This is a genomic window from Aquimarina sp. Aq107 (genome assembly GCF_943733665.1).
Lineage (GTDB): Bacteria > Bacteroidota > Bacteroidia > Flavobacteriales > Flavobacteriaceae > Aquimarina.
Genome location: NZ_OX030782.1, coordinates 2,825,514 through 2,883,184 on the forward strand (window position 1 = coordinate 2,825,514; position 57,671 = coordinate 2,883,184).

Consider the following 57,671-nt stretch of genomic DNA (forward strand, 5'->3'; position numbering starts at 1 on the left):
CTATTGAATGCTTTATTGAATGAAGAGCGGGCTATTGTTTCGGATATTGCTGGGACAACACGTGATACCATTGAGGATGAAATTAACATAGGAGGTATTGGATTTAGATTTATAGATACTGCTGGTATTAGGGATACCAAAGATGTAGTAGAAAGTATAGGAATCAAAAAGACTTTCGAAAAGATTGAGCAAGCTCAGGTAGTTATTTATTTGATTGACAGTTCGGCATTAACCGTTGATAGTTTAAAGTTATTAAAAACTGAAATCGGTAAGATAAAAAACAAATATCCGCAGAAACCATTAATTGTTGTAGCTAACAAAGTGGATAAACTTAATGAATCCGAGATTTCATCATTAACTTCAGAGATTGAAAATATACACCTGTTGTCCGCCAAACAAAATATTGGGGTTGAAGAATTACAAAGTAAACTCTTAGATTTTGTAAATACAGGAGCCTTACGTAATGACGAAACTATTGTGACCAATTCCCGACATTATGATGCTTTATTAAAAGCTTTAGAAGAAATACAAAAAGTGCAATATGGTATAGACAATGGATTATCTGGTGACTTAATGGCGATTGATATTCGTCAGGCATTATATCATTTTGGTGAAATTACCGGTGAGATTACTTCGGATGATTTATTGGGGAACATCTTTGCTAACTTCTGTATCGGGAAGTAGTTTAGATAATACTTCGCAACTCTCTTTTATTAAGTTAGTCATTATAAATTAACACCCTAAAAAAACAAAATATTTAAGGCAAATAACCTCTTCGCTCTATCCGTTATTATTCTGAAATAATTATTGTATTTTCATTCTATGAATGCAACAAGCTATACTCAAGGTATTTTACAATATATTCCTTTCTTTTATGTAATCTGGTCAGACGATTTATTATCCTACTCGGAAATTTCTGTTGTAAAGACAGCAATCCAAGGAGATGAAACATTAGGCAAGGAAGACAGAGGTGTTCTTACAAGTTGGTTAAACCCTAATGACCCTCCTAAGGATCAAGAGTTAAAAAACTGGAAAAAAACAATAACAAATTCTTCCATTAAACTAGTAGAAAGTGAAGTGCATCCACTGGCAACATTCAGCCAAAATTTAGTTTGTTATTATCAGACAGCATGTCCTTTTAATACCCATTTAAAAGATATAGAAATAAACCTTGGTATTCAGCCTAACCACTACAGGCATTTATTTGATTTAGAAGTAGTCCAAGAAACATCGGCTGAACATTATGAAGCTTCTGCTATTGACCAGATTCTTAAAGGTGAGCACTCCGATGTGGTTGATGCTTTTAGAGAAGTTCTTAAAGATCCAATTTTTGATTGGGATATCAGGAGAACCAAAGAAGAATTTAGAGAACACGTATTACAACAAGTAAAATTCTTAGCCAAAGAAGGATATGGAGCTATGGCGTATCCAGAAACCTATGGCGGCACCGAAGATATGCCTGGATATGCAGCTATTTTTGAAAATCTAATGTATGTAGATGGAAGTTTAGCGATAAAGTTTGGGGTTCAGTTTGGTCTTTTTGGAGGAAGTATCCAAAAATTAGGTACAAAAAAACATCATGACCAATACTTAGCAGATACTGGTGAAACAAAATTATTAGGATGTTTCGCTATGACCGAAACGGGACATGGTTCTAATGTAAGAGGCATTAAAACTACTGCAACATATCATAAAGAAACAGATAGTATCATCATACATACACCTGGAAAAAATGATAATAAAGAATACATCGGTAATGCATTAGATTCTAAGATGGCATCAGTTTTTGCCCAATTAATTGTTAATGGTAAGAACGAAGGAGTACATGCTATTCTGGTTCCGATAAGAAATGAACAACACGAATTAATGCCTGGAGTCACTATTGAGGATAATGGTTATAAATTAGGACTTAACGGAGTAGACAACGGAAAGATATGGTTTCATCAAGTGCACGTTCCCAGAGAGAACTTATTAAACAAATATGGAGATATTGATGCAAATGGCTTATATCATTCTGATATCAAAAATCCAAACAAACGTTTCTTTACGATGTTAGGCACATTAGTTGGAGGTAGAATATGTGTAGCTCGCGCTGGACTAGGCGGAGCTAAAAAAGCCCTAGCAATCGCTCTTAGGCATGCTTTAAAAAGAAGGCAATTTAATGATAGTATAAAAATCCAAGAGGATCTCCTTATGGATTACCCCACACATCAATTACGCCTCACACCGGCTGTAGCAACTTGTTATGTATATGATATTACATTAACGCATATGATGAAAATCTACAGTGACAAATCAGTAATAGATAAACGAAAAATTGAAACTCAGGTAGCTGGACTTAAATCCATAATTACCTGGTTTGCAAATGATACGATACAAGAATGTAGAGAAGCTTGTGGTGGAAAGGGATATTTAATAGAGAATCAAATTGCTGACCTAAAAGGCGATGTAGATATCTTTACCACTTTTGAAGGAGATAACCATGTATTACTATTATTAGCGGCAAAGGGTATATTATCTGAATTTAAATCAGAGTTTAATAGTGCTGGTTTTACGGCTGTGCTAAAACTATTGGGAGCTAGACTTAATGATAAATTAAGTACCATAAATCCTGCTTACACTAACAACGTAGACATAGATCATCTGTATAATCCTAAATTCCATAAACATGCATTTGATTATCGCACCAGAAGACTTACCTATACTTTGGCAATGCGAATTCGTGATTATGTAAAAAAAGGAATTCCATCATATCAAGCTTTTCTAAAAGTTCAAACACATTTATTAGCCTTAGGAAAAGCATATAGTACTGAATTAGCATATAGCACCTTTACAAGTTTTGTAGATACCATAGATGATAAAAAGTACCAACAATTGTTTCAAAAAATAGGAACCTTATACGCATTACACGAATTAAGAAAAGATGCATCCTGGTATTTAGAACAAGGATATATTGGTAGTGCAAAATCAAAAGCAATTCGAAACCGTGTAGAGCGGCTTTCTACAGAATTAAGACCGCATATAAAAACATTAGTTGATGGATACGGAATTCCAGAGCATTGTATGAGTGCTCCAATAGCAATCTAAAAATAAAAAACCAGTAAATAAACAATTCATTTACTGGTTTTTTTAATAACTATATCTATTTTTATTTACTCTTGTTCCGAAACTTCTTCTTCGGCCTTCTTTTTATCTTCTTCAATCATTTTTTTATCCTCATCAGTAATACGCTCGTGTTCTGCAGCTATACCTTTATGCTCTTTCTCCATAAGCTCATGTTCTGCTTTCATGGATTCATGTTCTGATTTCATTTGCTCCAATGTAATCTCTCCAGAAACATGTTTTGTTTCTAATTCAGCGTGCTTTTCTATCAATGCCTGATGATCTTCAATAAGTTTACCATGTTTGGCTAATAAATCTATGTGACTCTTTTCTGTTATCAAATGAATTGAATCATTTTCGATTGTTTTATGAGCAGCTACCATCTGTTGATGATCATCTTTCATAGTGTTATGTTCTTTAGCCATAGTTTTGTGAGAAGCTTCCATTTCTTGATGCTTTTCTACCATAGCTTTATGCTCAGGCGCTTCTGCAGGGTTTTGCTTGCAAGACACAAACAAAAGAACTGTTGCAATTACTGCTAATTTACTAAGTGTTTTCATGATTTTAATTAATTGGTTTACGATTCAAATGTATAAACTATTTTTTTACTGAATTATTTTAGTTTTGCTTTTTTAAAAAATTTAAAAATTCCCTATTCCCTAACAATCTAATTTAGAAAAACTTTCTTTATAAGTAAGGTTTAGATTAATCAGAAGACAAAATGGTAAAGTATACTTTCTTCGAATTTTATGGAAAAAAATTACTTATGATCAAAAAATCATTATTTTCGATAAAGTAAAGGAATACGATACCATGGAGATCAAAAAATCAAGAAATACTGAAAAACAAAATCTTGTTAAGAAAATCCTTTCTGACACGGAACATGCGATGTCTGCTGAAGAAATTATGGCTACTATGCCAATAAAAGTTAACAAGACCACCATATATAGAATTTTAGATCGATTTGCCGATAAAGGAGAGGTTCATTTCGTAACTGGCAAAAATGGAAAAGCGTATTATGCACTTTGTGATACTAATTGTGGAACATCTCATAAAATTCATAATCATATACATTTTGAATGTCAGACATGTAAAGAAGTAACTTGTCAACCCAATACACTACATATCCCAAGCTTAGAAGGGTTTACAATCCAAGAGACTCAATTTTTAATTATTGGTATTTGTAATAAATGCAAATAAAGAGAAACCATCAGCTCTCCAGCCAATGGTTTCGTAACTACACATCCCAACGTAAAAATAAAGACTGTGTCTTTTATCTTACTGCTATAGGATAGTTTTCTCCTCTGTTACTTACAGTACCAGATGTTCTAGGTCCGTTATTTCTAGCGTGCATAATTCCTGCTACGTGAGGTGATGCCATTGATGTACCACTCAATGTTGCATAACCACCGTTTAAATATGTACTTCTTACGCTACTACCTGTAGCAATAACATCAACAGGATTCATATTGTAGTTTGAGAAAGATGAGAATCCTTGACTACAAGTCATAGAAGCTACTGTGAATATATTAGTTCCATTAACACAAGCTGGTTGATAGTTTGCTGAATTAGCACTACTATTTCCTGCTGCAATAGCAACTCTAGTTCCTGCGTTTCCAAGAGCTAATAATGCACTTCTGTAAGAAGAATTGTTTGCACATCCTGATCCAAAGAAACCTCCTAAACTTAAGTTAGCAACATCACCAGCTAAATCATATTGACCAACGTGGTTGATTCCATTTAATATTGTAGAAGTACTTGTACCACCACTACATCCAAAAACTCGCACTGGCACGACTGGTGCTCCAGCAGAAACTCCTACTACACCAATACTATTGTTTATAGCAGCTGCAGTTCCTGCAACGTGTGTTCCGTGACCATTACAATCATTAGCGGATCCACCTACAAATGATCTAGCATAAGTAGTATTTGTAACTACATTAAGGTCTGGATGATCTAAATCAATACCAGTATCGATTACCCATATCCAAGCATTACTACCAGAACCATCAGCGGCTCCACCAGCTCTAGTAATACCACAAGGAGTCTGTTGAGCCATTCTTTGTGATTGATCTCCAGAAACTACTTCTTCGATATCGAATTTAGGCAACTCTACCACTCTATCGTACTCGATCGCTGCAATATTAGCGTCTTTAGATAATTTTTGAAATTCACTATCGCCTAATTCAATAGCCATCCCCGAAATTTTGGTAGTATAGTAACTTAATACTTTAGACTGATCCAAATCATTTTCTGATAAGATCTCATTCATTTTTTTGATAGACACTTCGGAGATCTCTCTTACCGAATTTGCCTTATCTTCTCTACTCGTAAAAGATCTTTTTTCTAAAACTTTCGATGCAGGTTCTATTTTAGAATCTTTAAACACTACAATATACTGTCCAGGAATTATTTTCCCTTCAGTACTAGTAGGTTCTACAATAGTTTCTGCAGTTCCATCATTAAAATTTTCATTTTGACATGATGTGAATACCATAGCTGAGAGTAGTGTCCCCACAGCGATTTTACTTAAATTTTTCATACTGAGTTAAATTTGTGTTAGGCGCAAATTTATAAATTCAAACGAAAAATTTAATATGGTAAAACCGTATGCTATTTTGTTAACAGTTAATAATTAAGATAAAAAATTGCAATTAAAAATAATTTGTTGCAACTTTGTTGCTTTAGTAATAATGATGGTTTCAAGAAGAATTAACAAAAACAAAAAGCAGTACAAAACTCCATAAAACTAAAACAATTAATCAAAATTAATTAACATTTAATTAACGTTATTTAACTAAATTTTCTAAAGACAAGTGGTTCTAAAGGTTAAAAACTGTTTAATTAACTAAAAATTATATTAAACAAAGCATCACTTTTTCGAAAAAATAATAAAAAAAAAATAGTTCTATTACATACTTTATCATCTAAAAAAGCTTAATAACTATCATAATTAACCAATGAGGTTGAACTTTTATAAAAATATAATTTCTCTTTTTTTAGTTACAACTTTTCTGCTTTTAAGAGTTGTTAATGCGCACGCATTTTCACATTTTTCCGATGATTCACATCTAGATACAAATTGTGAATTATGTGAGATCATAATCACATCAAATCAGCTTACACCTTTTATTGGGGATACTACCGAAGAAATAGAACAAAAATCTACGACATATTATCACGAACATAAAGTAGATTTTAGTTATGAAACATCTAAATATAGTATAACGCTGCCCAAAAGTGTTTACAACAAACCTCCTCCAATACTTTAAATTAGAGTCATATTGTTTTTTTTACTTAACTGATTAATACACATTTCTATAATGATATTGTAGTATGATATAGTGATATATAAAACAATCCAATAACTCAATCTTTCCTATTATAAGAAGAGGTCCTATCATTTTTAGAAACCTCATTATTTAAATTATCACAAAATAACATTCAAAATAAAATAATTTACTATTAATATGATCACTGTAAAAGAAATCGAAAACATTCAAAAAACTTGGGGACAAGGAGTTGTTCAAATTGGAACACTTCAAGCAGACAGACTAGAAATTGAAACGTATACGGAAAACTTCGTAAATGAATTATATGACTTCGACGACAAAGAAGTATTATTCAAACCTACTAAAGCTTCAATTGATCAGTTTAGAATAACTAAAGAAGGTGCGATTTCTTATTTCATTGGTGGTAATTCAAAATTTTCCGAAGATAAAGGCTTTGCACTTCAACCATGGACACAAGTAAAATTTGAAAATGCAGCTTTAATATTAGAAGAAAACAGAGCGTTAGCCATGGGTAATTATTTTTTTACCGATAAAAATGGACAAGATACTAAGGTAGAATACACTTTTGGATATCGTAAAGATTCCAACGGAAAACTAAAAATAGATGTACATCATTCTTCCTTGCCGTTTAACATAGTGGAAAGTGTATGACTTTTAATAAATTAAAATCTGGAAATTCTCTATTTCTTATATGCCCAACGGACCATATGGAAGATGTTTTACGACAAAATTGTAGTACTGAAGCATTCTTCTATACGGCCCTTGGGGCTAATTTTAGATGGGATATTGACACTCAAGAAAACCTTATTTCTGTAATTAAAAATCAAAACATTACTCAAGTAATTTTTATAACAAAAAACACAAATATTTTTTACAGAGAAGTACTTGAACCAGAAATCGAACCTTTTTTCAACGCTAATAAAACCTTATTACAGCTTGATAAAACGTTACCTAAACACTTCTTAAGTCAAAGTCATCCAATATTGAGAGTAATGCTTTTGGCCTCCAGACATTTACAAAAACAACGGAAATACATGTTAGACACTCCAATACTGGGAAAAGCTTTAAAACATGACAATGTTATTACCCAAAGTTTTGTCTACTATTCAAATAATCAAATTTTTTATCCTCCAAAAACAATCGAAAATAAGGTTTTGTTATATGGCAAATTATCTCCTAACTAAAAATTAGGTAACCAATTGTACAAAATGAAAATTATCATAATAATTAAAATACTGTAATTATGAAATTCTATCAAATATTACTTCTAGGATGTCTATTGCTATTTTCAACATCATTTAGCCTACCGCATCCAATAAAGCTAACCTCATCACTAATTCAATCTTTTCCGGAAAGTAATATTTTAGGAGTAGAATGCAGAGTGTTTATTGATGATTTTACTTTTAGTATGAACGATACATTTACTAAAAATTTTAATGCATCGGACTTATCCAAAGAAGATATTGAAGGAATTGAAAATTATTTTAAAAAGTATTATAAAATAATCATTAATGATAAAATATATACCCTTACATATATTTCATCAGAAGTTTTTGAAAAGCATAATGTTTTATCAATTAAGTTTTCCAAAAAGATACCAGTGATAAAAGAGGGGGATCAAATTTGTATCGAAAACACACTTTTTTTTCAAGAATTTGATTTTTTACAATCTAATAGAATGACTGTTCGTATACCTCCATTTATTTCAGAAGATTACTTCGAAGTTACATCACTAGACAAACCTATAACCCTTAATTTATAATACCCTAATCCTAATGGATAATTTAAGTTCTTTTTTTATTAATGGATGGCATCATATCGTAGATATTAATGCATACGACCATTTATTATTTGTAATGACATTATGTGCTGCTTTTAAACTAGAGCAATGGAAGCAAATATTAGTGATCATTACCGCTTTTACTATTGGGCATAGCGGAACTCTTATTCTAAGCGCTTTAGATATAATTCCAGCAAACTCCAAACTTATAGATATGCTCATTCCATTTACCATAATGTTAACTGCATTAGCCAATATTATCAATTACAATAAACACGGTAAATTTTCTGATACTAAAGTAAAATATAGCATTGCCTTAATTTTTGGGTTAATTCATGGATTAGCATTCGCCAGCAATTTTAAATTTATGCTATTTAGTGATAGTATAATTATGCCTCTATTGGCATTTAATATTGGTATCGAGGTTGGACAGTTATTTATTGTACTCCTTTTTATGTTATCCCTATGGATATATACTCAATTTATTAGGGGAGAACATTTAAAATGGAACCTGTTCATTTCGGGAGCTGGTTTTGGAATTGCTGCCACGATTTTATTAAACGCTTTTAATGATATACAATAATAGACTATGTTAACAAAGGAATTTTAATATGTTTAAACAAATAGCTATTTACTTAATTCTTTCATTTTTGTTTGGATCTTGTGGGACACAAGAAAAAAAAGAAGAATCTGAAGTTATTATTGATCGAAAAAAAATTGATGCAACTTTTAACAAAGATGTATCTAAGCTATTATTAGATCATTTATACGTGGTTGTAGATAGCATTACTTATGAAAAATTAATAAAAAACAATAGTTGGAAAAGTAAATATGCCTCTATAGATATAGGATTACCAGATTTTGCTCCCGCAGATCATAAAGTATCTACCTGTTATTTACGAGGACATCAACATTATATTGAAATCTTAAGTCCAAAAAATAGCTATAACGAACCTGTAGGGAAAAGTGGAATTGGTTTCTCTTTAAAAAACAATGACGAACATTTTCATTTGGGTGTTAAACCAAAATTAAAAACTACTAAAGACTCGCTTCTTTATGCTATGGAAACTGTTGAGATGCCTTTGGATGATCATAACCATACCTGGTTCAAGGCTTTTTACACACCAAGTCCTGGCACATCTTTACACACTTGGTATGGTTTTTATAACCCAGCTTTTTTAGATAATCTTCTAGGAAAAAGACATACCACATATTCACGGGAAGCATTTCTTGAATCTACGTATACTGATGAAAAACTTTTTAACGGTATTAAAGAAATCCATCTAAGCTGTATCCCAAATGATTATCGCCGCGTAACCCAAGAACTAAGGCATTTAGGTTGTAAGCTATTAGAAAAAAACGGAAATACTCTAACCATAGCTAGCGGTGACATTACTATTAATATTCAACCCTCTAATCAGATCGAATACAGTCAAATTACCAAAATAATTTGTCGATTAAACGAAAAAGATAACAGCACGATTCAATTAGGTAATGTTACCATAACCAATCAAGGGAATGAATCTACATGGAATTTTGATGAACTTCATAAAAACAATTTTTAGAAAACACTGTAATATTATTTAAAATTAAAACAAAATGAACAAAAAAACTCACTATCAAATTATTGTAACTCTTCTTTTATTTTTTGCTATTACATCCTGTAAACAAGAAAAAAAGGCTCCGGAAACTACTGATGAGTTAGAAACAGAAATTACTGAAGAAGCCGAAGTAGTACAACCTAAAATTACCTTAGAGAAATTAGAAGGTTCGCCTGCATATAAAGACGCCGCACTTATTTTAGATACTTCTGATGAAATAGTCGCTAAAAAATCTGGAGAAATGGATTTCTCTTTTAACGTTGAAAATTATGAATTAGGTGCTCAAACTAAAGGTCCAAACGCACAAAAACTAGCAAATTCAGGGAAAGGACAACATATTCATTTTATCCTAAATAATCAGCCCTACTCTGCACACTATGAGCCAAATTTTAAAAAAGAAATACCTGATGGCATCCACCATTTAGTTGCTTTTTTAAGCCGTTCATTCCATGAATCAGTAAAGAATGAAAATTCTGTAGTTGTTCGTAAGCTATTAGTAGGAGAAAAACCTGAGGATAAATTAAATCTTAATATGGAGGCACCAACACTAATTTATAGCCGACCTAAAGGTGAATATACTGGTGACGGTACAAAGGAAGTATTATTGGATTTCTTTGTACTAAATACAACACTTTCTAAAGAAGGAAATAAAGTTCGCGCAAAAATTAATGGGACGGAATTTACAATCACAGAATGGGTTCCTCATATTATCAAAGGACTTCCTATGGGAGAAATTACTATTCAGCTAGAATTAGTTGATGAAGCTGGAAATGTAATTCCAGGGCCATTTAACAAGGTAACTCGTAAGATCACTTTAAAAGACTAAAAAAATAAAGTCAATGAAAAAATTACCTGTAACTGTATTGAGTGGCTTTCTTGGAGCAGGAAAGACAACACTCTTAAATCATATTTTACATAACAAAGAAGGATTAAAAGTTGCTGTTATTGTAAATGACATGAGTGAAATCAACATTGATGCACAGCTTGTAGAAAATGAAAACACCTTATCTAGAACCGAAGAAAAACTCGTTGAGATGTCTAATGGTTGTATTTGCTGTACCCTAAGAGAAGATCTAATGGTAGAGGTAGAAAAATTAGCCAAAGAACAACGCTTTGATTATTTAATCATAGAAAGTACTGGGATTTCGGAACCTATCCCTGTAGCACAAACCTTTAGTTTTACCAGCGAAGATGGACAACTAGACTTAAGCAAGTTTAGCTATGTAGATACTATGGTCACTGTTGTAGATGGTTATAATTTTCTGAGAGATTTTTCTAGCCCACAATATCTAACAGATAGAAACCTTACTAATATTGAGGGAGATGACCGTACTATTGTTAACCTATTAACTGATCAAGTAGAGTTTGCTAATGTTATTTTGCTAAATAAAGTAGACTTGATAACAGAATCAGAATTGAGGAATTTATATGATATTATTCATAAATTAAACCCAAACGCTCGTGTTATCCCTACTCAAAATTCTCAAGTATCAATACGTGAAGTAATTGATACAGGTTTGTTTGATTTTGAAGAAGCAGAAGCATCAGCAGGATGGATACAGGAACTCGAAAATGAGCACATCCCGGAAACCGAAGAATATGGGATTGGTTCTTTTGTTTATCGAAAATGTAAACCCTTTCATCCTGAGCGTTTTTTAGAATTTGCCAAGGATCACTTTCCTTCAAATATTATTCGTAGTAAAGGATTATTTTGGCTTGCCTCTCGTCCCAATCAAGCTCTTATATGGGGTTCTGCAGGAGGTTCACTCAAAACGGATCCAGCTGGAGTTTGGTGGGCTTCGATGCCTTTTAGTGAACGAATCAGTTATGGTTCATTTTTAGATAATCAAAAGATGATTGAAGCTGAGTGGGATCCTACATTTGGGGATCGTAAAATCGAACTCGTATTTATTGGTCAAAACATTGATGTTGATCTTGTAACTAAACAATTGGATGATTGTTTGATCACAGAATCAGAACTTAACGAATGGAAAAAGGGGGTGTTTGCTGCAAACGATCATTGGCCAATTCCTAATTACGAAGGGTCATCTGTCTAATAGAGATAAAACCGAAAGAATTGAAATAACAATAAATCCGGTTAGCTAAAGGCTAACCGGATTTACTAATAATATAATTAGAATTTTATACAACCATAGCAGTTCCGTCTGAAGTTTTATTTTTTTGGCTATCAAAATAAAAATCTATTCTACCTAAATACAAACCGTAACACCCAACCTGATTTACGAGCACATTTTTATCTTTTCTATTTTTTACTACTGTTGGTTCTTTTAGAAAAGTATGCGTATGTCCACCTATAATTAGATCAATGTTTTCTGTAGCTGCCGCTAGGCTTAAATCACTCACTTTATTTGGCTCGTTTTTATAATCATATCCTAAATGAGATAAACATATAACCAAATCACACTTTTCTTCGTTTTTTAATACAGCACTCATATCCTGAGCAATCTCTATTGGATTAAGATAATTAGTCTCCTTATATAAATCTTTCATTACAAGTCCTTCTAACTCTATTCCTAAACCAAATATTCCAATCTTAATAGAATCCTTTATTATTATTTTATAAGGCTTTACGAACGTATCCATAACTGTATTAGTAAAATCATAGTTAGCGGACACAAAATTAAATTTTGCATAAGGCAATTGTGCATGCAATCCTTCAATCCCATTATCAAAATCATGATTCCCTATAGTTACTACATCGTATTTAAGCATACTCATCAACTTAAATTCTAGCTCACCTCCGTAAAAATTAAAATAAGGAGTTCCCTGAAAAATATCCCCAGCATCTAATAACAAAGTATTAGGATTCTCTTTTCTTATATTTTCAATAATTGTAGCTCTTCGGGCCACTCCCCCTTTATTAGAATTTCTACCATCATTTGGCCCAAAAGGATCTATATGACTATGTACATCGTTTGTATGTAAGATGGTTATCTTTTTCGTGTTACTCGTAGAAAAAGAAGATAAACCTACACCTCCAACTGTAAACAAGCCAGCCGTTAATGCAGAATGTTTTACAAATTCTCTTCGTTTCATCTCTTTATTTAATTAGTTGGTTTGTAAAAATCTATCGTCAATTTTCGGTGCAATTGTATCTACTTTTTTAAAGTAATCAATCATTGCATTCCTAATTTTATAATTCAACTTATGAGCCTTGCCCGCTTTTTTAAAAAAATACATCTCACTACCACCATGATACAGATAATCATTAGTTGCTACGAAATAAACCTTGTCTTCGTTAATTTCCATATTATTAATCAAAGCTTTCACGATATTAAAATCTTTATCAACGGTTATTTTTAATCCAGAAATAGGATGCGCTTTTCTAGACTTTTGTAAATAGGAAATCAATTCTTTAATATGGGCACCCTTCATTTCCACAACTATGATACTATTCTCAAATGGCATCACCTGATAGGCAGTACGCGCGGTAACATTACCTTTTGGAATTGGTGCTCGTATTCCTCCTTGATTTAATAATACCATATCAATGGCACTTTTAGTTTTTGAGATAAAAAAAGGATTGGCTTGTTCTAATACGATATCGGCCATTAAATTACCAATAGCTGTATTAAGGTTTCCATCTCTTTTAGAGTAAGTTTCTGGAGCATATGCCAAGGTACTATCCAAAGTCTTATTTACATGTTCTTTATACGGTTTTATAAAAGCCTCCACATCTGAATTATCCAGAGTAGTATCATTTATTTCAATTCTCACTCCTTCTACTTTTATAAGGTGTTCTTTTTTCTTACAAGATGAGAAAACCAATATGAATGTAAGCAATAAGAAACTCTTATCAATCATATTTTTTCGTAGGTAATTATGATCTATTATTTTATCCATGTATTATAAAACTTGATTAATCCTTTCTCTAGCAGCTAATGTATAATTTTAATTCTATTTTACTGTATCAATCTAGCGGTTGCTTCTTTCAATATATAATTACAGTGATCAACATCATCCGCATTTAATTCTAGTATTCCCGTTACTTCTATTATTTGGTCTATTTTATAGCCAGGTTTATTTTTAAAAATCACTTCTACAATAGTTTCAGGACCAGCTCCCCCGCAGAAAAAACAAGATGACATTGGATTTCTAGAAACCATAAAAAACTCTTCTTTATAAGAAAAATCCAAAAAATAACCCCTGATACTAATTTTGGATCCTTCATAAGACTTTATTTTAGGCCCAAATGTTGGTTTCAAAAAATAATCATCATAATGTACATTATAAATATCTTGAAAACTAACATCTGTAAAATCATCCCATAACAATTTTTGCTGAGCCATAAGATGAAATGGGATACTGAAGACCAGAAATAAAAATACTTTACGCATCGGCTAAAATTTTAGAAATATTTAATTTAAACAAAGAATAAGATGCAAAAATCGTAGCAAGTATTGTGGTAAAAAGTACTAAAGTGAATATAAAAAACTCTTCTGTATCAGGTATACTTATCACCAATTGATACTGATACACCTCTGAAGCTAAGGTTGCAAATAGCAAAACACTTACTCTACCTAAAATCCATCCTAAAATGCATCCAATGATGGATAAAGAAAGTGCCTCGTAAAAAACTAATTTCAGCAATTGAAAGTTCGTTGCTCCATATGTTCTTAATAAAGCTAATTCATGTTTTCTTTCTCTTACAGTTTTTATTAGGTTAGTAAAAATGCTTAAACCTGCAACAAGAAGTATTGCTACAGCAATACCATTGATTGCTTGAAAACCAATACCTAAAAACTTTAATAATCGATCAATCTCTAATTTTGGAAGTGCTACCTGTAATGAGCTATTTTTATTGATAGATCTAGAAAGTTGCAAGGCCCCAATAGGGTTTCTGAAGTTTAATAATAAAGCTGTAATTTCTTTATGCTCTTCCTCGTGCTCTGTATGTTCTTCACCTTCGATGTGTTCTTCATCTGATGGATGCTCATGAACTTCCCAAATACTTTCAAGATTTGTTATAATAAGATGATCAACCACTGTTCCTGTAGACGCTAAAATTCCACTAACTACAAAAGGTTTTTCGTCGTGAATATCAATTTCATTTTGTATCAACCCATGAGAACTAACAAAAGTACTTCCAATGCTAAGGTTCAAGCTACTTGCTACTTCACTACCCAATACCGCTTCAAAATTTTTAGTGTTTAGTTTCCCATCTTTACAGGTTGCATTATACTTAAGTAAATACTGACCAGAAGTTCCTAAAATCTTATAACCTTTATAATTATCACCATAAGAAACAGGTATAGCTTCCTTTATCATAGGGTTTTTACTTATCCTTAAAGCTTCATCTAGAGATATATTTCCGGTTGGGTTATCTATATGAAAGATAGTCGATAATACAAGTTGCAAAGGACTTCCTTTTGCGCCAACTACCATATCAAATGGTTTACTATTTTTCTCTAGATGATGATTAAGCTGTTTGCTTATTTGTAAAACAAAAGTTGCTAACAAAATACTTAACGTTAATAGCAAAACACTAAGCATTGTATTAAGAGGTTTTGAAATGAGATTTTTAAACGCTAAGTATAACAAATTTAGAGGATTATATGTTTATCAAAATGTGGTTTAACTCTTTGATCATGGGTGATAATAACCAAGTTACTTTTGCAAATTTGAGCCTCTTTTTTTAATAAGGAGATAACCCTCTCACAATTCTTATCATCTAAATTAGAAGTGGGTTCATCTGCTAAGATTACCTTTGGTTTATGTATAATCCCAAGAGCAATGGAAAGTCGTTGTCTTTGACCCTCGCTTAATTCTTGAACTTTCTTATCCCTAACATTCATTAAATCTAATTTCTCTATTAATCCTATTCTCCTTTCTTGATCTATTGTTTTTTTAGACAGTTTCTCACGAATTTTAATGTTCTCTAATAAACTTAAGGACTTAATAAAATATGCTCTTTGAAAGATTATTCCTATATGCTTACCTCTGAAATTATTTAATTGATTTCTTGTAAGTTGTTGAACACAAGTATTGCCAATAAATACATTCCCTTTTTTTGGAACTAAAAGACCCGCCATAATATGTAACAACGTAGTTTTACCAATACCTGAGTCTCCCAAAATCAAAGCATTTTGTTCAAATGATAAATCTATGTCTGGAAAATAAAAAGTATTAGTTTTTGTATTCTTATATGCAAACATTAACGATGTCGTTCGGATCATAAAAAAGTTTTGTCAAAAATAAATAAATATTATTAACGCAACAAAGTTGCGTTTGTAAATTATATACTATCTTTGCCCTCATTAAAATATATACACTTTTACTTTGAATATTTTACAAATACGTAGCAACTCTGATACCTTAGGTATTATAGCCAGTAGTTTATGTTTAGCACACTGCTTAGCAACTCCTTTTTTATTTCTTGCCAATACCGGCTCCACTCTATTTCAAGATGGACATTCTTTATGGTGGAAATCACTGGATATTATTTTTTTAGGACTTTCATTTATCGCAATTCGTCAAACCACTAAAACCACCACAAACCATAGAATAAAATATGCTTTTTGGTCAGCTTGGACGATGTTGTTATTTATTATAATGAATGAAAAGCTATCAATTATACCACTACCTGAAGAAGTTATATACGTAGTATCATTAATATTAGTCGGATTACATTTTTATAATAAGAAGTATTGCCGCTGTAAAGATGAAAAATGCTGCACAAATTAATGCATAATGAGTACTAAGAATCAAAACGAAATAGAATTAATTGGAGATGCCCACATTTCCAATTCGACAGAAACTCCTTTACGGGCAGATGCTTTTGATACATCTGATGAAGACAAAATTAAAAACATACAACATCATTTTGCAGAAATCATGAAAGAGTTAGGACTTGATCTAACCGATGACAGTCTCTCTGGAACTCCTTACAGGTTTGCAAAAATGTATGTAAAAGAGCTTTTTTATGGTTTAAATCCAAAGAACCGTCCTAAGACTTCCATTTTTGAAAATAAATATGGATATCAGAAAATGTTGGTCGAGCAAAACATCAATATTGATTCTTCTTGTGAACATCACTTCTTACCAATTGTTGGTACCGCACATGTTGGATACATTCCTAAAGATAAGGTGATTGGGCTATCAAAAATCAACAGATTGGTAGATTATTATGCCCATCGTCCACAAGTACAAGAAAGATTATGCTTACAAATTTTAAAAGACTTACAAGAAACCCTAGGGACTGAGGATGTGATTGTGGTAATACAGGCTAAACATCTTTGCGTTTCCTCAAGAGGAATTAAAGATAAAAGCAGTTTCACAACTACCATCGAATATAGAGGGAAATTTGTTGAACCTGATACTAGAAAAGAGTTCTTTGATGTTATAAACAAACCTTTTGACACAGTTTAAATGTTAGGAATCATTAAGTAAAAAACTAATAATGAGATATAAACTAACAATACTTTTGCTTTTCACTGTTTTTAAGTGTTTTGTTTCTTATTCCCAAAACGGTAAAATTATAGAAAAGGAAAGGTTAATTTTAAGTGATTCTATCATTACCAAAATCCACAAGGCAGATTCTGCCATGATAAAAGCACTTGAAAACATTGAGTTTTTTCGAATTACGTATCTATCAGATTCTCTTAAGGTAAAAGGTTTTATCGCTAAACCAGTTCAGAAAGGTAATTTTCCTTGTATTATTTCAAACCGCGGAGGTACAGGTGAATTCGGGAAATGGAATGATATAGGAGTAGGCTTCTTTTTGGGAAAACTCGCTAGTTGGGGATATGTAGTGGTAGCAAGTCAATACAGAGGTAATGATGGTGGTGAAGGACAAGAGGAAAGAGGTGGAAAAGACGTAAATGATGTACTAAGTCTTGTAAATACTTTAGGAGAAATTGATAATGCCGATACATCGAGAATTGGTATAGAAGGTGCTAGTAGAGGAGGTATGATGACATATCTTTCACTAAAAGAAACATGTCAATTCAAAGCTGCCGTTGTCCTTGCCGGTGCTGCTAATGCTTTCGAACATCTCGTACATAGACCCGATTTTGAAGAGCATGTATATGCTAAGGTTATTCCTAATTATTATGAGAATAAAGAAAAAGAACTCAAAGCACGGTCGGCAGTGTTCTGGGCTGATAAAATGTGTAAAACAACTCCAATGTTAATAATGCAAGGTAGTGCTGACTGGCGTGTTCCTGCGACAGAATCACTAGAATTATTGAACAAGTTATATGAATATAAACACCCAGTTCGTTATATCTTATTTGAAGGAGCTGATCACCGAATATCAGAATTTAGAAAAGAGTTTTTTGCCCAAACCAAAAGCTTTTTTGATTTTTATGTAAAAGAGCTTAATGATTTACCAAATATGGAGTTACATGGTAGATAATCGATTTGTAAATAAGATAACAATGACAAACTTACTTCCAAAAACGATTCTGTAAAGTTTGTGAATTTTAAAAAAAACTTCGCTTTACCAGAATAATATTCATCAATTTTTGTAGATTTTATTACTAAATAAACCATAGATATTTACCATTTTTATTAAAAACATGGAAGCTATAATTACAATTGTTGGTTTCTTGGGAGCCGGAAAAACGACGCTTTTAAAACACTTAATGACAAGCTACATCAATAATAATTGGAACCCTTTTATTGTTCTAAATGATTATGAGAATGCAAATCTTGATGCGCTTCAGCTTATTGATAAAATTGATCCTAAGTGGATCCGAGCCCTTACAGGTAGCTGTATTTGTTGTAGTGGTATTAATGAATTAAGAGATTACGTAAACCGAATTCCAGAACGTACGAATGGAGTTACTTTAATCGAAGCCAATGGCACTTCTGATGCATGCGCGTTAATGGAGTTCTTAGGTGTTGGACTTAACGATAGATTCTTACCCCCTATCCAGATATCTGTTGTCGATGTAAAAAATTGGCAAAAAAGAGGAGAATATGATGAACTAGAATCAAATCAAGTACAAGTGTCTTCGTTGATTATCCTAACTCATCTTGAAGAAACAACTAAAAATAGACAAACTCTTGTTATAGGAGAACTAACAGCACTCAATCCCTTCGCTAAAATTTTAACAATGGATGAAATTGATGCTACACTTCTTCCTAAACTTTTGCCTTCTAAAAACATCGCTCAGAAACTTGATCATCAAAAAGCACATTGGTCTTCTTGTTCCATAGACCTGCCAGATCTACCCAACTTAGATTGCATCTATAATATCTGTAATGCATTACCAAAAAGTATGCTAAGAGTAAAAGGTTGTACAAAAATTGGAAGCGAAAAAAAGTATACTTATTTTGAACGCAATCCAGATGGTCAAGTATTTATTCGACCATTTAATGGCATACCTATCACAGGTCCAAAACTTCTTACAGTAGGACCAGGAAGTGAATCTTCATTATTAGAAAAAGTTATCCAAACTAATCTTTAAACCTGCTTTAAGCATTAGAAAATCTATTACAGCTTACAGCTACTTCAAAACATAACGCTTAGCTACATTTTTAAGTTTCACCATAGCGGTGCTATGCTAAAACTTATAAAATATCATATTTTATTGCATCTGAAAGCTTCATTACGACGTACTAATGCATAAAGCGGGTTAAAAAACAAAACTAAGACCTTAGTAAAATAAAAAAGAGCATCGCAGCACATAGATAATGTGATCTATATATTCTTTATCAAAATACTAGTCTGTTTCCTTAACCAATCAAACAATATTTGTATTAATGTCATAGAATTAAGATATACATTAATGTAATATTAATGCAACGGTATTGCAAAAACAAATATTATAATTATGTTTGCAACATAGTTGCATTAAATACTCTTTTACAGTATAAACTATATGTTTTTTGATCAATTGTATAATTTGATTAAGGAACAAAAAGGGCTTAACTCTCAATTAAAAAAAACTCATATGCTTAAAGCAATAAATCTCACCAAAACATATGGTAAACATCAAGCACTTAGCCAATTAAATTTATCAGTTGATAAAGGAGAAATATTTTGTTTACTAGGTCAAAACGGTGCCGGAAAAACAACTACTATTAATTTATTTTTAGGCCTAATTGAATCTACTAGTGGCGAAGCTTTAATTAATGGAGTTACCGTTACACCCAATAATAACAAAACCACTAACATGATTGCATACATCCCTGAAGTTGTGCAATTATACGGTAATCTATCTGGTACTGAAAATTTAAACTTCTTCAGTAGATTGGCGGGTTTTAAATACTCAAACAAACAGCTTTCTGACTTTTTATCAAAAGCAGGACTACAAGAAAACGCACATCAAAACAAGCTATCCTCCTACTCCAAAGGGATGAGACAGAAAGTTGGTATTGCCATTGCACTTTCTAAAAATGCGGATTACATCTTCATGGATGAACCCATCTCAGGTTTGGACCCCAAAGCCACACTTGAGTTTACCAAAATTTGTAAAGAATTAAGCAATAACGGCAAGGCTATTTTTATGGCTACTCATGACATTTTTAACGCAGTCAATGTAGGAACAAAAATTGGAATTATGAAAGAGGGACAACTTGTACATACTTCCAATACCGACTCTATAACCGCAACTCAACTACAAGATTTATACTTAAAAACTATCTGAACGTAAAACAAATCAATTAACACACAATGAAACTTTTTAGATTATTACCCACCCTTTTATTTATATTATTTGGTTCTGCCACATTTGCACAAGTAAAAGTAACAGGAACCATCGTCGACGCCGAAAATACTCCAATAGTCGGAGCTACCATTTTATTAGAGAATTCTGAAAATAATTTTGGAAAACTAACTAATAGATCTGGACAATTTGAAATAGATGCTCCTTCTGGCAACTACAACCTAGAAGTGAGATATTTAGGATTTCAATCCTATAAGAAAAGTATCGAAATAGGTGATGGTTCTACATTTGATGTAGGAACTATACAATTAGAAGCAGGTACTGAGCAATTACAGACTGTCGAAGTTGTAGGTCGTGTAAGAAAAGATTATAATAGTGATTATTCGTTTTCTGCAACCAAAATAGCTATTAAAAATAAAGAGTTGCCACAATCGGTAGCTACAGTAACTAAAGAACTTATTGATGATCGTCTAGCATTTCAATTACCAGATGCTGTCAAAACAGTAAGTAGTGTATCAGCGACGGGATTATATAATCATTATAACATTAGAGGTATAACTCAAGCTGATGACGGACAAATGCTTAATGGAATGCGTACACGTCAATATTACTTTTTACAACCTATAACATCTCACCTTGAGCGTGTAGAGGTTATTAAAGGGCCTTCTTCTGTAACTTTTTCTAGTGCAGATCCTGGTGGAACTGTAAATATGGTAACTAAAAAACCATTGACTGAAAAAAGAAATTCAGTAAGTTTAACAACAGGGAGTTTTGGAACTCTAAGAGCGACAGCAGATTTCACAGGACCATTGAACGATTCTAAAACTTTATTATATCGTTTTAATGCGGCTTTTCAAGAAGCAGATTCTTTTAGAGATGTTGTAAATAATAATGCTATTTTAATCACTCCTTCTTTGAGTTATATTCCTAACGATAAGACCTCACTTAATGTGGAAATGATTTACAATAACGCTGAGGGTAATTTAGACAGAGGTCAGCCAATTTTTGGCGCAATTAATGGCGAGTTTGATTTGAATAGCACACCAATCACAAGAAACGTAGGTGCATCAAACGATCACTATAAAACTAAAGAGCTCATATTTATGGCTAATTTTAGTCAAAAGTTTACTGAAGACTTTGGCTTTAATGCACAGTTCATGAAACAAACTTGGGATGAAGATTTAGCTGAGCATAGAGTTGACGGTACAGCCGTTGATATTGATGGAAATGTGATTCCTACACTTGCAAGAATGCGGTATGACAAAAGGCAACAATTTTGGGAAACAGATAACTTTAGTGCCTATTTTAATTATGACATCAAAAAAAATAATATTACCAACAAATTATTAGTTGGATACGATGCTACGAGATGGGAAAGAAAAATTGGAGCGGGATTCCTTCGTGCAAGAAGATATTTAACAGTAGATGGAGGTCAGGCTAATTATGACCCAACTAACCCTGGTAATTTTCAACAAATGGTTGTAGATGGTGTAACTATGCCAGTACCAGCTGTTCCACATTTTAACTTAGAAAACCCTTTTAATGGAGCCAGAAATACAAATAGTTACAACCTTGCTGAATTAACAATTCCTGCAAATTTAAACACTTCAAACGGTATCTATATCCAAAATCAATTCAAGATTGGAAAATTATCAGCATTAGTAAACTTAAGATATGAGTGGTTTACAGACATTTTTGATTACAAAAATGATGAAGAAGAATTTAAAACTAGTGCTTTTGTACCTAGACTTGGTGTAACTTATGAGATTACAGATGATATTAGTGCGTATACAACATATTTAGAAGGATTTCAACCACATACAAATACAGTATCATTATCTCCAACCGCAGAAGGTTTTTTCTGGGCAGCCTCACCAAGTAGATTCGATCCATTAGAAAGTAGTTTAATAGAAGTAGGTGCTAAAGGAGAATTTTTAAATGGAAAAATCTTTGCCAACTTCGCAATTTTTAATGTTACTCAAAAAAACATCTTGCTTGGAGATACCTATGATTTAGATAATTTAACAACAAGAGGAGAGCAAAGAAGTAGAGGTTTTGAAGCAGATATATCAGGATATATACTACCAAATTTACAATTAACAGCTTCTTATTCTTATACAGATGCTACAATTGAAGAAGATGCTGTCGCAGAATTTATAGGAGCACGAATCGGTGGAGCTCCAAAACATAATGCGAATTTTTGGGGGAGATACGACTTTAATTCAATTTCATTTTTAAAAGGAATTGGTGTTGGTTTAGGCGCACAATATGTAGATGAAAGATTTACTTGGTACAATCCTACATACGATACCAATAGAGTATTATTACCGGAATACACGATATTTGATGCAGCTGTATACTACAAGCCAAGTTACATGAATATGCAGTTAAGTCTAAAAGTAAACAACCTATTTAATGATACTTATTGGTTAGGTGGTCTTAACCCTTCTAGACTAGGACCAGGTGCTCCAAGAAATATCTTGTTAAATGCAACGTATACATTTTAAAGAATGAAACCGATATGATTGAATCAATCATATCGGTTTTATATCACCATTGACAAACAATAAAAGCGAACATATGAAATGGGCTAATATTAAGTTATTCGTATTAAACTTTTTGCATAATGCAACAACTACCAAGAATTTCTATCTATTGTATACCATTTTTATAGTATTAACGTGCTATGCCGCTTTTAGTGGTATAAAAAATCATATTACACAGAATGAAATTCGATTAGACCATCAAGTCAAAGCGAGACAAAGCTGGGAAGCTAACCCAGATAAGCACCCACACCGAATGGCTCATTTTGGAACTTTTGCTTTTAGAATAAATGCTTCCTTAGGAATATTTGATTATGGGTTAGAAAGTTTTACTGGGAATACAGTTTTTTTAGAAGCCCATCGACAAAATAGTGTAAACTTTTCTGAAGCTACTTTTTCTACAGGTATGCTGCGATTCGGAGAATTAAGCTTATCATTATTATTACAACTGGTACTCCCACTAATCATGTTTTTTTTAGGTTTTTCTAGTATTGCAAAAGACAGACAAAATGGAACCTTAAAAATGTTATTATCACAAGGAGCTACCTGGAAAGAGATTCTATTCGGAAAATCTCTGGGGCTTTTTGCTATTTCTATGTTATATTTTATTCCTGTTTTTTTAGTAGTAATCATCGCTCTTTTGATCTATGGTCAACAAGGTGCTAATCAATCTCTTTGGCTGCGATTATTATTTATAAGCTTTGGGTATTTAGCTTTTCTATTTATTATATCAGCCTTGACCATGATCGTTTCTGCAACTACCCGTACTGCAAAAAATGCTTTACTCAGATTATTAGGTATTTGGTTATTATTAGTGGTCTTATTACCAAAATCTGCACAAGCTATGGGTAATTATTGGTTTCCTACTCCTAGCAAATTAGCTTTTCAATCTTCTATTGAAAAAGAGGTAATCAAAAAAGGTGATAGTCACAATCCTAATGATCCCCATTATAATAATCTGAGGGACTCAGTTTTAAGTGTTCATAATGTTAAAAAGGTAACAGATTTGCCCTTTAATTATTCAGGATTTGTAATGCGAGAAGGAGAAAAAATAACGGCTAATTTATATCGAAAGCATTATAAAAATTTGGTCTCTATTTATAACAATCAAAATGATGTAACCCAGCTATCATCATTCATCAATCCCTTTACAGCCATCAAACAATTATCAATGACGATGTCAGGAACAGATTTTTCATCTTACATTGACTTTCAGAATCAAGCAGATACTTATCGATATCAGCTAGCTCAAACTATGAATGAATTACAAATGGAATATATAAGTCCAAAAAAAGAAAGTGGATCTGAAGGAAAAAAACATGTAGTTGATCATGAACATTGGTCAGAATTTAAAGATTTTAGACACCAACCTATGGCTTTTTCTAAATCAATTAAAGAAGCTTCTCTTGCATTGATTTCTATAATATTATGGGTGTTATTGATCTTCTGGTTATTGTTATTCACATCAAAAAAAGCAAAAGCTATATGACAACGTTAAAGTTATTTTTACAGCAATGTATCAGGTCTAAAGAAGTCTGGATAAGTTTATTGCTTATTACTCTTTTAGGAATAATAAGTATTGTTATTGGCAACAAACACTTGGAAAGACAACAAGATGCAATAGCAGAAGTAAAATCATATCAAGCACAACATTTTGATCGACAAGTAGCGCTGCACAATGAAGACTTAGGGTTGTTACTGTATTATGCAAAATTCGCTTATATAAACAACCTAAACCCATTAGCTGGGCTATCCATTGGTCAGTCAGATGTAAATCCTACTGTAAAGCGAATTACTATTAAGACTTTTGAAGCTCAAAAATATGATACTGATTTGGTAAACCCAATGAATTTACAATCTGGTAATCTTGATCTATCATTTGTAATCATTTATTTATTTCCGTTATTAGTTATTGTATTATCTTTTAATGTTCTTTCAGAAGAAACAGAAACAGGTACTTGGCGATTAGTAACCATACAAGCGAGATCTAAATTAGGGTTCATTATATCCAAGCTTTTAATCCGATTGATCCTATTATATATTACACTAATTGTTCTTTTTTTTATAGCAAAACTAGTGCTCAACCTAACTTTTGACAGCAACTTAGTTTGGATGTTAGGATTGTCAATGTTATATATCCTATTTTGGTTTACATTAACTTTCTTTATCATTATGTTTAAAAAGTCTTCTGGTTTTAATGCATTACTACTTTTATCAGTTTGGCTAGTATTAATAATTCTTTTACCTGCTGGTATTAATGCATATGTATCAGCAAAATATCCAGTCCCAGAAGCATTAAGTACAGCAATTGCTCAACGAGATGGGTATCACGTTAAATGGGATACCGATAAATTGACAACTATAGAGAAGTTTTATGAACACTATCCCCAATTTAAAGAATATGGATACCCTACAGATGGATTTAACTGGTTATGGTATTACGCTATGCAGCAAATGGGAGATGATGACTCAAAAAATCAACAAGAAGCTTTAAACGAAAAGATAAAGTTACGTGAACAAACCAGTAGTCGAATTGCATCCATAATTCCGAATATGCATATACAACTAGTTTTTAATCGACTATCTGGAACTAGTATGAGCCAGCAAATGGATTATCTAGAAGCCACTGATGCGTACCATGAAAAATTAAGATTGTTTTTTTATCCGAAAATATTTAAAAAACAACAAGCAAAAACTATTGATTGGAAACAATTTACTCCAGAATATTACGAGACTACTTCTAACCTATCTCCAATAAAAAGTATGATTCCAATTGTCATTGCATCGATATTGATGATTTTAATTTCAATACCAAGAATTAGGCGCTTATAATTCGAATATTAAGGTTTATACCTCTTTACATTGGCGTCATACCAACATTCATGATAGTTTCTCCTTTATTAATAGGAGGAGTACCTATCATATAAAGGATCATTCCATTTTGTGATGCTTTAATATTTTCTAATGTATTACCAAAAAAATCAGTTATATATCCCACTAGTTCTCCTTTTTTAATAAAATCGCCCGCTTTTTTATCAGAGTAAAAAAGTCCAGTTGATGCACTTTTAATTGTAAATCGTTTCGCTATAATTATTGGTTTGGTTAAAACAGATTGGTTATTAGCATTCATCATATTAAGATGAACTAATAAAGAAAACATAGCATTCACAATTCTATTAATTTCTATTTCATCAGGAATCCCTAATTTACCACACTCAATATCAACAGAAGGTATTTTGCGATGAAACGCTTCTTGTGAACAATACAAACTAGGAGTCTGTAATCGTTCCTTTTTAATATTAAAAATGATGGTATAATCAAAACCCATTGCTAAAGCCATTTCCTTTCCTTTTCGAGAAACTTCTGGTAGCGCTTTACTCTGATACCAAGCATTATAGGAACGTAAATCTTCTGGAGCATCCCCAGCATGTATATCAACGAAAAAATCAGACCTTGCAATTACTTCTTTAGTAATTATATCTGCTATACGTTCGGTTATGGATCCATTAGCATCACCGGGAAAAGAACGATTGAGGTTCTTATTATCTAACGGGTTTAAAAACGGACTCCTACCGAGAAAAGCTGGCACATTAGCTATTTGCACTAAGATAACCGTACCTGATAATTTTGTTGGATCTATTTTTTGATTCAATTGCTGGGCGGCAAGAATAGGTGGATATTCATAGCCATGAACTCCCGCTGTGATTCCTAAAACAGGTCCTGACTTTAATCCATTAAATATTGTAACAGGAATATAGGTACTATCCTTATCACTAACTACCGGTATTTTGAAATTTTCTTTAGTTCCTGGTTTGATAAATTTATTTTGAAAAATAAAAGAATTTTGTGCTATCCCATTAGCAACAAAAAAAATAAAAACGAAAAAAAAGAGTCTTGTGTTGAGCATATAAACAAAGATAATTAAGCTTATACAAAGTAAATTATAATAAGCTTTTATACATCATTATTATAATATAAAGTTTCGGTAAGTTTTATTAAAATTATGAAAGCTATTATAAAATACATAGACTATTAAGGTGATTTAAAATTTAAATATGAGTGAGAATTTTATTAGTGATATAGCCTTTAGTACAGAGGTAAAAAAGCGACAGGAAGAAATGGGATCGAGAAAAGCTTATCAAAAAATGGCAGAACGTCGTGACTGGCAGGATGAGATTAATGAAAGTCTTAGATCATTTATCAGTTTAAGGGATTCATTTTATATGGCTTCTGTAAACCCTAGTGGGCAGCCCTATATCCAACATAGAGGTGGACCCAAAGGTTTTCTTAAGGTACTAGATAAAAAACACTTAGCCTTTGCGGATTATGCTGGAAATAAACAATACATATCGATTGGTAATTTCGACACCAATGCTAAAGTTCATCTTTTTTTAATGGATTACCCTAACAGGATGAGAATAAAAATTTGGGGAGAAATTGTAATTCATGAACCAGGTGAAACCCTTTTACAACAAGTACGTGATGAAAATTATACCGCCGAGATAGAACGTTTAATAAAAATTAAAGTTAATGCGTGGGATATCAATTGTCCTCAACATATAGAACAAAGATTTACAACTGAAGAATTTCAGCCTCGTGTAAAACAACTTGAAAATAAAATAGCACAATTAGAAAAACAGCTAAAGGAATTTCAAAACCAGAAATAATTAATAATTATTAGATGTTTTTAGTTATTAATCATATCCAATTTTATCTAAGATACTATATTCACCTATAAATTATTATCCAATAAGTAAATAATATTATAATATGATTACCAATCCTAAACTCTAAAATACTAGACTAAACACGGTACCTTCATTTTCTCTACTATTAACCAAAATTTTACCTTTATGGAGTAACATTATTTGTTTACATAAACTAAGTCCTATTCCACTACCTGTAGATTTACTTGTGAAAAACGGAATAAAAATACTATCCATAATATCTTGAGGAATCCCAGAACCATTGTCATATACTTTAATAACTATATTTCTATTTGGTTTTTGTTCTGCTAGTACCCTTATTTGTGGATCTGGTCTATGTTTACACGCATCGACTGCATTAAGAATAAGATTAATTAGTACCTGTTCTATAAGGTAGCTATCAATATCTAATTCAATTTTTGGAGGAGTAACCTTAAACTCAATGTTTATATTTTTTACATCCAAAGATGGCTGCATTAATAATTGTATCGTTTCAAAAAGTTCTGTTATTTTTTTTCTATCAAGATTTAAGTGTGTTACTTTACTAAGACTTCGATAGGTCTTAGCAAATTTTAAAAGACCTTCACTTCTATTCTTAATTGTTTTTATACCTGAATTTAAATCTTCAATTTCTAATGGATAGTCATCTGGATTATCGAGAGTAAGTTGTAAATGCGACTGTAAAGTATCTGCCAAAGACGAAATAGGTGCTATAGAATTCATAATTTCATGAGTCATTACACTCAATAATTTCTTCCAAGCTTCAGATTCATTCCTATTTAGTGTATCATCTATATTTTGTAATACTATAAGCTTAAATGGATCTTCTTTTACCTGAAAAACGGTATCAGAAATTAATACTTTTATTTTCTCATTTTGAACCGCGATAGAAATTGAATTTGGTTCTTTATGATATGTTTCAAATATAGCATCATACAAATCTGGTTTTCTTCCTTCTACAAAACGAATATTTTTAAACGACGGAACATCTAAAGTTTCTCTAAAAGAATCATTAGACCATAATACATCTCCGGTTTCTAGATTGTATGCGATAATCCCAATATCTACCATTTCTAAAATCTTCTGTAGATATACGTATTGGGCCTCATTCTTAGAGTTTATTTCCTTTATCGTTCGATTAACCTCATTAAAACCTTTATATAAAAACCTGATATCTTTTGGTCCTCTATCTTCTGGGAACCATCTCGAAAAATCTCGATATTTAACAGCTTCAAAAAAATCATCCATCACCACAAAACGTCTTTTTACAAAACTATATGTAGAATACAAAAAATATAAAATAACGAAGCTAATTATAGTAATACTACTTGTATACTCATTATCAATAGTATACACAAGACCTAATATTAGAGCTACCAATACTAAAATCCTAAAAAAGAGTCTGGCAATATAACCGTTATAGTTCATATTTATCTAGCCTTCTATATAATGCTGCTCTAGTTATTCCTAACTCTTTTGCAGATTTTGAAACATTTCCTTTATTTTTTTCTAAAACAGTAAGAATTGCATTTTTTTCTAAACTATCTAAGTTCATTGTGGTGTTAGAAGTTTTACTAGTCTGTCTTTCTATGGAAGAAAACACCAAATCTTCTGGTTTTAAGGAAGTACTATCAGCCATAATTACGGCTCGTTCTAAAACATATTGTAATTCCCTTACGTTACCAGGGAAATCGTGATTTTTTAATTTAGAAATAAAACCAGAATCCAATGAAAATTGGCTTTTATTGTATTTATCAGCATATACGGATATAAAATGTTTTGCCAACAATGTAATATCCGTTCCTCTATCTCGTAAAGGTGGCATTACAATATCTACCGTATTAATTCTATAAATTAAATCTTTTCTAAACTTTTGCTCATCTGCTAATACTTTTGGTTCAATATTAGTAGCGCAAATAAGTCTAATATCAATTGATATAGCTTCATTAGATCCTAATGGAGTAACTAATCTATTTTGTAACACGGTTAGTAAACGTACTTGTTGTCCTAAAGTAATATTACCAATCTCATCTAAGAATAATGTCCCACCATTCGCAGCCTCAAACCGTCCTACTCTATCTTCTTTAGCATCTGTAAAGGCACCTTTTTTATATCCAAATAACTCACTCTCGAACAATGAAGATGTTAATGCTCCAACATCTACTTTAACGAAAGGTTGATCTCTTCTATTAGAATTATCATGTAATGCTTTTGCAATTAAATCTTTACCAGTACCATTTTCTCCTAAAATCAGAACATTTGCATCCGTAGGTGCAACCTTTTTTAGTTTTAAAAAAACATCTTTAATTGCTTCGCTTTCGCCTATTATTGCACTTGTTCCTACCTGAGATGATTTATTATCAGAAGCATTGGATTTTCTAGCCTTTAATAAAGAACTAATCGTGTGTATTATTTTTTCATTTTTCCAAGGTTTCACTAAAAAATCAGAAGCCCCTTCTTTTAATGCTCTAATTGCTAAATCAATATCCGCATACGCAGTGATTAACACCACATCTGTTTTTGGTTTCGATTTTTTAATTTCATTTAACCAAAAAATACCTTCATTTCCGGTATTGACCAAACCATTAAAATTCATGTCAAGTATAATAATATCAAAACTCTTTTTATTTATCTGAGCTCCAATATTACTTGGATTTTTTTCGATTACCACCTCTTTCACCAAAGGCTTAAATAAAAGACGTAATGCAGTTAGTACATCTACATCGTCATCAATAACTAAAATTGTAGCTTCTTTTAATACCATTGATACAATATTACAATATTATCTGCAGCATATAAAAAATAGAAAAATAAAATACTAAAGATTCTTAAATGTACTATTTCCGAACAGAAAGTGTATCGAAACCGAACACTTTTATTTTTACAAAAAACCATTACAAACTGATAATCAGTACTTTATTTTTTTGGCACTATCTTGAATATATAAGAAATGAATACAAATAAGATGATAACCTATAACTAGATAACACAAAATAAAATGAGCAAATCAATTCTAATATTAATAGTAAGCTTACTGACTATAAAAGATGTTTGAAAATCTATTACCAATTCGAAAAAAATAAAATAAAATCAACTAATAAACATCAATAATCAAAAGACCTGACATGGACGTTCCAATTCAAAAAAAGAAATTCTCAAAATCACGTATCGTAATGTTGATAGGCGGTGTATTACTCCTAGCACTTCTAGTATTTGTGTTTTCACAATCAATGGGTGGTTCTAAATTAAATGTAGAGAAAGAACGCATTGCAATAAGTACAATTAAAAAAGATGTATTTCAAGAAAACATACCTGTTAATGGAATTGTATTACCTATTACAACTATCTATCTAGATGCTTTAGAAGGCGGAAGAGTAGAAGAAAAATTTGTAGAAGACGGTGCGATAATGAAAAAAGGAGAACCAATATTAAGATTATCAAATACCGATCTAGAATTAAGTCTTATCAATCAAGAAACCTCTGTATACAATTTATTAACTCAAATGCAGATTTCGCAAAATGCTGCTCGTCAAAACACAATAAATCGTCGTAATCAATTCACTGATGTAGAAAACAGTTTGATAGAAGCTAAAAGAGTATATGAATTAAATAAAAGATTATATGATAAAGGAGCTGTAGGACGCCAAGAATATGAATCTTCTGCTAATGATTACAAATATCAACAACAACGTATGCAACTAGCTAAACAAGTATTAAGTCAAGATTCTTCTGCTACTAAACAAGAAGTTAGTCAAGCGCAGAGTTCATATGCAAGAACACAAAGTGCTCTAGAATTAATGAGAAAAAAAGTTGGTGATCTTGTAGTGCGTGCTCCTGTAGATGGTCAATTAACATCACTAGATGCAGAAATTGGACAATCAAAAAACAAAGGAGAACGACTAGGCCAAATTGATGTATTAAGCGGATTTAAAGTAAGAGTAGATATTGATGAACATTATATTTCAAGAATTTATAATGGCCAAAAAGGAACCTTTGCCTTTAATAATGAAACATATACGCTAATCATAAAAAAGGTATTCACTCAGGTAAACAATGGAAGGTTTCAAGTAGATATGCAATTCGAAGGTAATGTACCAGAAGGAATTAGAAGAGGTCAAAATCTTCAAATCCGAGTAGCACTTAGTGCAGAAAAACAAGCACTATTAATTCCGAAAGGAGGATTCTTTCAAAAAACTGGAGGTAATTGGGTATATAAAATAACAGAAAACGGAAACTCAGCATATAAAGTAGCTATCCGATTAGGTAGTCAAAATACAGAATACTATGAAATTATTGAAGGGTTACTACCTGGAGATAAAGTGGTAACATCAAGCTATGATAGCTTTGGAGATACTGAAGAATTAATATTAAAGTAAAAAGAAGTCAATTAAAAAAACGAATAAAATGATACAAATTACGGACTTAGAAAAGTTTTACAGAACTGAAGAAGTACAGACCATAGCGCTAAACAAACTATCTTTTAATGTAAAAGAAGGGGAATTTGTTGCCATCATGGGACCATCAGGATGTGGTAAATCAACTCTACTTAATATTCTAGGATTATTAGATGATCCTGATGGAGGAAGTTTCAAATTTAATGGTCAAGAAGTAGCTGGATATAATGAGCGTAAACGTTCAGATCTTCGAAAACATAATGTAGGTTTTGTTTTTCAAAGCTTTAACCTGATTGATGAACTTACAGTTTTTGAAAATGTAGAGCTTCCATTAATCTATACGGGTGTTAAACCAGCAGAACGAAAAAAACGTGTAGAAGAGGTTTTAGAAAAAATGCAAATCATGCATAGACGCAACCACTTTCCGCAACAATTATCCGGTGGACAACAACAACGTGTAGCAGTAGCAAGAGCTGTAGTTAATAATCCTAAGCTTATTCTAGCAGATGAACCAACAGGAAATTTAGATAGTACTAATGGTAACGAAGTGATGGATTTATTAATCGAACTAAATGAAGCCGGTACTACTATCATTATGGTTACGCATAGTGAACATGATGCTAAATACAGTCATCGCATTATCAGAATGCTAGACGGACAAAAAGTGACAGAAAATATATTGACGTAATCGCAAAGGTCATTCATCAATCAATAATCAATCAAAATCGAATCAGCAAATCAACAATTATGTTTAGGAATTACATCAAAATAGCATTTAGAAACCTTCTTAAAAATAGAATCTATTCTTTTATTAATATTTCTGGTCTTGCTCTTGGTATGGCTGTAACTATAATGATAGGATTATGGATCACGGATGAACTGAGTTATAACAATTATTTTGAAAACAAAGCAACCATTGCTCAAGTTTTCCAAAGTCAGACATTTAATGGTAAAATAGGTACAGGACCTGCAATTCCAAGACCTCTGGAGTTCGAATTACGAGAAAAATACAATGATAATTTTAAGTATATCATGATGTCTTCCTGGACGCAGCCCCGATATTTAAGATATGGTGAAAAAAGCATTTATAGAGAAGGTAATTTCATGCAAGAACCTGCGCCGGATGTATTAAACCTAAAAATTCTTCAAGGTGAAAAATATGGATTAAAAGAAAAGAATTCAATCATGCTTTCTAAATCCACAGCAGAAACACTATTCGCTAAAGAAAACCCTCTTGGTAAGATCATAAAAGTAAATAACACAGATGATTTAATAGTAACCGCTGTTTATGAAGACATACCTGTTAATAATGCTTTCGAAGATACAGAGTATATTATTCCATGGAAACATTATATCACCACTCAAGAATGGTTGACAAGATCTGCAGATGCTTGGGGAAACAATTCGTTTCAGCTTTTTGTACAGATCAATGACAATACTACTATGGATATTGTTACGGCCAAAATAAAAGATGCCAAGAAAAAAGCCAATGAAGAAACCGCAGAATTTAATCCCCAGTTGTTTTTATTACCTATGAAAGACTGGCATCTACGTTCTAATTTCGAAAATGGTGTTCAAACAGGTGGACGTATAGAAAATGTATGGTTGTTTGGTATTATTGGCTTATTTGTATTACTATTAGCCTGCATTAACTTTGTGAATTTAAGCACTGCTCGTTCAGAAAAACGTGCCACAGAAGTGGGTATAAGAAAATCTATTGGTTCTAAAAGAGGACAGCTGATTTTTCAGTTTTTAAGCGAATCTTTTCTGGTTGTTGTCTTCTCTTTTGTTTTAGCACTTATTATTGTTTTATTATTTTTAAACGCCTTTAATAATTTAGCTAGCAAAGAAATTGTTTTTCCATGGTTAAGCCTTCAGTTTTGGAGTGTGTCTCTGGTATTTATCATTTTAACTTCATTTCTCGCGGGTAGCTACCCTGCACTGTATTTATCTTCTTTCAATCCTGTTTCGGTTTTAAAAGGAACTTTTAAAGCAGGGCGTTTTGCAGCAGTTCCCAGAAAAATATTGGTAGTTACACAGTTTACAGTATCTATTGCTCTTATTATAGGTACACTCATAGTAATGAATCAAATACAGCATAGTAAAGACAGGCCTGTAGGATACAATAAAGAGGGATTGATACAAATCCCCGTTATGAGTGATGAATTCATTGGTAAAGCTGATCTAATGCGTAATCAATTCATAGCCTCGGGTGCAGCAATAGAGATGGCAACAACCAGTAGTCCTACTACAAATGTTTGGTCAAACAGAAGTGGATATACTTGGGATGGAAAGCCTGAGGGTTTTCAGGAAGATTTAGCATATACAGAAGTATCTTATGAATTTACTAAAACATTAGATATCGAAATAATTGCAGGTAGAGGTTTTTCCAGAGAATTCGCCTCTGATTCTAATGCCGTAATTCTTAATGAAACTGCAGTGAAATATATGGGGTTGAAGGATCCAATAGGTAAATATATTAGAGATTCTGACACCGAAGATCCTAACGATCCACTTAAAATTATTGGAGTAATCAAAGATATGATTGTTCAATCTCCTTATAGTCCAGTAAAACAAGCGATGTATGTATTTGACAAAAATCAGAATGCAAGTTTTTTTAATCTGCGGTTACACCCTGCAAAAAGTGTGAATAGTAGTTTAGTACTAGTAGAAGAAACTTTTAAAAAGAATTTTCCAAATCTTCCATTTGATTATCAATTTGTAGATCAGGAATATGCTAAAAAATTCAGAGCAGAAGAACGTATTGCTAGTTTAGCAAAAGTGTTTACCATGCTAGCCATTTTCATAAGTCTTTTAGGTTTATTTGGTCTTGCATCTTTTGTAGCAGAACAACGTACAAAGGAAATAGGAGTCCGAAAAATTCTTGGAGCTTCTCTTGCTAATTTATGGATACTACTTTCTAAAGACTTTATCAAACTAGTAATTATTGCACTATTTATATCAGCGCCAATAGCCTATTATTTTATGAGTCAATGGCTGCAAAAATTCTCCTATAGAACCGACATCTCCTGGAATATATTTTTAATCGCAGGCTCTGGAGCATTGATAATAACTATTATTACAATTAGTCTACAGGCTATAAAATCTGTAACAGCAAACCCAGTAGATTCTCTAAGAACAGAATAAATTAACTAATAATGAACTTGTTTAAGTATCAATCAACCTGTCTATAATTGGCGGATCAAAAAACGAACTGTTATGATTAGGAATTATTTTAAAATCGCATTAAGAAACTTATTGAAAAATAAGATCTATTCCTTTATAAATATATCTGGATTGGCAATTGGTATGGCCGCTACTATGCTGATTGGTTTATGGATATATGATGAACTTAACTATAACAACTACTTCGAAAACAATACAACCATCGCTCAGGTGTTTCAACACGAATCTGCTAATAATATTATAGATACAGGTCCTGCCATACCAAGACCATTAGAGTTTGCATTGAGAGAAGGTTATGCTGATAATTTTAAACATATTATTATGTCTTCTTGGGAACAACCAAGATATATCCGTTTTGGAGAGACTAATATTTACAGGCGGGGAAATGCGATGCAAGAAGGTGCTCCAGAGATGTTGAATTTAAAAATTATCGAAGGTATAAAAGATGGTCTAAAAGATAAGAATTCAATAATGCTATCAGAATCTTCTTCAAAAACACTATTCGGAAGTACTTCTGCTGTTGGCAAAATTGTAAAAGTGAATAATCAGGATGACTTAATTGTTACTGCAGTTTATGAAGATATTCCTGATAACAATTCGTTTAACGATATGGATTACTTAATACCTTGGGAGTATTATATAACAACACAGTCTTGGTTACAAAGAGCAAAAACTGCTTGGGGAAATAATTCATTTCAAATGTTTGTGCAGATCAATGATAATACATCTATGGAAGCTGTTACTTCTAAAATCATTGATGTTAAGAAGAATGCTTCTCCAGAAGAAGCAGAATTCAATCCTCAAATCTTCTTATTTCCAATGAAAGATTGGTATTTGAGAGGTGATTTTGAAAATGGTGTTCAAAGCGGTGGTCGTATTGAAAATATTTGGTTATTCGGTATCATCGGTATCTTTATTTTATTATTGGCTTGTATCAATTTTGTTAATTTAAGTACAGCTCGTTCAGAAAAACGAGCTATAGAAGTTGGTATAAGAAAGTCTATAGGTTCACAAAGAGGCCAGCTTATATTTCAATTTTTAAGTGAATCATTCTTAGTTGTATTTGTGGCATTTTTAATAGCTATTGGAATTGTGTTATTGAGTCTAGATGGCTTTAACAATTTAGCAAGTAAAGCCATTGTTTTTCCGTGGACAAATACCCTATTTTGGGTTGCATCCTTAATATTCATTTTTTTAACTGCATTCTTATCTGGAAGTTATCCCGCATTGTATTTATCATCTTTTAATCCTGTCACCGTTCTAAAAGGGACTTTTAGAGTTGGTCGTTTTGCAGCACTTCCAAGAAAAATATTAGTAGTTACTCAGTTTACAGTATCTATTGCACTTATTATAGGTACACTCGTGGTGATGAACCAAATTCAGTATAGCAAAGAAAGACCAACAGGTTATGACAAAGAAGGTTTAATTCAAATACCAGTCATGAGTAGTGAATTTAGCGGGAAAGCAGATATCATGCGAAATCAATTTATAGCTTCTGGAGGAGCTGTAGAAATGGCTACAACAAGCAGTCCTACGACAGATGTTTGGTCCAATAGAGGCGGTTATACCTGGGAAGGTAAACCAGTTGGTTTTCAAGAAGATTTGGCATATACTGATGTATCCTATGAATTTATCGAAGCCTTGGGTGCAAAAATAATTGAAGGAAGAGGTTTTTCTCGAGATTTTCCAACGGACTCTTTAGGTGTTCTTCTTAATAAAACTGCAGTTGAGTATATGGGAATTAAAAATCCTATAGGGAAATTGATACGGGACTCTGATGTGGATGATCCTAACCCAATGCCCCCTCTCAAAATTATTGGTGTTATCGATGATATTATTATGCAATCACCATATAGCCCTGTAAAACAATCCATGTATGCCTTTGATAGATTTGGTAACATTTCTTTTTATAATCTGAGGTTGAATCCGGAGAACAGTGTTAGTGATAATTTAGAAATCGTTGAAACCGTATTTAAAAACAATTTTCCTAATGTACCATTTGACTATCAATTCATAGATCAGGAGTACGCTAAAAAATTCAGAGCAGAAGAACGTATCTCCAGTTTAGCAAAAGTTTTTACCATGCTAGCCATTTTCATAAGTCTTTTAGGTTTATTTGGCCTTGCATCTTTTGTAGCAGAACAACGTACAAAGGAAATAGGAGTCCGAAAAATTCTTGGAGCATCTCTTGCTAATCTATGGATATTACTTTCTAAAGACTTTATCAAACTAGTAATTATTGCACTATTTATATCAGCGCCAATAGCCTATTATTTTATGAGTCAATGGCTGCAAAAATTCTCCTATAGAACCGACATCTCCTGGAATATATTTTTAATCGCAGGCTCTGGAGCTATTATCATCACTATCATTACGATTAGCATACAGGCAATAAAATCAGTAACTGCCAATCCAGTCGATTCATTACGAACAGAATAAACAAATCAAAAAACGAACTGTAAACTAACAATCATGATAAGGAATTATTTTAAAATAGCTTGGAGAAATATACAGAAGCAAAGAGTATTTTCTTTGATCAATGTAATTGGTCTTACTATAGGTTTAAGCGTATCATTCATTATTGGTCTAATGGTATATTATGATTATAGTTTTGATAAATTTCATCCCGATGGCGACCAGATCTATAGAATCGTTACAGATTTTCACAGTCCAGAAGGAACATTCTACAACTCGGGAGTCACGGTAGCCTTAGAAGATGTTATAAAAGATAATTCGAATTTTGAAATAGTAAGTGGTTTCTATATTGAAAGGCCAGCGAGTGTTCAAAATAAAGAACAAAACATCAAGTTAAAATGGCCTAAACATGTGATTTTTACTGACTCAGATTATTTCGATCTTTTTCGGTATAACTTTATTGCAGGAAATCAATCAACTGCTTTATCAAACCCTAATAATGTTGTATTAACAGAAGAAAGAGCTGCCAATTATTTCCCTGATTTATTACCGAATGAAGTCATAGGAAAAACATTAGTTTACAACGATTCATTAAATATTACAGTAACAGCGGTTGTAGCATCTTTTAAAGAACGAACGGATTTTATTTTTCAAGAATTTATCTCTGGCCCAACACTTCTTAAAACAAGATTAAGAGGAAATTTCTTAGACAAGAATTGGAATTCTACTGATTCTAATTCGCAGTTATTTGTTAAGGTAAATCAACAAGCAGACTTCCAAAAAATACAGGAAGAGTTTAATGCTTTGGCTGATGAACATTTAGATGAATACTCTCGTAGCCACGGACAATCTAAAGAGTTTAAATTACAAAGTCTAAATGATATTCATTTTAATAAAAACTATGGTATTTACGATTGGCAACAAGGGCAAGCAAGCAAACCTTTATTAAGAAATCTAGCGCTTGTCGCATTGTTTCTATTATTACTTGGATGTATTAATTTTATAAACCTTAATACCGCCCAGGCTACAAGGCGTGCTAAAGAAATTGGAATCAGAAAAACATTAGGTAGTTCTAGAAAACAACTAATTAGTCAATTCCTAGGAGAAACATTTTTATTGGTCTTGTTTTCTACTATACTATCATTAATATTATCAAAATGGTTACTTAATCTTTTTTCTGATTTCATAGCCGAAGACCTAGAATTTCAATTATTCAGCAATCCAATAATTATCATTGGCATCATAATACTTGTAGTAATAATCACCATATTATCTGGATTTTACCCTGCACTAGTGCTATCAAAATTCAATACTATTACGGTCCTGAAAAATAATATCGCGGTCGGAGAAAGAAAAAATGGGCTTAGAAAGTTTCTTACCGTTTTTCAATTTACAATTGCTCAAGTTTTTATAATAGGAACTCTATTAGTAGGAAAACAAATTAATTTTTTGCTTAATCAAGATATGGGGTTTAAAACAGATGCCGTTGTATCAGTCTATAGTCCTAGAGGAGAACGACAACTCGATAAGAAGAAACAATACTTACAAAAGTTACAAAGTATTCCACAAATTAAACAATTAAGTTTAGGAGGCACCCCACCAGCTTCTTTATCTTCTAACACTACAACTACTACTTATAAAACTGAAGAAAGAGAAGTTCAATCAGATTTACAATTCATTTTTGGGGACACTGATTATTTAAAACTTTTTGAATTAGAATTATTAGCCGGTAGAACATATAGAAATGATACTATAAAAGAAATCGTTATTAATGAAGCAGCAAGAAAAATCTATGGATTTAAAACACCAGAAGATGCTATCGGCAAAAGAATAGACTTCGGAGATTATACGGTTCCTATTGCTGGTGTTATGGCTGATTTCTATCAACGTTCATTAAAATCAGAGATTCGTCCAATGGCATTAAGAGGTGATTGGGACAGAGATGTTTTTAGTCGGTTCCAAGCAGTACATATCGCTTTTCAAAACACTAATCCCGACGATTTGCAATCTACATTATCCAAAATAGAATCTGCATATGGGGATGTATACACAGATAAAGAAGACTATCGTATCGATTTTATGGATGAAACCGTAGCTAAGTTTTATAAAAGAGAACAAAAAGTTTCAAAATTATTGAACTGGGCAACAGGTTTATCAATTCTAATTAGTTGTTTAGGACTTCTTGGATTAGTCATCTACACTACCAATAAAAGGGTTAAAGAAATAGGTGTTCGCAAAGTTTTAGGAGCTTCATTATTACAGATAAATACATTGCTATGTAAAGAGTTTTTAATTTTAGTAGGAATCGCATTTATAGTAGCAACACCGATTGCTTGGTATGGAATTCATAATTGGTTACAAGATTTTGCATATAGAACCAATATAAGTTTTTGGACCTTTTTAGTAAGTGGATGTTTAATGATGTTATTTGCATTATTAGTAATTGGTATAAAAACCTTTCAAGCTGCAAATGCCAATCCAGTAAACTCATTACGCACAGAATAAATCATCAATCAAAAAACGAACAATCATGATAAGGAATTATTTTAAAATAGCTTGGAGGAGTCTTCAAAAAAACAAATTACAGACTATAATCAACCTTTTAGGATTAACTGCAGGAACCGTTTGTTGTTTGAGCATATTGGTATATGTATTTGCTCAGTTTGGATATGATGATCATCATGATAATGCTGATACCTTATACAGAGTTCGTACAATCATTGATGATCCAGGTTCTATTCAGTTTAATGCCGCATCTTGCAGTCCTCCTATAGGGTTTGCAATGAAAGAAGATTTTCCCGAAGTTCTAGAGGTTACCCGATTAGTATATATGGGAGAAGGATCAGAACAGTTAATTAGAGTAAGTGATAATAATGAAGGATTCTACGAACCAAGAGGGTATCTGGCTGACCCTACGGTATTCAATATTTTTTCATTTAACTTGATTGAAGGAAACCCCAACACAGCTCTGGTTAAACCCAATACCGTAGTTTTATCATCAACATTAGCAACCAAACTTTTTGGAAACGTACCGGCTATTAACAAAACTATTATATCTGGTAGTGGAACACAACAATTATCACTTACAGTTACAGGTGTTTTTGATGATAATAACTTAGAAAAGTCACACATACAACCAAATTACTTGGTGACCATGAACACACCTGGTTTAGGTGAGTTTGTGAGAACCGCTCAAAATTTTGCAACTCAGAATTTTGTTTACACCTATGTTAAACTTAATTCATCTACAAGTGCTTCTCTAGTTGAAGAAAAACTTCCAGCTTTTCTAAATGCGCATGGTGCTAAAGACTTTGCCAAATTAAATTTTACAAAACAACTCATCTTGCAAAAAGTGAGTGATATCCATTTACATTCTAAAGGCATATCTAGGCAAATCGGTCCAATATCCGATATTAGTTATTTGTACCTATTAATTACATTGGCATTATTCATTCAATTAGTAGCCTGTATTAATTTTATAAATCTTAGTACAGCAAGAGCCAACAAACGAGCTAAAGAAATAGGGGTTCGAAAAACCATCGGCGCTGATAAAAAATCACTAATTGGTCAGTTTCTAGGAGAATCTGTTTTACTTTCTTTATTTGCGTCACTGATCAGTATACCTATAACTACGTTGATATTACCATTAGTAAATCAATTGACGCAAAGCACTATTGAGTACACACAAATATTTAGTTGGCCTATTTTACTTATTTTATTAATCATAGGAATTATTACAGGACTTATTGCTGGTATCTATCCTGCATTAATCTTATCCTCTGTAAAACCAACTCGTGTTTTAAAAGGAAGTGTTTCTATAAACTCCGGAGGAATCCTTTTAAGAAAAGGATTAGTTGTATTTCAGTTTGTAATATCTATTGGATTAATTGCTTCCGTATCTATTATAACAGAACAAGTTCGTTTTGCTCAAAACAAAGATATGGGGTACAATACGGATAATTTAATTGCTATTCGACTAGGTACTGAAGAAGCTTTTATGCAATACAGCACATTAAAAACAAATATGAGTCAGATATCTGGTGTAAAATCTGTATCAGGTTGCAATACTTTTCCATCGCAATTTCTACGAGATGATGTTGGTGCATATTTGCCCGGTAGTGATCCGTCAAAGCCAAAATTAGTTAAGGTAAATGGAATAAATTCAGGATATTTAAAAACAACTGGCACAACCTTATTAAAAGGTAGATCATTAAAAATGCAAGACAGTAGCCAAGTTTTGGTAAACAAAGCTACCATCGATGCGTTCCAGATCAATATTGATAAAGCAATAGGACAAAAAATCCATTTCACCACAGGGGGAGATGTAAGTACAGTAGAAATTGTTGGGGTTACTGAAGATTTTCATTTTGCATCACTCAAAGAAGAGATTGAACCTCTATTATTGTTTGTTGATACAAGTCCTAGTTGGTTATTAATAAAAACAAAGACTGCAAATTTTGAGAATATCCTTGATCAATTAGAGATTGCTTGGAATGATATTAATAAAACTACCCCCTTTGTCTATAGTTTTGTTGATAAGGAAACCGAAAAATTAATCGCAGAAGAAAAAAGATTTGCTAATATTTCTATAGCTTTTACCACATTAGCGATATTAATAAGTTGTCTAGGATTATTTGGTTTAATCTCATTCATGGCCGAACAAAAAAAGAAAGAAATTGGGATTCGCAAAGTTTTGGGAGCAAGTGTAAGTACTGTTATGAAAATGCTTACTAAGGATTTTTTCTTACTAATACTAATCGCCTTGGCTATTGCCGCTCCTCTATCCTACTATTTTATGGAAAATTGGCTACAGGACTTTACATATAGAATTTTAATAAGCTGGTGGGTTTTCCTAATAGCTGGTATTGTAACAATGACTATTACTTTTTTAACAATTAGTATACAGGCTATTAAAGCTGCGACTGCCAATCCAATAAACTCTTTACGAACAGAATGAATCATCAATCAAAAAACGAGAAGTTATGATCAGGAATTATTTTAAAATAGCATGGAGGAATTTATGGAAGAATAGAATTTTCACATCCTTCAATATTGTAGGACTCACGCTAGCGTTTGGAGCAGCGCTATTATTAACAATATATGCTATTTTCGAACTATCATTTGACCATTTTCACAAAAATGGAGATCAAATCTATATGGTATATTCAGAAGATAGTACATCTAATGGTATAGAAGCCAATATTTCCAAATCAGAACCTTTTGCCGGGACTTTACAGAAAGAAATAAGTGGAGTTGAGAAAATAACACGTAGTAGTGGTAGAAATTTGTTGCTAAGTTATGAGGATAAAGAATTGAGAATGAACGGTACTTTCGTGGATCCAGATTTCTTCGATATCTTTAGTTTTCCCATTATTAAAGGGGATACACAAAACCCCATAACATCAGAATCCTCTATTGCCATTACAGAATTTGCTGCTAATCGAATATTTGGTGACAAAAATCCGATTGGACAAACTGTAACAATTCTTAGAGATGGAAAGCAAGTCCCATTTACTGTTAGTTCGCTTATCGAAGACTTTCCTGATACAAGTTCCATAGGATTTGATATCGTATTAAACTTTAAAAGTCAAGGGCAACATGCATATGAGAGAACTGTGGGTCGCTGGGATGTTGAAAACCATGAAGTATATATGAAATTAGCGCAAGGAATTACACCCGAGCAATTTGAAAATAGTACTAAAGATTTTACAAAACTACATTATAAAGATGCTATAGAAAGTGCAAAAAGAGATGGTATCCAACCTATTGTTAATGGTGAGTACATACAAATAAAATTGCTATCTTTTTTGGATAAGAAGTTTACCAATTTTGATCAAGGTCCTGCGAAGGTAAATCGCAAAATGCCTTATATCGTTTTAGGTATTGCGTTACTCATTCTATTTATAGCTTGTGTAAACTTTGTGAATATGAGTGTTGCCAAAAGTGATCAAAGACTACGAGAAATTGGTATGCGAAAAACTCTTGGAGCCAACAAAAAGCAATTGTTTTTTCAATTTTGGGGAGAAAGTGTTCTTGTTTTTATGATTTCCATTATGCTAGGTATTTTAACTACCATTCTTCTACTTCCCCATTTTAAAGTCTTATTTAAAACCAAAGCGACTTTTGCTACTTTATTGGATCCTGTATCCGTATTATTTTTAGCATTAGCCATAGTCAGTATCACTCTTATAGCAGGTGGATATCCTGCGATATTAATGAGTCGTTTGAATACAATACAAAGTTTAAAAGGTAAATTAAATGCTAATGGGAAAAATTATTTACGGAATGGATTAATAGTAGCCCAATTTGGAATTGCTACCATATTGATATGTGGAACCCTTGTAGTTTGGGAACAAGTACGGTTCTTACGTACCAAGGATTTAGGATATAATAAAGAACAAGTGATTGCCTTCCCGTTAAACGGAAAACGAAATGATCAACAGGCATTACAACTTTTGCGAAATGAATTAAAAGATCAAACAAACATTTTAAGCGTATCTGCATCCAATAATATCTTAGGCTTAGGTAAAGATGGATCCAGATCAACAAGTGTTCTTGGGTTTGATCATAATGGTGTCGGAGTTGAAACTCATATGCTCGTAGTTGACTCAGACTATATCAAAACTTTGGATTTGGAACTACTAGAAGGTAGGTCTTTCAGAAAAAATCTAGCAAGTGATAGTCTATCAGTGATTATCAATGAGTCTATGGCAAGACAACTAAATGAAGATCAAATACTAAACGCTCAATTCAACATAGATGATAAATTCTATTCTATAGTTGGAGTTATTAAAGATTTTAATTTTCAGGATTTAGATAGAAATATTGCACCAATGTCTCTTTTCGCGCTACCTAATTGGAATTTGAGAAACGTGTATGTAAAAGTTGCTCCTCAGAATCTAGAAGCGTCTTACGATATTGTAAAAAATGCTTGGGCAACTATAGAACCTAATGCAGAGTTTCAGGCTTCCTTCTTAAACGAAAATGTAGATAGAACTCTAAAAAAAGAACGTGATATGATATCCATGATCAGCAGTGGTTCTTTATTAGCAATCATTTTAAGTTGTATTGGTCTTTTTGCGATGACCTTGCTTATTGTTGCAAAACGAAAAAAGGAAATAGGTATTCGTAAAATAGTTGGAGCAAATATTATAGCAATTACATTGCTTCTTACCAAAGACTTTTTAAAATTAGTTTCCATCGCCTTTTTAATTGCTACACCTATTGCGTGGTGGATGATGAGCAAGTGGTTACAAAATTATATATATCGTATCGATCTAAATTTATTACTATTTCTTGGGGCCGGAGGGATTATTTTATTGATTGCTTTACTTACAATATCGTTCCAAACGGTCAAAACTGCAACTGCAAATCCGGTAAATTCATTACGAACAGAATAGCAACATCAATCCAACCGCCCTGAGCGGATCAAAAAACGTATTATTATGATTTTCAATTATATAAAAATAGCTTTCCGTAGTTTACTAAAAAACAAAGGGTACAGTTTCTTAAATATTTTTGGTTTGGCCATTGGAATTACCTGTGCTAGTTTAATTTTTTTATGGGTAGAAGATGAGTTAAGTTTTAATACATCCTTTGCCGATCAGGATCAAGTATATTATATCCCTACAAATCAGAATTATGAGGGAGAGTGGCGAACTTTTTATTCAACTCCTGGTCCATTAGCGCAGGCGATGAAAGATGAAGTTCCCGGTGTAATCAAAGCAACTCGATCAAGTTCTGAAGAACGTCTTTTTACTGTTGGTGATAATGCTATCAATAAACGAGGAAGATATGCAGATGCAGATTTTTTAGAAATTTTTAATCTAAAATTTATCGAAGGTACTAGAGAAAATGCTTTTAATAATCCTGAAGCAATTATACTTACTTTGGAAACAGCTGAGCAACTTTTTGGTAAAAATGACAAGGTATTAGGTAAAACTATCAAAGTAAACAACAGAGATAACTACGTCATAACGGGTGTAGTAGAAAACCTTCCTAAAAATATTACATTCCCTTTTGATTGGGTTGCTCCCTTTGAACGATATCAGGATGGTGCCGAATGGATGAATGAGTATGGCAGTAACTTTTCTGACACTTTTGTAAAATTATCTCCTGAAGCTAACATTGCAGAAGTAGATAACAAAATTAGAGAAATCATACCATCAAAAAATCCGAACACCGATACCTATGCCTTTTTACACGCTTTAAAACATTGGCATTTAAAATCTAAGTTCGAAGGAGGAGAAAAAGTTGGAGGAAGAATTAAATATGTCCGTCTCTTTTCTATAATAGCCTTAATCATAATGTTGATAGCTTGCATTAATTTTATGAACCTATCTACGGCTAGAAGTGAAAAAAGAGCGAATGAAGTTGGAGTAAGAAAAGCTATCGGATCCAGTCGTCCACGATTAATGATTCAGTTTGTAATAGAAGCACTTATGATGTCTTTATTAGCATCTATTTTAAGTATTTTTCTTTTATTACTGATATTACCTCAATTTAATATTTTGATAGAAAAAAATCTGGTATTAGGTTTATCCAATCAGTTACATATCGCTATTTTATTTATCATAACTATTATTAGCGGATTATTTGCCGGTATATATCCGGCATTCTATCTATCATCCTTTAAGCCTGTAGAGGTCTTAAAAGGAATAAAAGCCACTAGCGGTTCTGCTTCTTTTATTAGAAAAGGACTGGTGGTAGGACAGTTTACAATTTCAATTGTCTTCATTATTTGTACTATACTAGTTTACCAACAAATTCAGCACGTAAAAAATAGAGACCTAGGATATAATAAAGATCAACTGATTAGAATACGTGCTAATGGCAATATTATTGAAAAGTTTACCGTAATAGAACAAGATTTAAAAAACACAGGAGTTGTAAGCGGCGTAGCATTAAGTAATTCTCAAATTTTATCCGCAGGAAATAACGGTTCTGGTCTACAATGGCAAGGGGGAACAGATACAGAAGACGTTTTAATATCTTATAGACATGTCAACTCTGACTTTTTTAACACAACTGGTATAGAGCTTATAGAAGGAAGAGGTTTTAAGAAAAACCAGAGCCTAGATAGCACTAACATCATAATTACCCAATCTCTTGCTAAACTTATGGGAGAAAATTCTCCTATCGGAAAAACAATAACTGCTGGTGATGATGTTTTACAGGTAATAGGTGTCACTAAAGATTATCAATATGGAGATATGTATGTTTCTAGTGATCCCGTTATCTTTTTTAATAATCATGACTATGCTAGATACTTTTATATAAAGACTAAATCTGGTGTAGCTATAGAGGATACCTTAGCTTCTATCGAAAAAATTATGAAAAAAAATAACCCAGCATTTCCTTTTGAATATACTTTCGTGGATGAGGCGTTTAACGCAATATTTAAAAGTGAACAACTAGTTGGTAAATTATCTCAAATATTTGCACTACTCGCAATACTTATTTCTTGTCTTGGTCTTTTTGGTCTAGCCGCTTATACGGCAGAACAACGCAGTAAAGAAATTGGAGTTCGAAAAGTCTTAGGAGCCAGTGTAACCGGTATTGTTAAACTATTATCCAAAGATTTTTTAAAACTGGTGTGTATCGCTATTTTATTAGCTACACCATTAGCTTGGTTAGTAATGAATAATTGGTTACAGGAGTATGCATATCGAATCGAAATTAACTGGGTAGTCTTTATTATCGCTGGATTTGTTGCTATCATAATTGCATTAGCTACCGTGAGTTTTCAGGCATTTAAAGCCGCAATAGCAAATCCTGTAAATAGTTTAAAAACTGAGTAATAAAAACGTACGTTATGATTAGACATACTTTTTTAATCGCTATTAGAAATTTAAAAAATAACAAAGTTAATTTTATAATCAATATTACAGGATTATCTACTGGATTAGCCTGTGTTCTATTAATTCTTCTTTGGATACATGATGAGAAAAGTGTTGACACTTTTCATAAAAACAAAGAAGAACTTTACCAGGTCATGGCTAATTTTAAAGTAGAAAATAAGGTCATTACTATGGATAATAGTTCCTTTTTGTTAGGAGAATCCTTAACAAAAGAATTTCCCGAAGTAGTATCTTCTACTGTAATTAATGCAGATTTCATAACACCAAAAGGTATATTTTCTAATCAAGAAAAAGAACAACTAGGTCAAGGTATTTTTGCAAGTCCAAATTTTTTCGAAAACTTTTCTTTTGATCTTTTAATTGGAGAAAAAACTACCGTTTTATCAAACAAAAATAATGTAGTATTATCAGAAGAATTGGCAAAAAACCTATTCAAGACACCAGAAAATGCAATAGGTAAAACCTTAGTATGGGATTATAAATGGAGTGATGGAGAGAAAAAAGTTACTGTTCAAGTTTCTGGGGTATTTAAAAATGTCCCCGATAATTCTACACTTCAGTTTGATGCAGTTATACATTCTGATTTGCTTAAAGAAGCTTCGCGTTGGGTCACCGATTGGAAAAGTGGCTATGCCAAAATTTTTCTAATCCTGCAAGAGGGAACAGATATCAATAATTTCAACAAAAAAATTGCAAAACATCTATCTACTAAAGTTGATAATAGAGAAATGTTCACACTCTTTGTTCAACAGTTTTCGGAAAGATATCTAAAAGAACCATATCAAAATGGAATACAAGTTGGGGGTCGTGTAGTTTATATCAGATTATTCGGAATGATAGCATTTCTTATATTACTTATTGCCTGTATAAACTTCATGAATTTATCGACAGCTCAAGCTAGTAAAAGGTTAAAAGAGATCGGTATTAAAAAAGTTCTTGGTGGTCGTAAAAAAATATTGATCGTTCAATTTATTGGAGAGTCTTTTGTACTTTCATTAATTTCTTTACTGGTAGCCATTGCCATTGTGATTTTAGTATTACCTTATTTTAACACTATTACGGCTAAACATATCGAACTAACTATAAATCTAAATATTATAGTCTCACTTATTGTATTATTAATATTCACAGGGTTTTTAGCAGGCAGTTATCCCGCATTTTATTTATCTAGTTTTAAACCTATTTATATATTAAAAGGAAAATTAAAAAAATCTTTTGGAGATGCATGGATCCGTAAAGGTCTTGTAATTTTTCAATTCACATTGGCAATCGTTTTCATTATTGGAGTGTTTATAGTGAATAATCAGATTAACTTTATAATGAATAAAAACTTAGGATACGAACGTGATCATATTCTTACTTTTTCGTATAATGGGGATGATAATAAGTTAGACACCTTTATCAATGAATTACAAAACATATCGGATGTTACTTCTGCCTCCTTTATAAACGGAAGTATCTTAGACGCTAATGATAGTCAAAGTGGATTTTATTGGGGTAATCTTCCTTCTGATAAAAATATTATGTTTCAATCCCCTAGAGTTGGATATAATTTTACAGAAGTAATGGGGATTCCACTTATAGATGGGCGAAGATTTTCTAAAAACTTCCAAGATGATTATACCAAAATAATTATAAATGCTTCTGCTGCAAAACTTATGGGACTAAAAACCCCAGTTGGTACCATAATAGATCAAGGGAATAAAAAAGTAGAAATAATAGGGGTTGTAGAGGACTTTCAATATGGTTCTTTACACAAAAAATTAGAACCACTTATTTTAAGATTTAGAAAATTCGGTACAGATATAGTACTAAAACTAAGCGGATCTCCAACAACTACTGTTTTAGATCAGATCGAATCTCTCCATGCCACTTTTCAACCAGGATATCCTTTCGATTTTTCATTTTTAGATACTGATTATCAACAACTGTATGAAGCAGAATATAAAATTGCAACTTTATCAAAAATATTTACAATATTCGTAGTATTAATTTCTTCTTTAGGACTTCTAGGATTGGTCATTTTTAATGCTGAACAAAGAAAAAAAGAAATAAGTCTAAGAAAAATTTTAGGCGCAAGTGTTTTGGGAATTGTAAAATTATTATCCAAAGATTTTTTAAAACTAGTTGTCATTGCTATTGTTATTGCAATTCCAATCGGCTGGTTACTTATGAATCGATGGTTACAAGATTTTGCATATCAGGTACAAATAAACTGGTGGATTTTTATTATTGCTAGTTTAGCCGCGATCCTAATTGCTATAATAACAATAAGCCTTCAAGCTATAAAAACCGCTCTAGCTAATCCTATCACATCTTTAAGATCTGAATAAATAAATTTTGAAGTGTTCGTTTTTGAACAAAAAGTGTATCAAAACCGAACACATTTAATTTCTAAAACAAACACAAGTAACTTATTATCAGGTATTTGAAGTTTTGGCACCATCTTCACTATATAGATATCAGATTCAACAATCAAAAAATAAAACCAACATCGTGATCAGAAATTATCTTAAAATAGCGTGGAGAAATCTCATTAAAAACAAAGGAATTACTTTTATTAATATAATTGGGCTTTCATTAGGAATATGTTGCTTTATTCTTATTGCGCTATTTGTAACCGATGAAGTAAGCTATGATCGGTTTCATGAAAAAGCAGATCAAATTTATAGAATCAACTCTGATATACTCTTTGGTGGTACCGAAATTAATATGGCAGTAACTTCTGATCCAATGGGAGCCACATTAAAAAAAGATTATCCAGAGGTAGAAGAGTATGCTAGAATATATGCTTCTGAAGGATCTAGGCTAATCCGAAAAGGAACAGAATTTATAGAAGAATTTTCAGTTGCATATGTGGACTCCACCTTTTTTAATGTTTTTACATTTCCTGCTTTAAAAGGAAATCCCAGAACTGCATTACAAGAACCCAATACTACTGTGATATCGGAAAAAGCTGCTATTAAATATTTCGGTAGTGTAGATCAAGCAATCGGAAAAACTTTAGAAGTCAACAATAATGGTAAAACTCTATTTAAAGTCACAGCCGTTATAAAAGATATGCCTAAAAATTCTCATTTTTATCTTGATTTTTTATTTTCTATGGCCAATGTAAATTATGATTTTGGAAACTATTTGAGTCATAATTTTCATACCTATCTAGTACTTAAAGATGGTACCGATTACAAAAAGTTTACTACTAATTTTAAAGAAGTGGTAGCCAAATACTTATTACCACAGATATCTCAGTACATGGAAGTTAAAAGTATGGAAGATATCGAAGCTTCTGGTAACAAAATTGAATATTCCCTAATTCCGCTTAAAGACATTCACTTACATTCAAATCAAAATATTGAACTCAGTGCTAATGGTTCCATAAAGTATGTATACATCTTTTCGGCGGTAGCTTTATTCATTTTACTTATTGCTTGTACCAATTTTATGAACCTTACTACAGCTAGATCATCCGGTAGAGCTAAAGAAGTAGGTATTCGTAAAGTATTAGGGACAGAAAAAAAATCATTGGTTTTTCAATTTTTAAGTGAGTCCACAATGATTGTAGTAATAGCACATGGTATTGCAATCTTATTTGTATTCCTTTCTCTAGACTGGTTTAATAATATCGCTGGAAAAGAAATTTCGCTAAAAGCTTTACTACAACCTCAATTTTTAGCTTTCTTAATACTATTACCTTTTATTGTAGGACCGTTAGCAGGTATATACCCAGCTTTTTTCCTTTCCAAATTTCAACCCATAAGTGTCTTAAAAGGAAATTTAGCAAAAGGTATGAACAAAAACTCATTAAGAAATTTCCTAGTTATTTTTCAGTTTACAACCTCCATCGTTTTGATCATTGGAACTATCGTAGTTTATCAGCAACTCAAACATATTCAAACTACTGATGTAGGATTCAATAAAGACCAAGTAATGATTGTAGAAAATTCGAATTTATCCGATGAAACTCGAAAATCATTAAAATCAGAGATAGAACAATTTACAGAAGTAAAATCTGCATCCTTCGCTGGATACATTCCGGTATCTAAATCTGCCAGATCCGATACAACGTTTAGTACAGAAGTTGTAGCTACTGCGGATAATGGTTTTAATATGCAATACTGGAGAACAGATTATAACTATATAGAAACCATGGGCATGGAACTTATAGCTGGAAGAAATTTTTCACGTTCCTTTGGAACAGATTCTACCGCTATCATACTTAATGAAAAAGCAGTTGCACTAACAGGGTTCAAAAATCCAATCGGAAAAAAATTATACAAATCAACAGATAATAACGAAAAAATAATCTACACAATCATTGGAGTAGTCAAAAATTTTAACTTTGAATCATTAAGAAATGATGTAGGTCCTTTAAGTCTTAGATTGGGAGATAACAGCTGGAGAACAGCTTATCGATTTAATACAAGTGATGTTGAAGGTTTTATCAGTAAGATTCGTAATAAATACGAAGCTGTTTCTTCCGAACTATCATTTACCTATAATTTTCTTGATGATTCCTTTCTAGATATGTATCAACAAGAAAAAAGAATTGGAACAATTGCTTTGATTTTTACTGTACTTGCTGTTATTATAGCCGCTTTAGGATTATTTGGATTAGCCACTTATATCGCAGAACAACGTACTAAAGAAATCGGAATACGTAAAGTTTTAGGAGCTTCTACAGCGATTATCATAAAAATACTCTCAAGAGATTTTATAAAATTAATCGTATTTGCCTTTTGTATCGCAACGCCAATCGCGTGGTGGTTTATGAGTAGCTGGTTACGAGATTTTGCTTTCAGAATTCAGTTAAATTGGTGGGTTTTTGCACTCACAGGTATTATCACCCTACTAGTTGCTATCATCACACTAAGCTTTCAGACTATCAAAGCTGCTATTGCAAATCCTATTAAAAGTTTAAAAACAGAATAAAAAATTAACATTCATCAATTCAATCATATAAACGAACATTAAAAACTCATTCATCATGAAACATTTAAAATATTTTTTAGCTTTAATTGCATTATCAATTGCTCATTTATTAGCTGGACAAACAAAAAAAACTGTTACTACTTTTGACAAAGTAATTATTAGTCCGCATATAGAAGCAACTTTTGTGGAAAACAATGAAGAATCTGTAATCATTGAAAAGAGTACCGAACCAGAAGACAAAATAAATATTGAAGTAAATGGGAATGTGCTTCGTGTCTATCTAGATGATGCTAAAGAAACTACAAAAAATAAAACAGTAATCATTAATGGCACCAAAAGAAAAGTACCTATTTATAAAGGTAAAGTACTTACCGTAACCATTAATTATAAACAACTTACTAATCTTTCTATTAGAGGAGAACAAGCTACAGTTTGTAAAAGTAAGATCTCTGCAGAAACATTTCGATTAAAAGTTTATGGGGAATCACAAATAATTTTGAACGATGTAAATTTTGAATACTTTGACGTTGATATGTATGGTGCTAGCACACTAGCTATCAAAAACGGATCTATAGAAAATCAGAAAATAACAGCTTTTGGAGAAAGTACTTCCGATCTACTAGGTGTAGATAATAAAAACACTAAGCTAAAAGCCTTTGGAGAAGCTGAATTTAAAATTCAAGCATCAGATCGCATCAAACTTACAGCTTTTGGAGAAGCAAAATTGTACTACAAAGGTGATGCGAGCATTCAAAAAGGCTTAAATATTGGAGATGTAGAAATATCAGAAATTCAGTAATATTATGATCTCAAAAATGAATTCATTTTCTGAAAATTATGTCTGTCTGAGAAGAGAAAACTCTAGAGTATTTAATACTATTCGACCAAGACGCATCTCTCAGAAGGCTCATAGAAAATTAAACTGATTATTTTTTACATCAACGAAAAATAACATAGATAATCATCAAAAAATAATTATGATTTTACAACTTAACAATACATCAAGAGTAATTAATTCAGGTGGAAAAAAAATAGCACTACTCGATGCTATCGACCTAAAAGTACAAGAAGGCGAGTTTATTTCATTAATGGGACCATCAGGATCCGGTAAATCTACATTATTAAATTGTATCGGAATGCTTGACAATTTCACAGAAGGTAGTTACGCCTTTTTAGATGAAGCTGTGCATACCATGAAAGAAAAACAACGATCTAAACTATACAAAGAATACATAGGCTTTGTGTTTCAGGCTTATCATCTTATTGATGAATTAAATGTTTATGAAAACATCGAAACTCCCCTACTCTACAAAAACGTAAAATCTTCAGAAAGAAAAGCGCTAGTGGCTGATATGTTAGATCGTTTTAATATTGTAGGTAAAAAAGATTTGTTTCCATCTCAATTAAGTGGCGGACAACAACAATTGGTAGGAATTGCAAGAGCATTAATTACTAAGCCAAAACTAATTTTAGCTGATGAACCAACCGGAAATTTAAACTCTAAACAGAGTACGGAGATTATGGAGTTATTTTCTGAATTAAATAAAGAAAGTGTTACAATAATACAAGCCACTCATTCTGAAAAAAACGCTTCTTATGGATCAAGAATTATTAATCTTTTAGACGGACGTATCGTCTCTGAATAACCTAACAACTCATGTCACTGAAATCAATTATATGTATCAGTGTCTTTCTTTTACAATTCCTCGGATTTACACAAAGAAAAGACGCAGAAAGGTACTCCCTAGCCCAATGTGTAGATATAGCACTAAAAAATAATCTGGACCTAAAGTCTTCTGTTTTAAATGCTAGTACAGCCAAAATTAATCATAGACAAGCCACAGCAAACATTCTACCATCATTAAATGGGAATTATAATATAGGTGTAAATAACGGAAGAAGTATTGATCCATTTACCAATGATTTTATAAATCAAGAACTTACTTTTTCTAATGCACGATTAAATCTCGATGCTACGATATTTAATGGTTTTAGATTATTAAATACAGTTAAGCAACAAAGATTGAATAGACAAGCTTCTGAAATGGAAATAGAAGAAGCTAAACAAACATTAATTCTTAATGTTACTTTAGCATATCTACAGGTACTAAACAGAACAGATATATTAGCATTAGCAAAAGCAAGATTAGTAGCCACCAATAAACAATTAAAACAACAAGAAGATTTATATAGTGAAGAATCTGGAAATCCAGCTGATTATGCCGACATAAAAGGTCAAAAAACTATTGATGAAACTAATATACTAGCGGCAGAAAGTGATCTAAACAGTGCAAAATTAAGTCTTACTAGATTGATGAATATCCATGAAAATATTGATGCTGACAAAACATCTATTTTATTAGATTTTGAAAAATACGAACTTTCGTCTGAAGATGTTTTTAATGATGCAATGAAAAATTTAGCCACTTTCAAAGCTAAAGAATTAAGAGCAAAAGCGGCAGCAAAAGGAATAAAAGTCGCTAGAGCTCAATACATCCCAGAAATTTCATTTTTTGGACAGCTAAACACCAACTATTCTAGTGTTGCAGAAACATTTACTGAAATTGGATCGAGTATTGTAGAAACAGGAGATTTTGTTACTGTTAACAATGAAGAAATTTCAGTTTTTACTGAACAATCCCAGTTTAGAGGAGATAAAATTGAGTATTTGGATCAATTTGACAATAATTTGAATACAGTTGTTGGTATCGCGGTTGATATTCCTCTTTTTAATAGTTTTAGAGCAAAAAACAATGTAGCATTAGAAAAAATTAAAGCCGAGGAATCTCTTATAGAATTAGAACGAACTTCATTAGAAGTAAAAAATGCAATTGCCCAAGTCCATTTTGATATGCGGGCTGCATTTAATAGATATGAAAGTCTACAAAATCAAGTAACAGCTTTTGAAGAATCTTATCGGGTAAATGAAATTAGATTTAATAATGGAGTGTCAAATTTTATTGCTTATATAACAAGTAAAAATAATTTGGATAATGCAAGAACCAACCTCACCAATGCTAAATATGAATACTTACTTCGGGTTAAAATTTTAGAGTTTTATAGAGGTAATACTTTATAAAGATAAAACTATATCATCTCACCAGAAGATTGAATATTTAGTTCTACACGTTAGAACAGAAAAACATCTTATGTTCTTATAATTTCTCTCAAAAAAACAAAAAAGAGGCTGAAGTTACTCAGCCTCTAACTAATTCAAAACTATTTATATATTTTTAATTTAAGGTAGCAATAGGAGCTGTATATCCTCCTTTACTTACAGACCCATCTGTTCCTGTACTGTTACCTCTTAATAATAATATTCCTGCTACGTGCGGTGACGCCATAGAAGTACCTGAAATATTATTAAACTGACCATTTAACCAAGTAGACCATACTGCTGTACCTGGAGCCCAACGATCCACACTACTACCAAAATTAGAACCAGAGGCAGGAGCATCTACATTAGTCATGTTTCCAACGCACCAAGATCTACTAGTTATTAACCTTTGTGGCGAATAAAATTGAGTATCATCATTACTATTACCCGCTGCCATAGCTCCATACGTTGTGTTTTCTAAATTTCTAAACGTATCGTCTATTGCCTGAGATGTAAATCGATTTCTAAATCCAACACTATAATTCCAAGTATCTCCATTACCTGCATTGTTGGCTACATAGTCTATTCCTGCAAGAATCCCATCTGTTGCACCACTACCTGCAGCATTTAAAACTCTAACAGAAACTACAGTTGCTCCATATGCCACACCAATAACTCCTGAACCATTATTTCTAGCAGCAACAGTTCCTGCTACATGAGTTCCGTGTCCATTTTGATCTTCCCAAGACCCACCAACGAAACTTACACTTCGACTGGTATCAATATTTAAATCACTATGCGGAGCAATACCACTATCTACTATCCAACAAGTTCTACCTGCACCATTTGCTCTTCCTACTCGATTTATTCCCCAAGGAAGAAATTCTCCATTAGATAACTGCGAGTCATTAGTCACCGCTTTATTTTGTACTGTTGCTGGGAGTGTACTTACAGGTTTTCCTATTTTAACATCCAACTTTTGGATATAATTTGGTTCTAAATAAGCTACTTCAGGATCGTTTCTAAGCAAATCAGCTTGCTTTTCAGATAAGTTTTTAACAGCAAACCCTTGAATAGCGGAGCTATAAGTTTGTTTGATATTATCTTCTCCTATTGCATATTTAGATAATGTTTGCATCGATTTAGTTTTCATTTCGATACTTTTACCAGAAATAGATTCATCTTCTGTATAAATTACTATATACTCCCCAGGTATGGCTTGATCGGCTCCTACAGTATCTATAGTTTCAAGTTCTGATTCTAAATCTGTAATTGCTTCTCCGTCTTTTTCACAACTGTAAAATAGGAAAGAAAATACTGTTACTGTGCTTAAAATTCTAAGTCTAATTTTCATAATTTTAAATTTTGCGTTAAGTTTTAATTTTAGTTTTAAATTAAATGTTGAGTTCTAATAAAATTAGACTTACAAAATTATAGATTAATCACAACAACGAAATACGGTAAACACACAACGACCAAAGGGTAACACTCTATCTATCTCCCATGAATACTACAAAAAATATCTTTTTTTTAAATAACGCAACACGATTGCATTATTGAAGATCAATAGATTAAACAACAAATATAAATTTTAAAAAAAGAAAAAAATAAAGGGAAATTACCCTTATAAAAAACATCAAAAATGAGTAGTTTTAACACTTAATTAACTGTTAATTGGTAAAAAAATAAAATTTATTAAGACTAAATCTAAAGAATTTAAACAGATATGCTCTTAATAAATTATTCAATTTTCATATTTCATCCTATAAAGCTCCAAATTATGACTTAAGACTAGTCATTGACTTTTATACAATTCCAAAACATTTTCGAGATCTGTTTTATCATTAATTTCGTAGAAATAATTAAGCTGCCATTTTTGGGTTCGTTGGGCTTGTTTACTTTTGGTAATATCCCATTTAGGATATACTCTAAATGCTCTTTTTCCTTCTTTTATTTCTGTAGATACAATTCCCTTTTTTATCAATAAAGGCTTTGGAAATACAAACTGCCCTAATTTATTCTCTTTACTTACATTAACAATATAGAAGTCTATTTCATCAGATTCATGATACGGTTCGATAGGTCCGTTCTCTTTTCGTTTCCAAAAAGTTACGAATTGTCCCACTTTTTT

The 57,671-nt window shown here is 32.1% G+C and carries 45 protein-coding genes (2 of these 45 cut by a window edge); 33 read left to right on the plus strand and 12 right to left on the minus strand.

The genetic code is table 11. The features are described 5' to 3' along the window. A protein-coding gene (gene mnmE / locus NMK29_RS12075; RefSeq protein WP_108805649.1) for a tRNA uridine-5-carboxymethylaminomethyl(34) synthesis GTPase MnmE crosses the window boundary here: on the plus strand, window positions 1-684 show its final stretch. The gene continues 708 nt to the left of window position 1, outside the view; only the last 684 of its 1,392 coding nucleotides appear in the window; its start codon lies off the left edge, out of view; it ends in the stop codon at window positions 682-684. 138 nt (window positions 685-822) lie between these two features. Then, the gene (locus NMK29_RS12080; RefSeq protein ID WP_108805650.1) at window positions 823-3,087 is read left to right on the plus strand and encodes an acyl-CoA dehydrogenase; all 2,265 of its coding nucleotides are present in this window, start codon (window positions 823-825) and stop codon (window positions 3,085-3,087) included. 65 nt (window positions 3,088-3,152) lie between these two features. On the opposite strand, the gene NMK29_RS12085 is transcribed toward NMK29_RS12080, so the two are convergent. Next, complete coding sequence (locus NMK29_RS12085) at window positions 3,153-3,662, minus strand: hypothetical protein (protein WP_108805651.1); 510 nt, start codon at window positions 3,660-3,662, stop codon at window positions 3,153-3,155. Between the two features lie 253 nt (window positions 3,663-3,915). Here NMK29_RS12085 and NMK29_RS12090 point away from each other — a divergent pair, with 253 nt between their 5' ends. Further along, a complete protein-coding gene (locus tag NMK29_RS12090) occupies window positions 3,916-4,302 on the plus strand; it encodes a Fur family transcriptional regulator (protein ID WP_027391886.1) in 387 nt (128 codons plus the stop codon). Window positions 4,303-4,375: 73 nt separating this feature from the next. Here the strand turns inward: NMK29_RS12090 and NMK29_RS12095 are convergent, their stop codons facing one another. Continuing rightward, window positions 4,376-5,644, minus strand: a complete 1,269-nt coding sequence (locus NMK29_RS12095; RefSeq protein WP_108805652.1) for a S8 family serine peptidase — start codon at window positions 5,642-5,644, stop codon at window positions 4,376-4,378. A 418-nt stretch (window positions 5,645-6,062) separates the two neighbouring features. Here NMK29_RS12095 and NMK29_RS12100 point away from each other — a divergent pair, with 418 nt between their 5' ends. From NMK29_RS12100 to NMK29_RS12135, 8 genes are all read left to right on the plus strand, one after another. Further along, window positions 6,063-6,374 carry a hypothetical protein gene (locus tag NMK29_RS12100; protein WP_108805653.1) on the plus strand — a complete coding sequence of 104 codons (312 nt, stop codon included), beginning with the start codon at window positions 6,063-6,065 and terminating at the stop codon, window positions 6,372-6,374. Between the two features lie 198 nt (window positions 6,375-6,572). Next, window positions 6,573-7,046, plus strand: a complete 474-nt coding sequence (locus NMK29_RS12105; protein ID WP_108805654.1) for a hypothetical protein — start codon at window positions 6,573-6,575, stop codon at window positions 7,044-7,046. Further along, entirely contained in the window at window positions 7,043-7,579 is a 537-nt protein-coding gene (locus tag NMK29_RS12110) for a hypothetical protein (RefSeq protein WP_108805655.1), read from the plus strand. Before NMK29_RS12105 ends, NMK29_RS12110 begins: the two co-directional genes overlap by 4 nt. Before the next feature lie 59 nt (window positions 7,580-7,638). Continuing rightward, window positions 7,639-8,157, plus strand: a complete 519-nt coding sequence (locus tag NMK29_RS12115; protein ID WP_159092380.1) for a DUF6702 family protein — start codon at window positions 7,639-7,641, stop codon at window positions 8,155-8,157. Window positions 8,158-8,170: 13 nt separating this feature from the next. Beyond that, a complete protein-coding gene (locus NMK29_RS12120) occupies window positions 8,171-8,758 on the plus strand; it encodes a HupE/UreJ family protein (RefSeq protein ID WP_027391891.1) in 588 nt (195 codons plus the stop codon). A gap of 28 nt (window positions 8,759-8,786) precedes the next feature. Further along, entirely contained in the window at window positions 8,787-9,740 is a 954-nt protein-coding gene (locus NMK29_RS12125; protein WP_108805657.1) for a DUF5829 family protein, read from the plus strand. A gap of 34 nt (window positions 9,741-9,774) precedes the next feature. After that, on the plus strand, window positions 9,775-10,602 hold the full coding sequence (locus NMK29_RS12130; RefSeq protein ID WP_108805658.1) for a hypothetical protein: 828 nt from the start codon (window positions 9,775-9,777) through the stop codon (window positions 10,600-10,602). A 13-nt stretch (window positions 10,603-10,615) separates the two neighbouring features. Then, a complete protein-coding gene (locus NMK29_RS12135) occupies window positions 10,616-11,833 on the plus strand; it encodes a GTP-binding protein (protein ID WP_108805659.1) in 1,218 nt (405 codons plus the stop codon). Between the two features lie 85 nt (window positions 11,834-11,918). On the opposite strand, the gene NMK29_RS12140 is transcribed toward NMK29_RS12135, so the two are convergent. From NMK29_RS12140 to NMK29_RS12160, 5 genes are read right to left on the minus strand one after another with little or no spacing between them, the layout of a single operon-like run. Next, on the minus strand, window positions 11,919-12,833 hold the full coding sequence (locus NMK29_RS12140) for a bifunctional UDP-sugar hydrolase/5'-nucleotidase (RefSeq protein WP_108805660.1): 915 nt from the start codon (window positions 12,831-12,833) through the stop codon (window positions 11,919-11,921). A gap of 12 nt (window positions 12,834-12,845) precedes the next feature. Beyond that, on the minus strand, window positions 12,846-13,640 hold the full coding sequence (locus NMK29_RS12145) for a 5'-nucleotidase C-terminal domain-containing protein (RefSeq protein WP_234424355.1): 795 nt from the start codon (window positions 13,638-13,640) through the stop codon (window positions 12,846-12,848). A gap of 59 nt (window positions 13,641-13,699) precedes the next feature. Further along, window positions 13,700-14,134: a hypothetical protein gene (locus NMK29_RS12150; RefSeq protein WP_108805661.1), complete on the minus strand. Its 435-nt coding sequence runs from the start codon at window positions 14,132-14,134 to the stop codon at window positions 13,700-13,702. Beyond that, a complete protein-coding gene (locus tag NMK29_RS12155) occupies window positions 14,127-15,290 on the minus strand; it encodes an ABC transporter permease (protein WP_108805662.1) in 1,164 nt (387 codons plus the stop codon). The genes NMK29_RS12150 and NMK29_RS12155 overlap by 8 nt, the downstream gene beginning before the upstream one ends. A 50-nt stretch (window positions 15,291-15,340) precedes the next feature. Next, window positions 15,341-15,973 carry an ABC transporter ATP-binding protein gene (locus tag NMK29_RS12160; protein ID WP_108805663.1) on the minus strand — a complete coding sequence of 211 codons (633 nt, stop codon included), beginning with the start codon at window positions 15,971-15,973 and terminating at the stop codon, window positions 15,341-15,343. Window positions 15,974-16,076: 103 nt separating this feature from the next. On the opposite strand from NMK29_RS12160, the gene NMK29_RS12165 reads away from it, so the two are divergent. The 8 genes from NMK29_RS12165 to NMK29_RS12200 all read left to right on the plus strand — a co-directional run bounded on the left by NMK29_RS12165 (window position 16,077) and on the right by NMK29_RS12200 (window position 25,785). Further along, window positions 16,077-16,481, plus strand: a complete 405-nt coding sequence (locus tag NMK29_RS12165) for a MerC domain-containing protein (protein ID WP_233557601.1) — start codon at window positions 16,077-16,079, stop codon at window positions 16,479-16,481. Window positions 16,482-16,487: 6 nt separating this feature from the next. Continuing rightward, window positions 16,488-17,165 (plus strand): GTP cyclohydrolase I FolE, encoded by a 678-nt coding sequence (gene folE / locus NMK29_RS12170; RefSeq protein ID WP_108805664.1) that lies wholly within the window; start codon window positions 16,488-16,490, stop codon window positions 17,163-17,165. 31 nt (window positions 17,166-17,196) lie between these two features. Then, window positions 17,197-18,153 (plus strand): S9 family peptidase, encoded by a 957-nt coding sequence (locus tag NMK29_RS12175; protein WP_108805665.1) that lies wholly within the window; start codon window positions 17,197-17,199, stop codon window positions 18,151-18,153. Window positions 18,154-18,316: 163 nt separating this feature from the next. Further along, on the plus strand, window positions 18,317-19,210 hold the full coding sequence (locus NMK29_RS12180; protein ID WP_108805666.1) for a GTP-binding protein: 894 nt from the start codon (window positions 18,317-18,319) through the stop codon (window positions 19,208-19,210). Window positions 19,211-19,696: 486 nt separating this feature from the next. Beyond that, a complete protein-coding gene (locus NMK29_RS12185; protein WP_108805679.1) occupies window positions 19,697-20,392 on the plus strand; it encodes an ABC transporter ATP-binding protein in 696 nt (231 codons plus the stop codon). Window positions 20,393-20,418: 26 nt separating this feature from the next. Then, window positions 20,419-22,917 (plus strand): TonB-dependent receptor, encoded by a 2,499-nt coding sequence (locus NMK29_RS12190; RefSeq protein ID WP_108805667.1) that lies wholly within the window; start codon window positions 20,419-20,421, stop codon window positions 22,915-22,917. A gap of 73 nt (window positions 22,918-22,990) precedes the next feature. Beyond that, window positions 22,991-24,442 carry a DUF3526 domain-containing protein gene (locus NMK29_RS12195; protein WP_108805668.1) on the plus strand — a complete coding sequence of 484 codons (1,452 nt, stop codon included), beginning with the start codon at window positions 22,991-22,993 and terminating at the stop codon, window positions 24,440-24,442. Next, entirely contained in the window at window positions 24,439-25,785 is a 1,347-nt protein-coding gene (locus tag NMK29_RS12200; protein ID WP_108805680.1) for a DUF3526 domain-containing protein, read from the plus strand. The genes NMK29_RS12195 and NMK29_RS12200 overlap by 4 nt, the downstream gene beginning before the upstream one ends. A 25-nt stretch (window positions 25,786-25,810) precedes the next feature. On the opposite strand, the gene NMK29_RS12205 is transcribed toward NMK29_RS12200, so the two are convergent. Continuing rightward, on the minus strand, window positions 25,811-26,860 hold the full coding sequence (locus tag NMK29_RS12205) for a succinylglutamate desuccinylase/aspartoacylase family protein (protein ID WP_108805669.1): 1,050 nt from the start codon (window positions 26,858-26,860) through the stop codon (window positions 25,811-25,813). Between the two features lie 148 nt (window positions 26,861-27,008). On the opposite strand from NMK29_RS12205, the gene NMK29_RS12210 reads away from it, so the two are divergent. Then, entirely contained in the window at window positions 27,009-27,620 is a 612-nt protein-coding gene (locus tag NMK29_RS12210) for a pyridoxamine 5'-phosphate oxidase family protein (protein WP_108805670.1), read from the plus strand. Window positions 27,621-27,743: 123 nt separating this feature from the next. Here the strand turns inward: NMK29_RS12210 and NMK29_RS12215 are convergent, their stop codons facing one another. After that, a complete protein-coding gene (locus tag NMK29_RS12215) occupies window positions 27,744-29,087 on the minus strand; it encodes a PAS domain-containing sensor histidine kinase (protein WP_108805671.1) in 1,344 nt (447 codons plus the stop codon). After that, a complete protein-coding gene (locus NMK29_RS12220) occupies window positions 29,077-30,423 on the minus strand; it encodes a sigma-54 dependent transcriptional regulator (protein ID WP_108805672.1) in 1,347 nt (448 codons plus the stop codon). Before NMK29_RS12220 ends, NMK29_RS12215 begins: the two co-directional genes overlap by 11 nt. A 361-nt stretch (window positions 30,424-30,784) precedes the next feature. Here NMK29_RS12220 and NMK29_RS12225 point away from each other — a divergent pair, with 361 nt between their 5' ends. From NMK29_RS12225 to NMK29_RS12285, 13 genes are all read left to right on the plus strand, one after another. Continuing rightward, window positions 30,785-32,035 carry an efflux RND transporter periplasmic adaptor subunit gene (locus tag NMK29_RS12225; protein ID WP_108805673.1) on the plus strand — a complete coding sequence of 417 codons (1,251 nt, stop codon included), beginning with the start codon at window positions 30,785-30,787 and terminating at the stop codon, window positions 32,033-32,035. A gap of 28 nt (window positions 32,036-32,063) precedes the next feature. Further along, window positions 32,064-32,741, plus strand: a complete 678-nt coding sequence (locus tag NMK29_RS12230; protein WP_108805674.1) for an ABC transporter ATP-binding protein — start codon at window positions 32,064-32,066, stop codon at window positions 32,739-32,741. Window positions 32,742-32,800: 59 nt separating this feature from the next. Beyond that, window positions 32,801-35,200, plus strand: coding sequence for an ABC transporter permease (locus NMK29_RS12235; RefSeq protein ID WP_254097217.1), 2,400 nt, complete (start codon window positions 32,801-32,803; stop codon window positions 35,198-35,200). A 72-nt stretch (window positions 35,201-35,272) separates the two neighbouring features. Further along, window positions 35,273-37,678, plus strand: a complete 2,406-nt coding sequence (locus tag NMK29_RS12240; protein WP_108803946.1) for an ABC transporter permease — start codon at window positions 35,273-35,275, stop codon at window positions 37,676-37,678. Between the two features lie 33 nt (window positions 37,679-37,711). Continuing rightward, complete coding sequence (locus tag NMK29_RS12245) at window positions 37,712-40,159, plus strand: ABC transporter permease (RefSeq protein ID WP_108803945.1); 2,448 nt, start codon at window positions 37,712-37,714, stop codon at window positions 40,157-40,159. A gap of 25 nt (window positions 40,160-40,184) precedes the next feature. Continuing rightward, a complete protein-coding gene (locus NMK29_RS12250; RefSeq protein ID WP_108803944.1) occupies window positions 40,185-42,611 on the plus strand; it encodes an ABC transporter permease in 2,427 nt (808 codons plus the stop codon). Between the two features lie 25 nt (window positions 42,612-42,636). Continuing rightward, window positions 42,637-45,054: an ABC transporter permease gene (locus tag NMK29_RS12255; RefSeq protein WP_108803943.1), complete on the plus strand. Its 2,418-nt coding sequence runs from the start codon at window positions 42,637-42,639 to the stop codon at window positions 45,052-45,054. 45 nt (window positions 45,055-45,099) lie between these two features. Next, the gene (locus NMK29_RS12260; protein WP_108803942.1) at window positions 45,100-47,454 is read left to right on the plus strand and encodes an ABC transporter permease; all 2,355 of its coding nucleotides are present in this window, start codon (window positions 45,100-45,102) and stop codon (window positions 47,452-47,454) included. A 14-nt stretch (window positions 47,455-47,468) separates the two neighbouring features. Then, window positions 47,469-49,847 carry an ABC transporter permease gene (locus NMK29_RS12265; RefSeq protein ID WP_108803941.1) on the plus strand — a complete coding sequence of 793 codons (2,379 nt, stop codon included), beginning with the start codon at window positions 47,469-47,471 and terminating at the stop codon, window positions 49,845-49,847. A gap of 163 nt (window positions 49,848-50,010) precedes the next feature. Beyond that, window positions 50,011-52,443, plus strand: coding sequence for an ABC transporter permease (locus tag NMK29_RS12270; RefSeq protein WP_108803961.1), 2,433 nt, complete (start codon window positions 50,011-50,013; stop codon window positions 52,441-52,443). Window positions 52,444-52,498: 55 nt separating this feature from the next. After that, window positions 52,499-53,242 carry a GIN domain-containing protein gene (locus NMK29_RS12275; RefSeq protein ID WP_108803940.1) on the plus strand — a complete coding sequence of 248 codons (744 nt, stop codon included), beginning with the start codon at window positions 52,499-52,501 and terminating at the stop codon, window positions 53,240-53,242. Between the two features lie 178 nt (window positions 53,243-53,420). Continuing rightward, a complete protein-coding gene (locus tag NMK29_RS12280) occupies window positions 53,421-54,089 on the plus strand; it encodes an ABC transporter ATP-binding protein (RefSeq protein WP_108803939.1) in 669 nt (222 codons plus the stop codon). A gap of 11 nt (window positions 54,090-54,100) precedes the next feature. After that, window positions 54,101-55,522 (plus strand): TolC family protein, encoded by a 1,422-nt coding sequence (locus tag NMK29_RS12285; RefSeq protein WP_108803938.1) that lies wholly within the window; start codon window positions 54,101-54,103, stop codon window positions 55,520-55,522. Between the two features lie 154 nt (window positions 55,523-55,676). Here NMK29_RS12285 and NMK29_RS12290 read toward each other — a convergent pair whose 3' ends face one another. Both NMK29_RS12290 and NMK29_RS12295 read right to left on the minus strand, forming a co-directional pair. After that, on the minus strand, window positions 55,677-56,894 hold the full coding sequence (locus tag NMK29_RS12290) for a S8 family serine peptidase (protein ID WP_108803937.1): 1,218 nt from the start codon (window positions 56,892-56,894) through the stop codon (window positions 55,677-55,679). A gap of 441 nt (window positions 56,895-57,335) precedes the next feature. Next, window positions 57,336-57,671, minus strand: the 3' portion of a protein-coding gene (locus tag NMK29_RS12295; protein WP_371924101.1) for a MepB family protein. It continues 183 nt past the right edge of the window; only the last 336 of its 519 coding nucleotides appear in the window; its start codon lies off the right edge, out of view; it ends in the stop codon at window positions 57,336-57,338.

Bases quoted from the DNA above. Each gene is read 5' to 3' on its own strand.
- NMK29_RS12080 (WP_108805650.1), top strand. From the start codon at position 823: ATGAATGCAACAAGCTATACTCAAGGTATTTTACAATATATTCCTTTC.
- NMK29_RS12085 (WP_108805651.1), bottom strand. From the start codon at position 3,662: ATGAAAACACTTAGTAAATTAGCAGTAATTGCAACAGTTCTTTTGTTT.
- NMK29_RS12090 (WP_027391886.1), top strand. From the start codon at position 3,916: ATGGAGATCAAAAAATCAAGAAATACTGAAAAACAAAATCTTGTTAAG.
- NMK29_RS12095 (WP_108805652.1), bottom strand. From the start codon at position 5,644: ATGAAAAATTTAAGTAAAATCGCTGTGGGGACACTACTCTCAGCTATG.
- NMK29_RS12100 (WP_108805653.1), top strand. From the start codon at position 6,063: ATGAGGTTGAACTTTTATAAAAATATAATTTCTCTTTTTTTAGTTACA.
- NMK29_RS12105 (WP_108805654.1), top strand. From the start codon at position 6,573: ATGATCACTGTAAAAGAAATCGAAAACATTCAAAAAACTTGGGGACAA.
- NMK29_RS12110 (WP_108805655.1), top strand. From the start codon at position 7,043: ATGACTTTTAATAAATTAAAATCTGGAAATTCTCTATTTCTTATATGC.
- NMK29_RS12115 (WP_159092380.1), top strand. From the start codon at position 7,639: ATGAAATTCTATCAAATATTACTTCTAGGATGTCTATTGCTATTTTCA.
- NMK29_RS12120 (WP_027391891.1), top strand. From the start codon at position 8,171: ATGGATAATTTAAGTTCTTTTTTTATTAATGGATGGCATCATATCGTA.
- NMK29_RS12125 (WP_108805657.1), top strand. From the start codon at position 8,787: ATGTTTAAACAAATAGCTATTTACTTAATTCTTTCATTTTTGTTTGGA.
- NMK29_RS12130 (WP_108805658.1), top strand. From the start codon at position 9,775: ATGAACAAAAAAACTCACTATCAAATTATTGTAACTCTTCTTTTATTT.
- NMK29_RS12135 (WP_108805659.1), top strand. From the start codon at position 10,616: ATGAAAAAATTACCTGTAACTGTATTGAGTGGCTTTCTTGGAGCAGGA.
- NMK29_RS12140 (WP_108805660.1), bottom strand. From the start codon at position 12,833: ATGAAACGAAGAGAATTTGTAAAACATTCTGCATTAACGGCTGGCTTG.
- NMK29_RS12145 (WP_234424355.1), bottom strand. From the start codon at position 13,640: ATGGATAAAATAATAGATCATAATTACCTACGAAAAAATATGATTGAT.
- NMK29_RS12150 (WP_108805661.1), bottom strand. From the start codon at position 14,134: ATGCGTAAAGTATTTTTATTTCTGGTCTTCAGTATCCCATTTCATCTT.
- NMK29_RS12155 (WP_108805662.1), bottom strand. From the start codon at position 15,290: ATGCTTAGTGTTTTGCTATTAACGTTAAGTATTTTGTTAGCAACTTTT.
- NMK29_RS12160 (WP_108805663.1), bottom strand. From the start codon at position 15,973: ATGATCCGAACGACATCGTTAATGTTTGCATATAAGAATACAAAAACT.
- folE (WP_108805664.1), top strand. From the start codon at position 16,488: ATGAGTACTAAGAATCAAAACGAAATAGAATTAATTGGAGATGCCCAC.
- NMK29_RS12175 (WP_108805665.1), top strand. From the start codon at position 17,197: ATGAGATATAAACTAACAATACTTTTGCTTTTCACTGTTTTTAAGTGT.
- NMK29_RS12180 (WP_108805666.1), top strand. From the start codon at position 18,317: ATGGAAGCTATAATTACAATTGTTGGTTTCTTGGGAGCCGGAAAAACG.
- NMK29_RS12185 (WP_108805679.1), top strand. From the start codon at position 19,697: ATGCTTAAAGCAATAAATCTCACCAAAACATATGGTAAACATCAAGCA.
- NMK29_RS12190 (WP_108805667.1), top strand. From the start codon at position 20,419: ATGAAACTTTTTAGATTATTACCCACCCTTTTATTTATATTATTTGGT.
- NMK29_RS12195 (WP_108805668.1), top strand. From the start codon at position 22,991: ATGAAATGGGCTAATATTAAGTTATTCGTATTAAACTTTTTGCATAAT.
- NMK29_RS12200 (WP_108805680.1), top strand. From the start codon at position 24,439: ATGACAACGTTAAAGTTATTTTTACAGCAATGTATCAGGTCTAAAGAA.
- NMK29_RS12205 (WP_108805669.1), bottom strand. From the start codon at position 26,860: ATGCTCAACACAAGACTCTTTTTTTTCGTTTTTATTTTTTTTGTTGCT.
- NMK29_RS12210 (WP_108805670.1), top strand. From the start codon at position 27,009: ATGAGTGAGAATTTTATTAGTGATATAGCCTTTAGTACAGAGGTAAAA.
- NMK29_RS12215 (WP_108805671.1), bottom strand. From the start codon at position 29,087: ATGAACTATAACGGTTATATTGCCAGACTCTTTTTTAGGATTTTAGTA.
- NMK29_RS12220 (WP_108805672.1), bottom strand. From the start codon at position 30,423: ATGGTATTAAAAGAAGCTACAATTTTAGTTATTGATGACGATGTAGAT.
- NMK29_RS12225 (WP_108805673.1), top strand. From the start codon at position 30,785: ATGGACGTTCCAATTCAAAAAAAGAAATTCTCAAAATCACGTATCGTA.
- NMK29_RS12230 (WP_108805674.1), top strand. From the start codon at position 32,064: ATGATACAAATTACGGACTTAGAAAAGTTTTACAGAACTGAAGAAGTA.
- NMK29_RS12235 (WP_254097217.1), top strand. From the start codon at position 32,801: ATGTTTAGGAATTACATCAAAATAGCATTTAGAAACCTTCTTAAAAAT.
- NMK29_RS12240 (WP_108803946.1), top strand. From the start codon at position 35,273: ATGATTAGGAATTATTTTAAAATCGCATTAAGAAACTTATTGAAAAAT.
- NMK29_RS12245 (WP_108803945.1), top strand. From the start codon at position 37,712: ATGATAAGGAATTATTTTAAAATAGCTTGGAGAAATATACAGAAGCAA.
- NMK29_RS12250 (WP_108803944.1), top strand. From the start codon at position 40,185: ATGATAAGGAATTATTTTAAAATAGCTTGGAGGAGTCTTCAAAAAAAC.
- NMK29_RS12255 (WP_108803943.1), top strand. From the start codon at position 42,637: ATGATCAGGAATTATTTTAAAATAGCATGGAGGAATTTATGGAAGAAT.
- NMK29_RS12260 (WP_108803942.1), top strand. From the start codon at position 45,100: ATGATTTTCAATTATATAAAAATAGCTTTCCGTAGTTTACTAAAAAAC.
- NMK29_RS12265 (WP_108803941.1), top strand. From the start codon at position 47,469: ATGATTAGACATACTTTTTTAATCGCTATTAGAAATTTAAAAAATAAC.
- NMK29_RS12275 (WP_108803940.1), top strand. From the start codon at position 52,499: ATGAAACATTTAAAATATTTTTTAGCTTTAATTGCATTATCAATTGCT.
- NMK29_RS12280 (WP_108803939.1), top strand. From the start codon at position 53,421: ATGATTTTACAACTTAACAATACATCAAGAGTAATTAATTCAGGTGGA.
- NMK29_RS12285 (WP_108803938.1), top strand. From the start codon at position 54,101: ATGTCACTGAAATCAATTATATGTATCAGTGTCTTTCTTTTACAATTC.
- NMK29_RS12290 (WP_108803937.1), bottom strand. From the start codon at position 56,894: ATGAAAATTAGACTTAGAATTTTAAGCACAGTAACAGTATTTTCTTTC.